The sequence below is a fragment of the Nocardia anaemiae NBRC 100462 genome (assembly GCF_001612725.1).
Classification (GTDB): Bacteria; Actinomycetota; Actinomycetes; order Mycobacteriales; family Mycobacteriaceae; genus Nocardia; species Nocardia anaemiae.
The window spans coordinates 1-49,262 of sequence record NZ_BDAZ01000079.1 but is presented as its reverse complement, the minus strand read 5'-3'; the positions used below and the strand labels follow the sequence as shown (position 1 = coordinate 49,262).

Sequence of the window (49,262 nt, the reverse complement as noted above, 5' to 3'; positions counted from 1 at the left end):
GGTCGGTGCGGATCTCGGTGCTGGCCTCGGCGGCACGATTGGCGCAGGCGCACAAGCGATTTCGGGCTTGGAGGCCGATCTCGGCGGGAGCCTGTCGAGCGGCCTCGGTGGTGTGGTGGATGCCGGTGCACAAGCCGGATCGGGCCTCGAAGCGGGCCTGTCGACCGGTCTCGGTGGCGCACTGGACGCCGGTGCCCAGGCCTCAACCGGATTCTCCAGCGCCATTGGCGCCGCAGCCGACGCGAACGCCGATCTGTCCACAGGTCTGACCGGCGCGGTGAACACGGGTGCGCACGCGGGCTCCGACCTGGGTGGCAGTTTGTCCACCGGCATCGGTGGCGCTGTTGATACCGGTGTGGATGCGGCAGGTGGTCTGGAAACCGGCCTGTCCACCGGTATCGGTGGCGCACTCGGCAGCGGAGCACAGCTGGGCTCTGAATTCGGCGGCAACCTGTCGACCGGTCTGCAGGGCTCAGCAGGTGCTGGAGCCCAAGCGGGCGCCGACCTGTCTACGGGTCTGAGCGGTGCCACTGGCGGCGGTGCCCAGGCGGGTACTGATTTGGGTGCCGGTCTGTCCACCGGAATTGGCGGTGCCCTCGGCGGCGGTGCGCAGCTGGGATCGGATCTGGGTGGCGGTCTGTCGACTGGTCTGGAGGGCGCGGTAGGCGCTGGAGCCCAGGCAGGTACTGATCTGTCCACAGGTGTGAGTGGCGCGGTTGGTGGTGGCGCGGAGCTGGGGAGCAATCTCGGTGCCGGTCTGTCCACGGGGCTCGGTGGTGCCATCGACGCGGGTGCTCAGACGGGTGCCGACCTGGGTGGCAGTTTGTCCACCGGTCTGGAATCCGGCTTGTCCACTGGAATCGGTGGTGCGCTCGATGGTGGTGCGCAGTTGGGTTCTGAGTTCGGTGGCGGTTTGTCGACCGGTCTGGAGGGCGCGGCGGGTGCTGGAGCCCAGGCGGGTGCTGATCTGTCCGCAGGGCTGAGCGGTGCCGTTGGCGGCGGTGCACAGGCTGGGGCTGGTCTGGGTGGTGGTTTGTCCACAGGGCTGGGCGGTGCTGTTGATGCTGGGCAGCAGGCGGCTTCCGGGATCGAGGGGGCTTTTGATACCGGAGCGCATGCGGGTGGTGGGCTCGGGGGTGGGCTGGAGGCTGGTCTGGGCGGTGCGTTGGATGCCGGGGCCGGGCTCGGCGGTGGGGTGTCGAGTGGGGCTTCGTCCGCGATCGGAACCGGTGCTCAGGTGACGACGGGGCTGGAGTCGAGTTTGGCTACCGGGGCGGCGCTCGGTGCGGGCACCGAGCTCGGTGGCGGGCTGTCGAGCAGTCTCGGAGGCGCTTTCAGTGGCGGCGCGCAGGTTGGATCGGATCTGGGTGACGCTGGGACGCACGCTACGTCCGGGTTCTCCAATGCCATCGGTGGCGCGGCTGACCTGGGTGGCGGTCTGTCCACAGGTCTGGGTGGTGCCGTCGGCGCCGGGACGCAGGCCGGTGCGGATCTGTCCACAGGTGTCGGCGCCGGTGCACAGGCCGGTGCCGAACTGGGTGGCAGCTTGGCATCCGGACTGAGCGGTGCGGTGCACAGCGGTGCCCAGACGGGCGCCGATCTCGGTGCGGGTCTGTCCACGGGTCTGAATGGCGCGGTCGGCGCTGGAGCACATGCGGGTTCGGCGCTGGGTGCGGGTCTGTCTTCGGGTGTGAATGGTGCGGTCGGCGCTGGTGCGCATGCGGGTTCGGAGCTGGGCGCGGGCCTGTCCTCGGGCGTGAACGGTGCGGTCGGCGCTGGTGCGCATGCGGGTTCGGAACTCGGCACGGGGTTGTCCACAGGTTTGGGCGGTACTGCCAATGCCGGGGGCCACGCGGCCACCGGTCTGGAGACGGGTCTGTCCACCGCGGGCGGTGCGGCTACCGGTCTCGGCGGCAGCGTGTCCACTGGAGCACAGGGTGCCGTCGACGCCGGTACACATCTGGGGACGGGTCTGGAGACCGGTCTTTCCAGTGGAATCAGCAGCGGCGTCCATGCCGGTAGCGGTCTGGAAACCGGTCTCGGCGGTGCCATCGATGGCGGTGCGCATGCCGGAACCGGTTTGGCGACAGGGCTTTCCACCGGTGCCACCGCGGACTCCACGGTGCACTCCGGCGCCGCGGCGCAGACCAGCGCGAACGGCGCCGCGGATCTGGGTGGCCATGCCGGTGCCACACTGACCGGCGGCGCCTCCTCGACCGTCGGGTCCACCGCGAATACCTGGTCGTCGCTGGACGTTTCGAATGCCTTCGGCTCCGGACTCGACAGTTCGGCCGGTTCGCATCTGGACACGTCGGTCACCGGACACAGCGATTCCAGCCTCTTCACCGATACTCATGCGGGTACCGATCTGGCCGGACATGGCGGCGGCGATCTCGGCGGCGACGCCTTCCTGCACTAAGAGATATTCGTACGAAAGAGGTTCGATGGGGACACCAGCAGTGAATGCTCAACCGCCCGCGGTACCGCTGCTGACGGTATTGGGTGAAACCATCGCCGCGGCGCGCGCCGCGGGTCGCAATGATCTGGTCGGTCGCCTGGAAATGGCGGCCGACCGGGTGCGCGATCCGCGGCGGCGCATCGTGATCGTCGGACAACTCGGTCAGGGCAAGAGCTGTTTCGTCAATGCCCTGTTGAATCTGGAGATCTGCCCGGTCGGCGACGACGCGACCACCGCCGTCCCGACCTTGCTCGCGCACGGTCCCGAACCGTATGCCGAACTGGTGCTGGCCGGTCCGAGCGGAACCGAGGAGGCGCGAGTTCCATTGCCGGTCGACGAGATCGGCATGATCACCGTCCGTACACCGCAGGCGCACGGCCGTCGGGTGTCGCGCATCGAGATCCAGCTGCCGAATCCGCTGCTCGCCGACGGTATCGTCCTGGTGGACACCCCCGGCGTCGGCGGACACGGAAGTGGTTATGCGGCAGGCGTACTCGGCATGATCGCGACCGCCGACGCGGTTCTGGTGCTGTCGGATGCCTCCACCGAACTCACCGAACCGGAACTGGCCTTCCTCCGGCAGGTCCGGGAACTGTGCCCGACCACCGCACTGCTGCTCACCAAGATCGATCTGTATCCGCATTGGCGCCAGGTGCATCAGGCCGACCAGGGGCATCTCGGCCGAGCGCGAGTCGAGGTGCCGATTATCCCGGTTTCCGCGGTACTGCGCAGGCACGCAATGCTTTTGCAGGATCAGCAGCTCGGCGCCGAATCCGGTTTCGGTGTGCTTTATCAGTTCCTGCGCGAGCAGGTGGTGGCGCGCGACCAAGCCGCGACCCTGGTCGCCGTGGCGCACGACATCCAGTCGGCCGCAGAGCATTTGGCGCTCGCGCTGGGCAGTGAACTGGTCGCGTTGCGCGATCCACGCCAGGGCGCGATGGCGGTGCGCGAGCTGCAGTTGGCGAAGACCACCGCCGAGGACCTGCACCGGCGCACCTCGGCCTGGCAGTTGACCCTCTCCGACGGCATCACCGATCTGGCCGGGGATGTGGATCACGATCTGCGTGAACGCCTGCGCGAGATCGCCAGAACCGGTGAGGAATGGATCGATAAACACGATCCGGGCCGCCATTGGGACCGGATTGCCGAATGGCTCACCGGTGATATCGACACCGCACTCGGCGACAATCTGCTCTGGACGCATACCCGCGCCGTGGAACTCGCCGAGCGGGTCGCCGAGCACTTCACCGAGATCGGCATGGTCGAACTGCCCGATGTCAGCTCGGGCCTGCACACCGAGGACAGCCGCGCGGGTGGCGGCACTCTCGCCGATCTGGAGCCCGATATCGGCTTCGGCAGCAAAATCCTGGTCGGCATGCGCGGCTCCTACGGCGGCGTGCTGATGGTCGGGCTCGCGACCACCTTCGCCGGGCTCGCGATGCTCAATCCGATCTCCATCGGCGCCGGTGTCCTGGTGGGCGGCAAGGCATTCCGCGATGACAAGCAGGCCAGGCTGGCCAGGCGCCGCAATGAGGCCAAGGTCGCCATCCGGCGTTTCATCGATGACGTCGCCTTCCAGGCGGGCAAGGAATCCAAGGACCGCCTGCACCGCATCCATCGGGCATTGCGCGATCACTACACCGGCGTCGCCGAACGCAGCCTGCGCTCCATCGACGATTCGCTGCGGGCCGCGCAGGAGGCGGCGAATATGGAAACGGCTCGCCGGACCGAGCGCTGTGCGGTGCTCGACCGGCAGCTGCACATGGTCGCCGAGCTGCGACGCTATGCGGATGCTATGCAACCTGCCATCGCCGCACCGCGGAAAGGGGCCGCCGGTACGGTAACCCCGTGAGAAGAGACGTGACCCGGCATGATGCTCGGCGGGCGCCCGGCATTGTCGCCGAGGCGCATCAGCTGGTCGCCGCGGCCAGACAGGCATTTCCTCGCGAGCCGCGACCGCGTGCGCTGCTGGCCGACTGTGCCCGCCGCCTGGATCAACCTCTGCGGGTGGCGCTGGCGGGTTCGTTGAAGGCAGGCAAGTCGACCCTGCTCAACTCACTGGTCGGCCAGGACATCGCCCCGACCGACGCGACCGAATGCACGCGCGTGGTCACCTGGTACCGCAACGGCTCGACCCCGAGCGTCACGGCTTACGCACCGGACGGCTCGACGGCGAATGTGGTGGTGCGCCGCGGCAGCGGCACGCACGGGCTGACCTTCGATCTGGAACGTCTGAACTGGAATGCGCCGGGCCCGCGTGAGGTGGACCATCTCGAGGTCGAGTGGCCCGCCGCCGCACTGGCGAATACCACCATCATCGACACACCGGGCACATCGTCGCTGTCGCGCGAGGTGTCATTGCGGACCGCGCGACTGCTCACCCCCGGTGACACCGACGGCGACCGCGGCATGGCAGCCGTATCGATTCCGGGTGCGGACGCCGTGGTTTATCTGCTGCGTCGGCTCGATGATGCCGATGTCCGGTTCCTCGAACAGGTCGGTGCCGGAACGGCTGGCGCGCAGGGTGTTTCGGGTCCGCTGGGCGTCATCGGTGTGGTCTCGCGTGCCGATGAGATCGGGGCGGGCCGGATCGACGCACTGCATTCCGCCCGCGATGTCGCGGCACGTTTCGCGGGCGAATTGGAGCGAACGGGGTTGTGCCAGGCGGTAATTCCGGTCGCCGGTCTGCTCGCATTCGCCGCTGCCACCCTGCGTCAGCAGGAGTTCGCCGCCTTCGAGGCGTTGGCCAGGGTGCAGGTCGACGAGTTGAGCGCCGCCTTGCTCTCGGCAGATCGCTTCGCGCGCCCCGATATTCCGCTCCCGGTCCCGCCCGAACTCCGCGCCCAGCTAGCGGCGCGGTTCGGCCTCTTCGGAATTCGCATGGCGGTCACCCTGATTCGCCTCGGCGTGCGCGACTCCGCCACGCTGGCAGCGGAATTGACCAACCGCAGCGGCGTGGAGGAACTCCGCTCGGTTCTCGACGTGCAATTCGGCCAGCGCGCCGACCAACTCAAGGCGCACTCGGCCCTGACCGCGCTGGCCCGGGTCCTCACCGCATACCCGGGCACTCCCGCCGACCAGCTGCTGCCCCGAGTCCGCACCCTGCTCGCCGACGTGCACGGTTTCGCCGAACTTCGTCTCCTCGGTCGCCTGCGCACCGACGAATTGGCCCTGCCCGCAGCCGATCTCGCTGAACTGCACCGCCTGATCGGCGGCTCCGGCGTCGCCCCGCATCTTCGACTCGGCCTGCCCTTCGGCACCGACCCCGCCATCCAGCGCGCCCAGGCCATGGCCGCCGTGCGCAAATGGCGTGCCCGCGCCCGCCATCCCCTGGCCGACCAGTTCACCACCACCGCCTGCCTGACCGCAGCACGCAGTGCCGAAGGAACCCTCAGCCTCCTACCGGAGTGATTCCCGCCAACCGTGACGCCCGCAGGAAGCCGGAGTGCTCCAGCCCGGCCTCGTCGGTGACCACCCCGCCAGAGGTTCGACGGTGACGCACGCCAAGTGGTGGTCAGCCGAGGATCCGACGCATCGCGTCGGCAAGCTCCTGGCCCGACGGCGCGTGCTCCGGATCGATCAGAACTTGTGCCGCTAGCCCGGTCAGCAGCGCCTGATAGAAGGTCCCGATGGCGCGCCCGCCCTCGGTATCGGATTCATCGATGCCCTCGAAAAGCCGGGCCAGCCCACGGCGCGCCTCGTCGAGTCCGGCCGCCAACTGTTCGCGGGTCGCCTCGTCCTGCCCGGACTGGGCGAGGATGTCGAAGGTCGCCGACCAGAGACCGCGATGGTCCGCGACCGAGTCGAGCACCGCGGTCCAGTTCGCTTCGAAACGTTGCAGCGCAGTCGAATTCGGCTCCGCGGCAGCACTCAGGGTGCGTTCGAGTTCGTCGCCCCACTCCCGATTCGCCTCGGCAAGTGCCGCATTGAGCAGCGCCTCCTTGGAGCCGAAGTGGTAGCCGATGGCGGCCATGCTGACCCCGCCAGCGGCATTCGAAATATCGCGCACGGTGGTGCGCGTATAGCCCTTCTCGAACAGGCAGCGGCGCGCCCCCGCCAGCAGATCTTCACGATTTCCCATGGTCAGCATGCTAGCGCAGTTGCCTTAGGCATTTGTCTTGCGCAGACGCCTAAGACATATGTACAGTTCCTCGCATGAGCAGGAACCGCACCGTCCTCATCTCCGGAGCGAGCATCGCCGGACCGGCCCTCGCCTTCTGGCTGCACCGCTACGGATTCACCCCGACGATCGTCGAGCGCGCGCCGCGGCTGCGCGAGGGCGGTCAGGCCATCGACGTGCTCGGCACCGCCACCGAAGTCGTGCGTCGAATGGGTCTGCTCGAGCGGGTACACCAGCTGAGCACCGACAAGCGCGGTACCTCCTACGTCGACGCCGCAGGGAAAGTGCGGGCCAGCATCAGCAGTGAGGTCTTCAACGGCGTAGGCGCGAACGGCGACACCGAGATTCAGCGCGGCGACCTGTCCCGCGTCCTGTACGAGGCGACCGAGGACAACGTCGAATACATCTTCGGCGACTCGATAACCGGACTGGCCCAAGGTGATTCGGGCGTGCACGTCAGTTTCGCCGATGCCGAACCGAGAACCTTCGATCTGGTAATCGGCGCCGACGGCGTGCATTCCAACACCCGCAAACTGGTCTTCGGCCCGGAATCGGACTTCATCCGGCATATGGGCTTCTACATCGCGATCTACACCACCCCCAACCTGCTCGACCTCGATCGCTGGGAGCTGGACTACAACACCCCCGGCACCATCGCGGGCAGCTACAGCGCGCGTCAGAACACCGAAGCCAAAGCGGTGTTCGCCTTCGAATCCGAGCAACTCGACTACGACTACCGCGATATCGAACAGCAGAAAAAGATCCTCGCCGACCGATTCGCCGGTCAGGGCTGGCAGGTGCCGAAACTACTCGCCCACCTCGATGCCGCCGAGGATTTCTATTTCGACGCCATGGCACAGATCCACATGGACAACTGGTCGAAGGGCCGCGTCGCACTGGTCGGCGATGCGGGCTACTGCGCCTCACCGCTATCCGGTCAGGGCGCCGACCTGTCGCTGGTCGGCGCATACATCCTGGCCGGTGAGCTCGCCGCCGCGAATGGTGATCACACCATCGCCTTCGCCCGCTATCGCGCGGAAATGCTGCCGATGGTGCGTGGCTGTCAGACCTTCGCCGAAGGTGTCGGCAAATGGTATGCGCCGCCGAGCAATTCGATGATCCGCATGCGCAATCTCAATGTCCGTCTGCTGCCGTATCTGCCGTGGCGGGGGCTGATCGGCGGTGCGCCGCAGAAGGTCGCCCGTACCGTCGCCGCCAAGGATTACCCGGCGTAGTCGCGCGTGTGGGCCCGTGACCCATGGGTACGCCCCGGATATCCGAACCCAGGAGCATGCGATGACTCAAAAAGATGTGGTGAACGCTTTGCTGGACCGGGCGGGTAGCGGCTATGCGGCCGAGGCGGGCATCAAACTGGCCGATAAACCCGCTCCGCTCTTCCAACTGCTCATGCTCGCCGAATTGCTCAGCACCCGGATCTCCGCCGATATCGCCGTCGCGGCGGGCAAGGAGCTGATGAGCAGCGGATATCGCACCCCGAAGCGGGTCGCGGACGCCGACTGGCAGGAACTGGTCGACGCGCTGGGGCGCGCCCATTACAAGCGCTATGACGAAAGTACGGCGTCGCGCTTGGGTGCCGTCGCATCGCGCGTGCTGGACCGCTACGGCGGTGATCTGCGCAAACTCGCCGATGAAGCCGAGCACGATCCGTCCCGTGCCGCCGAACTGCTGCAACAGTTCAAGGGCATCGGCCCGACCGGCAGCGATATCTTCCTGCGTGAAGTCCAGGACGTATGGACTTGGGCCCGACCGCATTTCGACGAACGCGCGCTGCGCGGCGCCGAACGCGTTCGACTTCCGAAAGATCCGGACCGCCTGGCCGAGCTCGCGCCGGAGAACCACACGGCCGATCTGGCCGCTGCCCTGGTCCGTGTTTCCCTGGATCGCGAGATCGCCGATGAGGTGCTCGCGGCCAGCTGAGGATCAGCTGATCAGCACCTGCACCCGCAGACCGGCCGCGGCGATCATATTGACCAGCGCGTCCAGGCTGAACAGCTGCGTGCGGCCGCCGAGCAGATCGGAGATCCGCGCGGCGGTCACGCCTAGGTGCTCGGCGGCGACCTCCGGACTCCAACCCTCGGCCGCGATCCGGTCGGTCAGTTGGAATATCAACTGCGACCGCAGCCGCATATTCTCGACGTCGCCCCGGATGTCATCGATCGCATCCCACACGATGTCGAAGATCTTCTCGGCCATGCTTAGCCCACCTTCTCGAGCTGTTCGAGGACGTATGCGCGCTGCTGGTGTACAAGTGGAGAGACCGTGCCCATCGTCGCAGCAGGTGCGGCCAAGTGGTGGCAACTCCGCCGAAACCGCGTATTTCCGGACCCGGCGAGGGAAGGTCGTGAGGTGATGTCGGACCGTGACGCGCAACCATTCGCCCAGGTGAGCCTGGTCGCGGGCGCATTATTCGTGCGCGGCGAGGACGTGCTGCTTGTGCACGCAGTCGATCGGGGCGGTTGGGACATTCCGGGCGGCAGTGTCGCGCCCGGCGAATCACCCGCAGCGGGCTGTCGCCGCGCGATCGGCGAAGAACTCGGCCTCGACCGCCCGCCGTGTCGACTGCTCGTGCACGACTGGACGCGCAAACCCGCTGGCGACCAGATCCGCTATATCTTCGACTGCGGCGAACTCGGCGACGAATCGGCGATCCAACTGCGGACAAGCGAACTGGACCACTGGCGGTGGGTGCGCGTCGACACCGTGGACACCTTCGCCCGACCCGAGCCGTCCCGCCGCATCTGGCAGGCGTTCCGCGCCCGGATGGAGGGCCACGCCGCCTACCTCGAACATGGCGAACCCGCGCTCAGCTACCCCGACACCGCGGCGCCCTCGTGGCTCGATCGGCAGCCCGACCGCGACCGCCATCTCGGCTGAGCGTCAGGGCGTCGTCGCGGTACTGGCCGGGTCGATCAGGATCTTCGCGTGCTGTTCCGGATCGGCCAGCGCGGTGAAGGCATTTTCGACACCGTCCAGCCCGACGGTGCCGGTGATCAAGCGAGCCGGGTCGACCTTGCCGTCGGCGATCATATGCAGTGTGTCGCGGAATTCACCTGGGTCGTAGCCGAAGGCGAAGCGCAGTTCGATTTCCTTGTTGATGGCCATCGCCGGTTGGAAGCGGTCGGTCTCCATACAGACGCCGACCACGACAACGCGCGACAGCGGCGGCGCCGCAGTGAGTATCTGATCGATAATGCCCGGCACACCAACGCATTCGAAGACGACCGGACCCGCCGGACCGGCATCGAGCGAGTGCGCCAACCGGAAGACATACCACCAGGGCAGATTCGGGACGCGGCGCAGCCGTTCCATAGTGTCGAAACCGAGGCTGAGAATATCGGTGACACCATTGATCCGCCCACGCTTCGGCGCTGCCTCCCATGGGGATTCGGTCGCGGGGTCGACGACGATATCGGCACCGCAGCCGACGGCGAGCTCGCGGCGGCGCGGCGAGAAATCACTGGCGACGACGGTGCGCACACCCGCTGCCTTCAGCATACTGATAACCGCCAAACCGATTGGACCACACCCGATTACGAATGCAATCTGCCCCTTGCCGACCCGTCCCTTGCGCACGGCGTGCCAGGCGACGGCCATTGGTTCGGTGAGGGCGGCATGTTCGGCCGAGAGTCCGTTGGGGATCGGCATGGTCATGGATTCCTGCACTACCACCTGCTCGGCGTATGCACCGGGCGCGGCCGTCGACAGTCCGGTCAGCTGTGGTGCGCCGTCGTGCCGCACGATCGGCAGCGCCACCACGGGCGTACCCGTCCGCCAGCGTTTGCGGCAGCCCGGCCCGTAATCGACTATCTCGCCGCTGAATTCGTGTCCGAGCACCACACTCTGCTCTGCACGCATGAATTGGTCGTATCCGGTGCGTGCGGCCAACTCGGCCATCTCATCGGCGTGGGTGCGGGCATGCAGATCGGACCCGCAGATGCCACACCGCGATACATTGATCAGCACCTGCCCGCGCCCTGGCGTCGGAGTAGGCAGCTCCTGCACCGAGAACTTGGTATTGGTGACGACGGCGGCCCTCATAGACGAACTCCTCGAATCGGCGGCGCGCGGCTCCCCTTTGTCGCCACCCTACTGCCACGGCCACCGGCCACAGCGGAAATTGCGCGTCTGAGTCAGCCAGGTGTGGCAGGCCCGAGGCCAACGCGGTGACGGCGGTCCCCGTTGTCCGCGGGAACCGCCGTCTCGCCGCTACTGACGCGCCAAACTCGGAATGACCACCTCGTTCAGATACTCCTCGATACCGCGTCCGCCGCGCTTGGCCTCGTGCACGATGACGTGCCGATCGGCCGCCTTCCGCTTCAGGGCCGCACGCGAATCCGCTTCCACGCCACCGCCGATGATCAGATCGGTGATCTCGCCGGTATCGAGTACGCGCAGGGCTTCGGCGTCGGCGATGGTACCCACGGCGGCATAACCATTGGCCCGCAATAATTCGATGGCGGTGTCGACGACGGCTCGGCCGCGTCCGATGGCAAGTACTTTCATCTCACGCTCCTGTCGATGCCAATTCCAGCGGATGGCCGATTTCGTGCTGCTCCAGCCGTGCATCCTTGGGGAGCGCGAGGAAGCCGAGACACATCAGGGCCAGCAGGCCGATCCCGTACCACAGCGTGTAGCGGAAGGTGTTGGCGAAATTCACCGCATTGGCCCGTTCGCCCGCATCGGTGAGCACCTGTGCCACAGCGTAATTGCCCGAATCGGAGCTCTGGCAACTGGCCGGGACGGCCGTCGGATCGACTTGTGCGGACCGGTCGCGGACGCAGGCAAGGAAATTCGCGATGATCTGGTCTTGTGCCGGTTCGGGCAGACCAATGGTCGATAGCTCGGTGCGTACCTGCGGCGTGACCGCCTCGACGCCGCGCGCCGAATCATGGTCCAGCTGACCGAAGAACACCACACCGACCAATGCGACTCCGAGTGCGGTACCGAGCTGCTGCCCGGTATTGAGCAGCCCGGATGCCGCCCCGGCCTCCCGTGCGGGCACCTGACCGAGCAGCAGGTCGATGGTCGGCGCGACCACCATGCCGAATCCGACACCGGTGACGATCAGCGGGATCACCATCTGCCATGACGCGATCGACGCACCGTAATGCGCGGCCAGCCACCCGTACAGCGCGAATCCACCGGCATTCACCACACCACCGGCGATCAGCACGATGCGCCCGAACCGCGGCGCGAGCGCGCTGACCGAGACCCCCGCCCCGATGCCCGCGCCGACCGCGAAGAAGACCGCGGTGAGTCCGGCCCGCATCGCCGACCAGCCCAGGCCCACCTGCATGAACAGCGTCCAGATCAGGAAGAATCCGCCGAGTCCGATCCAGAACAGCAGCCAACTCGCGAGTCCGACGGTGAACGGGCGAGACCGGAAAAGCTCCAGATCGATCAGCGGGGATCCGACGGTCCGCGCCCGTCGCCGCTCGAAGGCGACGAATGCGCCGAAGACCACCGCGGCGCTCGCCATCATGATGAAAGTCCATGCGGGCCAACCCAATCGGCGGCCCTCGGTGAGCGGGTAGGCAAGCAGCAGTACCGCGGAGATCGCCAGCACCATGCCGATCGGATCCAGCCGGGGTGCGGCGGCCGAGCGTGAATCCCGCATCACGATCGTCGCGGCGATCAGCGCCGCGATCCCGACCGGCACGTTGACCAGGAAGATCGGCCGCCAGTCCAGATCGAACAGATTCCATTGCACCAGCAGTCCGCCCAGTGACAGGCCGACCGCGGAGGCCGAGCCGCCGACGCCGCTGTAGATGGCGATGGCCTTGGCGCGCTCCTGCTGCGGGAAGGTGGCCCGGATGATGGCCAGGATCTGCGGCACCATCAGCGCCGCCATCGCGCCTTGGACGAACCGGGAGGTGATCAGCATGGTCGGATCGGAGCTGGCGCCGCAGGCGGCCGAGGCCAGCGTGAAGCCGGTCATGCCGATCAGGAAGATCCGCTTGCGGCCGTAGATATCGCCGAGTCGGCCGCCGGTGATCAGCACTGCGGCGAAGGCGAGCACATAGGCCGCGATGATCCATTCGATCTGCGAATACTGGGCGCCGAGATCGGTCTGGATGCTCGGTACCGCGACATTGACGATGGTGACGTCGAGCAGATCCATGAATCCCGCGGCAAGCACGACCGCGAAGGCGATCCAGCGGCGCGGGTCGAGTTGTGGGGGCGCGTCCGCGCCAGGGGAGATGTCGGTATCCACGAGAAGGCTCTTTTCGATCGGTGGAGTAGGACGACACCTCAACTATGCACATGAAGTGATTATCAATCAAGTGTGCAATCACTAAGAGTGCATTTACCGCGGTATGCTCGGTGCGTGACCGATCCGACCTTCGTGCCACTGTCCGAGCGCGCCGCCTTCCTGTTCGGCCAGCTCGGATTCCATGTCGCCCAGCGCTTCGCCGATCTGCTGGCGCCGCTCGGCATCAGCCCGCGTCACTACGGCACGCTGCGCATATTGCGTGCCAACGACGGCCAATCACAGCAACAGTTGTGCGAGGCGCAGCGGATTCATCGCAATGTGATGGTCGGGCTGGTGGACGAACTGGAGAAGCGCGGACTCGTCGAGCGACGCAAACACCCGACCGACCGGCGCGCGCATGCGGTGTATCTACTCCCCGCGGCACACGAATTGCTCACCCGCGCCGAGTCGATCGTGACCGGCTTGGATGCCGACGTCACGGCCGCGCTCGATCCGGACGAGCGGGCCACCCTGGTCGCGCTCCTGCAGCGCACCGCGGCGGCGAACGGACTGATCCCGGGCATCCATCCGGGCTTGGCTCGCCCGGCGGACAAGCGCTGAACTCAGATCAGCACACCGGGATTGAGGATTCCGGCCGGATCCAGGGCGGATTTGGCGGCCCGCAGCGCATTCGCGAACGGATCGGGACGCTGGCGGTCGTACCAGGGTCGGTGGTCCCGACCCACCGCGTGATGATGCGTGATTGTCCCGCCCGCGGCCGAGAGTGCCTCGGAGACAGCGGCTTTGATGTCATCCCATTGCGCGAGCGTACTGCCCCAGCGACCGGCGGCGTAGATGCCGAAATACGGCGCAGGACCGTCCGGATACACATGGGTGAAGCGGCAAGTCACCACGCCGGTGGCGCCGACGGATCGGATGGCCGCATTCGCGGCCTCGGTCACCGTTGCTTTCAGATTGTCGAATTTGTCCCAGGTACAGGCGGTTTCGAAGGTTTCGGTGATCATCGACCGCGCCGCGAGGGCGTCGCGTTGATAGGGCATCCGCAGGAATGACGAACGCCAGGTGTCGGCCGCGCCCGAACCGCCTCGGTGCTCGGTGGATTCGGTGTAGCGCGCGGGTTCGGGAAGCGTGCCGCCGTGCGCGGCGACCAGTTCCAGCGCGCGTTCCATCCAGGTGCGGGTGGGATGATCGGCGGATTCGAATCCGAGCACCAGCACACCGCCGCTGGTCGCGGCACCGGCATTGAGGAATGCCTCGGCGGGATCGAGCAGTCGGCAATTGGTCGGATAGAGGCCGGACTGGGCAATCGCCCTGGTCGCGGCCACCGCTTGGGCGTAGTCGTCGAAGTACGCGGAAGCCGTTGCGCGCCAACGTGGCCGGTCCTGCAAGCGCATCCACGCCTCGGTGATGATGCCAAGCGTCCCCTCGGATCCGAGGAACATCCGGTCGGGCGACGGCCCCGCCCCCGAACCGGGTAGCCGCCTCGATTCGCCTGTGCCCGTGGGGGTTACCACCCGCATCGACTCGACCAGATCATCGATGTGGGTGTACAGCGTCGCGAAATGTCCACCCGCCCTGGTGGCCAGCCAGCCGCCGAGCGTCGAGAATTCGAACGACTGCGGAAAATGCCGCAGCGTCAGATTCGCGCCGCGCAGCTGATCTTCCAGTGCCGGACCGAGGATTCCGGCCTGAATTCGCGCCGCCCGGCTGGTGCGATCGAGCTCGAGCACCCGATCGAGACGACCGAGGTCCAGGCTGATCGCCCCCGCGTATTCGTCCGCGGGCAACCTCGGCTCGACCCCGCCCACCACGGAAGTTCCACCGCCGAACGGGATTACCGCGGTATTCGCCCCGGCCGCCCAGTCGAGCACATCGACGATTCGGCCCTCCGTGCGCGGCCGAACGACCAGATCCGGCGCATTGCGCACCTCGCCGAGCAGATTGCGCACCACATCGCGAAACGCCTGACCGTGCGCGTGTGCCGCCCGATCGGCCGGATCCGTCGACACCGAGTCGGCGAGCGAATCCGGCGCGCTCACCCGAGGTTCGGGCAGTCCGAGGGATTCGACTGACGGCGGTTCGTGTGGTGTGAGATCCGCACTCGGCAGTATCGCGGCGACCCGCGCGGTCAGCGCCTCCGCTTCCGCGCCGACGACCGCGTCCTCGATATTGCCCCAGCTCCACCAGGACCGCGTCTTCGGCACATCCACTTCCTTTCGGCGGATCGACGACGCTCGATGCCGCCATCCTCGTGGACCATCGGATCGGCGGGCAACCCGCTTCAGGCGCCCGGGACGGAATCGGGCCGGTTCGCAGCCGTCGTCGATGAATAACAACCGGTCGACGATTTCGGCTCGGCGAGGTCGCGGGGCCGCCGATTTCTTCCTGTATCGGGAATAGAACCGCGCGAGCCATCGGTTGAGCTATTCGACAACATTGAGTGTGATCGGCTCAAGTTTCAGTTGACGCCCGGTGTCGAATGGGTGCAGGATTGAGCCGACCACGCTCAGCGTTGCTGGGACCGTGCTCCGTGAGGTGCTTGGGGCGAGGTCTCGCGGCACTCGACTCGGTTGTCCCGAGCGGATGTCGCAGAGCGGGAGATCGCCCGAACAACGCGATTACCCAGCACCGACACAAGAAGTTACGTCAACTAGGAGGAACCACCATGGCTCGTGCGGTCGGAATCGACCTCGGGACCACGAACTCGGTCGTCGCCGTTCTCGAAGGCGGCGAGCCGGTCGTCGTCGCGAACTCTGAAGGATCGCGCACCACCCCATCGATCGTCGCGTTCGCCAAGAACGGAGAGGTTCTGACGGGCCAGCCCGCCAAGAACCAGGCGGTCACCAACGTCGACCGCACTATCCGCTCGGTCAAGCGCCACATCGGCACCGATTGGTCGGTGGCGATCGACGACAAGAAGTACACCGCGCAGGAGATCAGCGCGCGCGTGCTGATGAAGCTCAAGCGCGACGCCGAGGCCTACCTCGGCGAGGAGATCACCGACGCGGTCATCACCGTGCCCGCGTACTTCGAGGACTCGCAGCGCCAGGCCACCAAGGAGGCCGGTCAGATCGCCGGTCTGAACGTGCTGCGCATCGTCAACGAGCCCACCGCGGCCGCACTCGCGTACGGCCTGGACAAGGGCGATAAGGAACAGACCATCCTGGTCTTCGACCTCGGTGGCGGCACCTTCGACGTCTCGCTGCTGGAAATCGGCGAGGGTGTCGTCGAGGTCCGCGCCACCTCCGGTGACAACCACCTCGGTGGTGACGACTGGGACGAGCGCGTCGTGAGCTGGCTGGTCGACAAGTTCAAGGCCAGCGCGGGCATCGACCTGACCAAGGACAAGATGGCCATGCAGCGCCTGCGTGAGGCGGCCGAGAAGGCCAAGATCGAGCTGAGCTCCTCGCAGAGCACCTCGATCAACCTGCCCTACATCACCGTCGACGCCGACAAGAACCCGCTGTTCCTCGACGAGCAGCTGACCCGCGCCGAATTCCAGAAGATCACCTCGGACCTGCTCGACCGCACCCGCGCGCCGTTCCAGTCCGTGATCAAGGACGCGGGCATCAATGTGGCCGATATCGACCACGTCGTGCTCGTCGGTGGCTCGACCCGTATGCCCGCCGTCTCGGACCTGGTCCGTGAGCTGACCGGCGGCAAGGAGCCCAACAAGGGCGTGAACCCGGACGAGGTCGTCGCCGTCGGCGCCGCACTGCAGGCCGGTGTGCTCAAGGGTGAGGTCAAGGACGTCCTGCTGCTCGATGTCACCCCGCTGTCGCTGGGCATCGAGACCAAGGGCGGCGTGATGACCAAGCTCATCGAGCGCAACACCACCATCCCGACCAAGCGCTCGGAGACCTTCACCACCGCCGACGACAACCAGCCGTCGGTGCAGATCCAGGTGTTCCAGGGTGAGCGCGAGATCGCCTCGCACAACAAACTGCTCGGCTCCTTCGAGCTGACCGGCATCCCCCCGGCCCCGCGCGGTGTGCCGCAGATCGAGGTCACCTTCGATATCGATGCCAACGGCATCGTGCACGTGACCGCGAAGGACAAGGGCACCGGCAAGGAGAACACGATCAAGATCCAGGACGGCTCCGGCCTGTCCAAGGAGGAGATCGACCGGATGGTCAAGGACGCCGAGGCGCACGCCGCCGAGGACAAGGCCCGCCGCGAGGAGGCCGAGACCCGCAACCAGGCCGAGTCGCTGGTGCATCAGACCGAGAAGTTCATCAAGGAGAACGAGGACAAGGTCCCCGCGGACGTCAAGACCAAGGTCGAGGCGGCCATCGCCGAGGCCAACGAGGCGCTCAAGGGCACCGATATCGCGGCCGTGAAGTCCGCGGTGGAGAAGCTCGCGACCGAATCGCAGGCGCTGGGTCAGGCGATCTACGAGGCATCGGCCGCCGAGCAGGCCGCGTCCGGCAACGGCGCGTCGAGCTCCGCCAACGATGACCAGGTCGTGGATGCCGAGGTTGTGGACGAGCCGGTCGACACGGAGAAGAAGTGAGCGACGGAAACTCCGAAAAGGAGCCGATCACCTTCGTCGACAATCGCAAGATCGATCCGCAGGAGCGGAGCCCGCGGAGCGACCAGACGGCGCAGGCCGGTGAAGTCCGGGAATCCGCGGCGGCCGAGGCTGCCGCGGGTCCCGGCCCGGACGCCGGGAACGGCACCGAACCCGTCATCGGTACCGATGAGGGCGCCGAGATCCTGGCCGAGTCCATCACCAAGGAGCTGGCCGAGCGCACCGCCGACCTGCAGCGGCTGACCGCCGAATACGCCAACTACCGGCGGCGGGTCGAGCGGGACCGGCAGGCGACCATCGACTCGGCCAAGGCGTCCGTGGTCTCCGAATTGCTCGGCGTACTCGACGATCTCGATCGTGCGCGGGCGCACGGCGATCTCGATGCCGGACCGCTCAAGTCGGTCGCGGATAAGCTCGCCGACGCGCTGCACAAGCAGGGTCTGCAGGAATTCGGTACGGAGGGTGAGCCTTTCGACCCGACCCTGCACGAGGCCGTGCAGCACGAGGGCTCCGGCCACGATCCGGTGATCGGCCTTGTTATGCGCAAGGGCTATCGATTCGGCGATCGAGTGCTTCGGCACGCGCTCGTCGGGGTAACCGATGGCGTGGCCGATCTGGTCGAAGAAGAGGCATCGGATGCTGATGCCAATGCGAACAACCAATAGGAACCCGAGAGGAGGAGATGCCCGGTGAGCCAACGGGAGTGGATCGAAAAGGACTTCTATAAGGAGCTGGGTGTCTCCTCCAGCGCCTCGCAGGACGAGATCAAGAAGGCCTATCGCAAACTCGCCCGTGACCTGCATCCGGATGCCAATCCCGGCGATACCAAGGCCGAGGAGCGGTTCAAATCCGTCAGCGAGGCGCATGCCGTGCTGTCGGATCCGGCCAAGCGCAAGGAATACGACGAGACCCGAAAGCTTTTCGCCGGTGGCGGATACGGGCGCGGCGGCTTCACGCCCGGTGCGGGCGGCGGCTTCTCGCAGGACTTCAATATCGGGGACATCTTCGGCCAGGCGAGTGCTGGTGACGGTGGCCTCGGTGACCTGCTGGGCGGTCTGTTCAACCGGGGCGGCACGCGCACCGCGAGCCGTCCGCGCCGCGGCGCCGATGTGGAGACCGAGACGACCCTCGGCTTCCGCGAGGCCGCACAGGGTGTCACGGTTCCGCTGCGGATGACCAGTCCGTCGCCGTGTACGACCTGTCACGGCAGCGGCGCCAAGCCGGGGACCAGTCCGCGAGTCTGCCCCGTCTGCAATGGCAACGGCGTGATCAGCCGCAATCAGGGCGCGTTCGGCTTCAGCGAGCCGTGCGACGAATGCCGTGGTACCGGTTCGATCATCGACAATCCGTGCGTCGACTGCCACGGCAGCGGCATCCAGAATCGGACCCGCACCATCACGGTGCGGATTCCCCCTGGCGTCAGCGATGGGCAGAAGATCCGGCTGGCCGGACAGGGCGAGGCCGGACTGCGTGGTGCCCCCTCGGGTGACCTCTATGTGACCGTGCACGTCAGCCAGGACAAGGTCTTCGGCCGCAACGGCGACGACCTGACCCTGGTGTTGCCGGTCAGCTACAGTGAATTGGTGCTGGGCACAACGGTTTCCGTGCCCACGCTGGAAGGGCGCGTCGGCGTCAAGGTGCCGCCGGGTACCGCGGACGGTCGCATCCTGCGGGTGCGCGGCCGCGGCGTGCCCAAGCGCGGTCCCGGCGGCGGTGCGGGCGATTTGCTCGTCACCGTCAAGGTGGCCGTGCCGCAGAAGCTGGACGACAATGCCGCCGAGGCGCTCAAGCGCTACGCGGAGGCGGAGAAGACCAGCGGGTTCGATCCACGTGCGGGATGGGCAGGTGCTTGATGTCCGATAATCCGAAGCAGGCAGCAGGCGGGGCGTCGCGGGCGGAGTTCTTCATGATCTCCGTGGCGGCCCAGTTGGCGGGTATGCACGCGCAGACACTGCGCACGTATGACCGCCTCGGACTGGTTACGCCGCAACGCACTTCGGGTGGCGGTCGACGTTATTCGGCACGGGACGTCGAACTGCTCCGCGAGGTGCAGCGGCTGTCCCAGGACGAGGGCGTCAACCTGGCGGGCATCAAGCGCATCATCGAACTCACCAATCAGGTCGAGGAACTGCAACAGCGCGTCGCCGAGATGTCGGCCGAGCTGGATCGGCTGCGCGCGGGGTATCGCCCCGATCTCACGCCGCCGCAACGCAGTACCGCACTGGTGGTATGGAAGCCGCGCAATAGGCGCTGATCATTTCCAACTGTGGGCCCCGGGCTCGGTGCAATCGCACCGGTAACCCGGGGCCCACGTCTTTCCGGATGCACCGGAATACCCAGGCGATCGCCATGGTAAATCGGCGGATACTGCGGTGATAGCGGTTGGCAGCAAGGCAATTCCTCGGTATCGGAGCGGTGTGCCGTAAAGGGAAGTCGTATCGGCACATCGGTTTCTCATGATCGGTGGCGATACCGATATCGGGCGCAATGCGGTCGGCTCACTCATTGAGCTCATCCGGTGACAACGGCGAGCAAACATCGGGGATTGAAGTCTTGATACCGGGCTTATGGTTTCGGAGCGTGCGTGCCTATCGCTGCCGATACTGGATTGCTGGTAATGAGCTGGCGGGCAGGGTTTGCTGAAGCGCGGCGTCCAGCAAACTCTGTGCCGCAATGCGAGCCGGATCGCCTTGGGCGCCCGGTGTGCGGGCGCGCGCCATTCGTCAAGGCGCCTGGTCGGTCTCGGATGTTAGGTTGCCCTGTGATCGCTCTCGATGCTTGATCGGGACGAATCTTGCAAGACGAGCCTTGCGAAAAGCGAGATTACCTGGCCGATTTCATCGTCGTGTTCGTTCTTTCGGTTTGTTTTCAAGGGGTTTCGTGGTGCGGATCCTCGTTTCGAGGGAATTACATACGTGATGTTTATGCGACTGATTCCGCAGCTGGCAAACCTCGCCTACACTCATTCGCATCGGCTGCTGTCGAGTGTCCCGCAGCACCTCACTCGTCGGCCACGGTTTGTGTTCGAGTGCAAAAGGGGTTGTGACACAAATGGATTCGCGGACTGTCGCTTTGATAAGAACGACGTTCAAGGCGGTTGCTGCGGAGGAGGGGGGTCCGGCCAAGCTGGCCAGTTCGTTTTACGCGATCCTGTTCACGGACTATCCCGCCGTCCGGGATTTCTTTCCCGCAGCGATGGATTCCCAGCGTGACCGATTGGTCAAGGCCATCTCCTATGCACTGGATCGGCTGGAGGAGCCGAATAAGTTATTGCCATTCCTCGCCCAACTCGGGCGCGATCACCGCAAGTACGGGGTGCAGGCCGCGCATTACCACGCCGTGGCGACCTCGTTGAAGTCCGCGATGCGGATTTTCGCGGGCACCGAGATGTGGACCGATGAGGTCGACCGGGCCTGGGACGAGGGCCTGAAGATCATCGGTGACACCATGATCGGCGCGGCCGAACAGGAATCGTCACCGCCGGTCTGGACCGGAACCGTCGTCGAGCGTCGCGAGGTGCTGCGCAATCTCGCCGTGGTGCGGCTGCAATTGGATCAGCCGATGCAATACGCCGCGGGCCAGTACATCAGTGTGCAGATCCCGGCCCGGCCGCGCATGTGGCGCTATCTGTCCCCGGCGGTGCCCGCGAATGCGAACGGGGAGATCGAATTCCACATCCGCGGGGTGCTCGGCGGCTGGGTCAGCCCGGCCATTGTCGGCCACACCAATATCGGTGACCAGTGGCTCCTCGGCTCACCGCTCGGCGGACTCGGCGTACCGCGCAATGTGAAACGCAAAATGCTGATGGTCGGCTGTGGTACCGGCATCGCACCCTTGCGCGCCCAGCTCATGGCGATGGCGCAGCGGCGCGTCAACCCGCGGGTGCATCTGTTCGTCGGCGGCCACCATCCGTGTGACCTCTACGATCTGGAGATCCTGAGCCAACTGGCCACCGCCAATAAATGGCTCACCGTCACGCCGGTCACCGAGAGCGATGAAAACCCTTGGTGGTATCTGGATTCCGGCGAACCGGAGCACACCTGGCCGGGCCTGGAGGCCCGGATGACCGGCCAGATAGGCAAGGTCGTCGCGAGCTACGGCTCCTGGTCCGACCGCGATGTGCAGATAGTCGGATCCCCCTCGATGGTGCAGACCACCAAGTTCCGCTTGATGGCCGCCGGAACCCAGACCAAAAACATCCGCCACGACCCGCTCTTCTGAGCTATCGGCCGTGCCTTCGCCCCTGGCGTCTCGCGGCTGATCGCGACCTGCGAGCAGTCGCTAGTGCCGCGTCCGGCTCGTCGAGCGTAGTGATATGGCGGTCGAATTCGACATAGGCGACCACCATCTGACTACGCTCGACGGACCCCGGGCCCGGCATGGTTACAGTCCCTCGAATTGGATTAGCGCAGCTGGGGTTCCGGTTTCGACGAGTCGGTCCAATGTCACGCGGACCATATTGGGGGAGCCGCAGACCAGCACCTGATGCTGGTCGAACGCGCCATGTGATCCGACGACGTCGGCGAGGGTGCCGAAGAGCATATCGTCGAGCGGGAATCCGATATCCACGCGCGACTGCTCGTACCATTCATCGACCCAGCCCGGATCTTCCGGGCTCTCGACCACGGGAATCACTGTGAGCCAAGGCAATTCGTTCGCCAAGAGGTACAGCATGTCATCGGCGTACAGGTCGCGCGGTGAGCGCCCGCCCACGAACAGGTAGGTGGGCGGCGGATCCTCGTGCCGGGCGAGGTCGAGAATCTGGGAGCGCATCGGGGCCAGGCCGGTGCCGCCCGCGATCATCACCACCTCGTCACCGTACGGGTCGACGGCGAGAGTGCCCATGGGAGCACTGATCTGCCATTCGTCGCCCGGTTGGGTGTCGGCGACGATACTGCCGCTGCACCAGCCGCCCGGCACCGCGCGCACATGGAATTCCATCTTGCCGTCCAGCGACGGCGGCAGCGCGGGGGAGAGCCGACGGCGCATCCCCGGATGCTGCGGCACCCGGACCTCGACGGATTGTCCCGCGAGAAATGGGACGTACTCGCCGATCAGGCGGATCACCGCGATGTCGTGGCGCAGCCGGTGGTGACCGACGACGGTCGACTTCCATTCGGGCGCCGCACCATTGCTGTGCGGGCTCGGATCAATTGTCATTGCTTCTCTCACACGGGATCTGAGCTGATCACCGACTCGGGGGTGCCCACCGCCATGAGGGCGCGGCGGGTGTCGGCGATCATGCGGGCCGAACCGGCGATCTGGATCTGCCGGTCGGCCCATGAGCCGAAGCTGGCCACGACCGCGCCCAGATTTCCGATCAGGCGGCGGTGCATGCCGTACGGCTCGTCCTGCGGTGGATGCGGATACCACCACGGGTTGGTCTTCTGTTCACAGACCGGGACCACGGTCAGCCACGGATTGCTCTGCGAAAGCTGCCACATATTCTCCACGTCGTACAGATCGCAGGGATAGCGGCCGCCGATGAAGAAGTGCACGCGCGGATTGATGCCGCGCTGACCCATCTCGATCAACTGGGCGCGCAGCGGCGCGATGCCGGTGCCCGCACCGATCAACAGCACGTCACGGCCGCTGTCGCGATCGATGTGCAGACCACCGAGTGGACCGGCGATCATCCACCGATCGCCGACCCTGGTCTCGTTGACGATGGCCGGGCTCACCCAGCCGCCGCGAATCTTGCGGACGTGGAATTCGATCTCGCCGTAGGGATTAGCGGGAATCGCGGGCGAGAGATAGCGCCACATCTTGGGACGCTGTGGCAGCGAGACCGGCACGTACTGTCCGGCCTGATACGGAATCGGACTGTCGGACTGCAGCCGCACGATGGCCAGATCCTCGAGCACCCGACGATGGCCGACCACGGTGGCATCCCAGTACGGCTGCGATTTATCGGAATTGGCGCCGATGGCCATGGAGGCGGAGATGAGGATGGTGATATCGCGCCAACCCTCCTCGAGCGCGCGATTCCACATCGGACCGTTGAAGACCCGGAAGGCGGCGAGCAGCGCCCGCCCCGCGATGTCATAGTGCGCGGCGATGACACCGTATTTGCGGTGATCGCGCGCCAACTGCTCGAGGAACTTCTGGGCCCGCCCCCAGTCCTCGAGATTGTCGAGCACGTAATGGATGGCGGTCACCACCCGCTTGGCCTGCATCTCCATCGCGGGCGGGAACAATTCCCGCAGCTGCGGCTTCTCCGCAAACAGGTGACCATAAAACGCACTGATCAACCGCTCGGGTCCGTTCGGCGACTCGATCACCGATCGGAAGTTGGCGCGGACCAGCGCTGCCGAACGCGCATCCACGACGTGGAGCTTCCTTTCCCTCAAAATCTGCCCAGGGACATATCCGTAACCGGCGGTCCTCCGCCGTCAAGTATCCCTGAAAATCACATGGTCGGGTGGGTATGGCCGATCACGCCCGCGCCAACGGTAATCCGTGGGCAAATCGGGGCTGGTGTGGGCCTGACATGCAGGATATCGCGAGCCCGGTCGCTCCGGGTTACCGACCGGTCAACTCGCGACGTTCGCGCGCACCGCGGGCGCGACCAATTCGGCGTAGCGATGCACCTGGTCGACGGGGTCGCCCTCGGTCGGCCAGAAGATGAAACCGTCGATGCGCTGGTCGCGATGCAGCGCGGACAGATCGTCCACCCAGCGCTCGGGCGGGCCCTCCAGGAAGCCGTAGTCGGTGCCGTCGGCGGTGATGGTGCCGGAGAGGTTGTAGACCCGGCGGATGGCGCGCGGATCGCGTTGCGCCGCGGCGGCCGCATCGTCGATGCGCTTACCCGCCTCGGTCAGGAATTCGGGCGGGGCCCAGGCCGCCGAGGGCAGCCAGCCGTCGGCGCGCTGTCCGGTCAGTGCGAGCATGCGCGGTCCCTTCGCGCCGAGCCAGATGCCGGGATCGTGCTGTGGCCGCGGGCCGGGGTGGGCCCCGGCGAGCAGATGGTAGGTGCCGGGCACCCGGACCGAACGTTCGTCGCTCCACATGGCCCGGATGACCGTGATGCCCTCGGCCAGCGCCCGGACCGATTCGCCCGCGCTCAGGTGATAACCGCCCATGGCGGCGATGGCGGCCCAGAAGGCACCGGCGCCGAGTCCGAGGTGGATTCGGCCGCCGGTCATGATGTCCAGGGAGGCAACGGATTTCGCGAGTACGGCGGGATTGCGCAGCGGCAGGTTGGCGACATCGGGGAAGAAGGTGATTCGCTCGGTGCGCATGGCCAGGGCGGTGATCAGGGTCCAGGTGTCGAGGAAGCGGCGCTGGTAGGGATGGTCCTGGACGCCGATCAGGTCGAGTCCGGCGCTTTCGGCGTATGTCGTCAGCTCGGTCAGCTGCTGGTAGTTATCGGCCTCCGGAAGCAGGAAGAGGCCGAATTCGGGTGGGCGCGCCGAGCCCCTTTTTCGGGCGGCCACGCGAGCTCAGATGGCTAGCACGGTTTTGCCCCGTGCGCCCAACGCGCCGATGACCGAAGGGCCCTGTTCCAGCGGGACGGTCGCGTCGATCGGCACGACCACATCACCGGCGGCGACCCGAGCCAGCAGGCGGGTCAATTCCGGTGCACGCCCGGAGGATTCGATATTGCCGCCCTTGATGCCCCGATCGCGCAGTGCGTCGGGATCGGCGGACCAGATGGTGGAGTAGACCGTGCCGCCGTCGTGAACCAGCGCGGTCAGTTCGGTCAGCACATCCGGTGGACTCACCAGATCGAACAGCGCGTCGACGCCGTCGGGATGTGCGGCGGCGACCTGTTCGACGACCGGACCCCGGGTGTAATCAATGGTCTCGGCCGCGCCGAGCCTGGTCATCTGATCGGCGACTGCCACGCGCGCCGTCGCGATGACGTGCGCCCCGGCGATATTCGCCAGCTGTACCAGGAAGGAACCGACGCCGCCGGTGGCGCCGACGATCAATACCTTCTGGTCCGGCTCGATCTTGGTGGCGTCCACGATGTCCTGTGCGGTTATGCCCGCGGTCGGCAGCGCCGCCGCCGCCACGGTGGGCACCTGATCCGGGATCGGGACCAAGGTGGCGTCCTCGGGCAGTACCGAATACTCCGCGAAGCTGCCGTGGCCCGCGGGCGGGACCAGGAATTTGCCGACAACGCGGTCGCCGACGCCGAATTTGGTGACGCCGGGGCCCACCGAGGCCACCGTGCCCGCACCGTCGACGCCCAAGATCATCGGAAAATCATGCGGCAGCTTGCCTTCCAGAATGCCGCCTGCCATCTTCTTGTCGAAGGGGTTGACCCCGGCCGCTTCGAGCTGGACTCTGACCGCACCCGCGCCGGGTTCGGGTGTCGGCACCTCGGCCAGTTCGGGTGTTGCTCCGAAGCTTCGTACCACGATCGCGCGCATACATCGCTCCTCGAGTCGGGCTGGATTGTGATGCATCAACCAACGGCCAAGGCCATCGTAGGCATCGCGGTGCCCTGGACCCGGCGATTGATGCCATTCGGCAGTGTCGCGGCGTAGCGTTCAAGCCGAGTGTTCACAGGTATCGGGCGTTTTGCTCGAGCGATTAAGTTGAGTGGAACAGACTCAACCTTTCCGACGTTGGATAGGGCGAATCGACCAGTAGGAAGGTGACTTGTGGACTCGTTCAATCCCACCACCAAGACCCAGGCGGCCCTGACCGCCGCCCTGCAGGCCGCCTCGGCCGCGGGCAACCCGGAGATTCGTCCGGCGCACTTGCTGGTGGCGTTGCTTGATCAAACCGATGGCATCGCCGCCCCCTTGCTCAAGGCCGTCGCGGTGGATCCGGCGACGATTCGACGCGAGGCACAGGAAATCGTGGACAGGCTGCCACGAGCGACCGGTGCGACCACTGCGCCGCAACTCGGCCGCGAGGCCGTTGCCGCGATCACCGCCGCCCAGCACCTTGCCACCGAACTCGGCGACGAATACGTCTCGACCGAACACGTCATGGTCGGCCTGGCCGAGGGCGATTCGGATGTGACCATGCTGCTGAAGAAGTATGGCGCGACCCCCGAGGCGCTGCGCGAGGCGTTCACCGCCGTGCGCGGCAGCGCGCGGGTCACCAATCCGGATCCGGAGGGCAGTTACCAAGCGCTGGAGAAGTATTCGACCGATCTCACCGCGGCCGCCCGCTCCGGCAAGCTCGACCCGGTCATCGGGCGCGATACCGAAATCCGCCGTGTCGTACAGGTTTTGAGCCGTCGCACCAAGAACAACCCGGTGCTGATCGGTGAACCCGGTGTCGGTAAGACCGCGATCGTTGAGGGCCTTGCCCAGCGCATCGTGGCCGGTGACGTGCCGGAATCGTTGCGCGGCAAGTCCGTCGTCGCGCTCGACCTCGGCGCGATGGTGGCCGGTGCGAAGTACCGCGGCGAATTCGAGGAGCGGCTCAAGGCCGTCCTCGAGGAGATCAAAAGCAGTGCGGGACAGATCATCACGTTCATCGATGAGCTGCACACCATTGTCGGCGCGGGCGCGACCGGCGAATCGGCGATGGATGCGGGGAATATGATCAAGCCGATGCTCGCCCGCGGTGAGCTGCGGCTGGTCGGCGCCACCACGCTGGACGAGTATCGCCAGCACATCGAGAAGGATGCCGCGCTGGAGCGGCGCTTCCAGCAGGTGCTGGTCGGCGAGCCGTCGGTGGAGGACACCGTCGGCATCCTGCGCGGTATCAAGGAGCGCTACGAGGTGCACCACGGTGTGCGCATCACCGACTCGGCGCTGGTCGCCGCCGCCACGCTCAGCGACCGCTACATCACCTCGCGGTTCCTACCGGACAAGGCGATCGACCTGGTCGACGAGTCGGCGTCGCGGTTGCGGATGGAAATCGATTCGCGCCCAGTGGAAATCGACGAGGTCGAGCGCGCGGTGCGCAGGCTCGAGATCGAAGAGGTCGCGCTGGAGAAGGAGACAGACGCGGCCTCCAAGCAGCGTCTGGACAAGTTGCGCCAGGAACTCGCCGACGATCGCGAAAAGCTCAACCAGCTGATGACCCGTTGGCAGAACGAGAAGAGCGCCATCGATCAGGTCCGGGCACTCAAGGAGGAGTTGGAATCGCTGCGCGGTGCCTCCGAACGCGCCGAGCGCGACGGTGATCTCGGCAAGGCCGCCGAATTGCGGTACGGGCGCATCCCGGCATTGGAGAAGCAGCTCGCGGAGGCCGAAAAGGCCTCCGCCACCGCCGGTGACGGCGAAGTGATGCTCAAGGAGGAGGTCGGCCCCGACGATATCGCCGAGGTGGTCTCGTCCTGGACCGGTATTCCGGTCGGCCGGATGATGGAGGGCGAAACCCAGAAGCTGCTGCGGATGGAGCAGGAGCTGGGTAAGCGTGTGGTCGGTCAGGCCGAGGCGGTGCAGGCGGTTTCCGATGCGGTGCGCAGGGCGCGCGCCGGAGTCGCGGACCCGAACCGGCCGACGGGTTCGTTCATGTTCGTCGGCCCCACCGGTGTCGGTAAGACCGAGCTGGCAAAGGCGTTGGCGGACTTCCTCTTCGATGATGAACGCGCCATGGTCCGCATCGATATGAGCGAGTACAGCGAGAAGCATTCGGTCGCTCGCCTCGTCGGCGCCCCACCCGGTTATGTCGGTTACGACCAGGGCGGTCAGCTGACCGAGGCGGTGCGGCGGCGGCCGTACACGGTGGTGCTCTTCGACGAGATCGAGAAGGCGCATCCCGATGTCTTCGACATCCTGCTCGCCGTACTCGACGAGGGTCGCCTGACCGACGGCCAGGGCCGCACGGTCGACTTCCGCAACACCATCCTCATCCTGACCTCGAATCTGGGTGCGGGCGGCGAGCGGGAGTTCGTCATGAACGCGGTGCGCTCGGCCTTCAAACCGGAGTTCCTGAACCGCCTCGACGATGTGGTCATGTTCCATGCCCTCGACGAGGAGCAGCTGGAATCCATCGTCGACATCCAGCTCGACCAGCTGCAGAAGCGACTGTCGCAGCGCAGGCTGAAGCTGGACGTCAGCGATTCGGCCCGGTTCTGGCTTGCCGTGCGCGGCTACGACCCGGTCTACGGCGCCCGCCCGCTGCGCAGGCTGATCCAGCAGTCCATCGGCGACACCCTCGCCAAGGAACTGCTCGCCGGTGAGGTCACCGACGGCGACACCGTCGCGGTCAACGTCTCCCCGAACGGCGAGGGCCTGATCGTCGGCCGCGGCTGAAATCGGAACACGCCGCGCCGAAGGCGCGGCAAAACCAACAGAGCCTACCCTGGAGGGCATGAGTAGTCCCAACGATCCCTGGGCTCAGCGACCGGAGGATGCGCCGACGGAACATATCGGTCCGTCGGGTAAGTCGGGATTCCAGCCGTCCTCGCAGACGACCGAATACACCGAGGCATATGGCCACGGCGATGCGACTTCGGTCTATCCGTCCGCCGAACGATACGACCCGTGGGCCCCGCCACCGACCAATGCCACCAAGGAGTTTCCGCCGTACGACAGCCAGGTCCAGTGGGGCGGACCGGAAAGCGGCGCGTGGCAGGAGCCGACGCAGTTCGGTGCGTACGGTCAGCCCGGTGCGCAGTATCCGCCCGGACCGCCGGGCGGACCGCTACCTCCGGATCAGCAGCCACCGCGCAAGCGCAACACCGGCCTGTGGATCGCCCTGGGCCTCGGGGTGATCCTGCTGATCGGCGCGGTCAGTGTGGTCGCGGGGATGCTGCTCGGTGGTAAGGACACCTCTTCGAGTTCCGCCGCGAGCACCTCGGCCTTCCCGACCGCGGGCCGATCCACCGGCACCGCACCGTCGGGCGGCCCGTCCTCTACCAGGGTCGTGCCGAGCATTCCGGGACTCGGCGGCATAGATGAGCTCGGCGCGACCATGGGCACCATCACCGCCAATGCCGGTGGCCAATTGACCCTCGACACCCTCGGCGGATCCGCCGTGACGGTACGTACCACCGATAAGACCCAGGTGATCTCGTTGACCGGGTCCAAGGCGGCCGATCTTCCGGTCGGTGACATGGTCGTGGTGCAGGGCGATAAGGCCGCGGATGGTTCGATCGACGCGAAGATCATCATCAGCACCGCGTTGCCCGGAGGCACGCGGTGAAATATCGGCGGGCAGTGCTGCGCAATAGCCCTGTCGGCTCTATAGGGTAGGCGACGATGACGGCAATGTGGTTCGGGTTGGCGGCGATCGCGCTCGTTGGTGCGATCGTGCTGCTGTATTTCGATCGGGTCCAGCGACAGCGGACCGGTCATGCGCGCCAGGTGTGGGCCAAGGCCCAGGGCTATACGTATGTGTCGGTGGAACCGGCGCTGGCGTCCACTTGGCGCCGCGGTGCGTTGGCCAAGCTCGGCTACCTGTCCGCGGTGGATGTGGTGTCCGGTATCCGCAAGGGCGAGAAATTCGTCCTCTTCGATCTGGAAGACGCCGCGACGCTGGTCGCGGTGCGCAGGCAGATCGGCTCCGATATCGATGTGGATATGCGGCTCAAGACCGCGTCACCTCCCAAGGATGCCGATCTGGAACTGCTCGGCGCGATCGGTGATCGGGTGGTGTTCGCGACCAATCCGGAGATCGCCAGGCACGCCGTCGATCAGCGCATGGTCGCCTTCATCGAATCGCTGCCCGATTCCGTGCAGATGCTGTGGAGCGAGGGCAATTGGACTCTCGGCATGCTGAATGTCGGTACGGTGGCCAAGGATTGGGAAACCGCCATCGACGCGGTGCTGCGCCTGTCCGGTCTGCTGCATGTGCTGCCGCCGGTGAGCGATGTGCGCGGGGTGGATTCCGGTGGTCACGATCCGGGACGGCCGCATCCGCGCAAGCGCCCTGGTGATCGGGAAGCGGCGGATCGTCCGGTGGCCGCGCGGGTCGCGTCGGCGGATCTGCGCAAGCGCACGGACTTCGACGACGAGGACTATGACGAATCACCTTATGACCAAGACGATTTCGACCGTCCGAAGTACCGCGAGTACTCCGATGACGACTATTACGACGAGGAACCGGCCGCCGACCCGGTGACTCCGGAGCCACCGCGCCGCCCAAGTCTGGCCGTCGTCCCCGACTCCCGCTCGCGCGCCCGCGACGAGCGCTGGGCAGCGGAGCCGGACGACGACTGGTCGCCGCAGGACCGACCGCAGCGCGAAACCGCCGAGACCGAGTCGGATGAGGACGAATGGCATTCGGCCGAGCACACGCCGGAACAGCCCGGCGGCCCGTTCCATCCCGGATTCCGCCCGTATCAGGGACCCGTGCCGCAGTGAGCGGGCACAGCGCCCCTTCGACCCGGATCACACCATGAACGACAGTCCTACGCGCCTGCCCGGTGCCATCCGCCCCGTCGCGCTGATCACCGGACCGACCTCCGGCATCGGGCACGGATTCGCCGTGCGCTTGGCCACACTCGGCTATGACCTGGTGCTCGTCGCTCGCGACGAGGACCGGCTGAATGCACTCGCCGCGGAATTGGAGCGGAAATTCGCGACCCGTTCGGAGGTGCTCGTCGCCGATCTGGCCGATACCGAAGATCGGGATCGGGTGCTGGCCCGTGCCGCCGACGGCATCGAATTCCTGGTCAACAACGCCGGATTCGGCCAGTCGGGCGAGTTCTGGACGCAGCCGCCCGCCGCGGTCCAGGCGCAGCTCGACGTCAATGTCACGGCGGTGGTGCAACTCACCAGGGCGGCGCTGCCGTCGATGATCGCGGCGGCGAAGGGTTCGATCGTCAATGTGGCCAGTGTCGCGGGTCTGATTCCAGGACGGGGCTCGACCTATTCGGCCTCCAAGGCCTACGTCGTATCCTTCACCGAGGGGCTGGCGGGTGGACTGGCCGGAACCGGAGTTCGGGTCCAGGCCCTGTGTCCCGGATTCGTGCATACCGAATTCCACGAGCGGGCCGGTATCGAGATGTCCTCGCTGCCGAAGCAGCTGTGGCTGAGCGTCGACCAGGTGGTCGCCGGTTCGCTACGTGATCTGGAGAAGGACCGGGTGCTCAGCGTGCCCGGAGTGCAGTACAAAGTGCTCACCACCGCCGCCGGGATGATCCCGCGAGCCCTGGCGGCCCGACTGAATCGCGGCATATTCAACGCACGCGGAAGGACTTGACAGACATGATCGACCAGGCGAACCAGGCCGCCGTTTCGACCGACGACCGCGATAGATTGGCGGCACTCGTACGCGAGCTCGCCGTCGTACACGGCCGGGTCACGCTGTCCTCGGGCAAGGAGGCCGACTACTACGTCGACCTGCGCCGCGCCACCCTGCACCACGATGCCGGGCCGCTGATCGGGAAGCTGCTGCGCGAAATGGTGGCGGACTGGGACTTCGAGGCCGTCGGCGGACTCACCATGGGGGCGGATCCGGTCGCGCTGGCCGTCATGCACGCACCCGGCCGTCCGATCGACGCGTTCGTGGTGCGTAAAGCCGCCAAGTCGCACGGCATGCAGCGCCAGATCGAGGGCCCGGACATCGTCGGCAAGCGGGTGCTCGTCGTCGAGGACACCACGACCACCGGAAATTCGCCGCTGACCGCGGTGCGCGCACTGCGCGAGGCCGGTGCGACCGTCGTCGGCGTCGCGACCGTGGTGGACCGGGAGACCGGCGCCGATCAGGTGATCGCCGCCGAGGGCCTGGAGTACCGGTCCATCCTCGGATTGAAGGATCTGGCCCTCGGCTAAGCTGCGAATGCGGTCCCCGGGTCGTTATCGCTGGTGGTCGGAGCTTGGAAAAGCGCTGAAACGCCGACGGCGGTGCGACCCGATAAGGGGCGTGTTCGAGACAGCGAAGGGTCGTGTGAGTTACCTGTGGTGAGCATTGCAGTCAATAAGAGCCGTGCGAATGTCGCGATGCTCGGCATCGGTGCTTACCGTCCGAAACGCCTGGTCAGCAATGAAGAGGTGTGCGAGGTTCTCGATTCGACCCCGGAGTGGATCTACGAGCGCACCGGTGTGCGCAACCGTCGGTGGATCAGCGGCGACGAAACGCTGCAGTCGATTTCGGCTGCCGCCGGTGAGCGCGCGATCGTCAACAGCGGCATCGACCGGTCCAAGATCGGCGCGCTGATCCTGGCCACCTCGAGCTGGTTGACGCTGACTCCGCACGGCGCCCCCAAGGTCGCCAATGACCTGGGGATGAACGGGATCGCGGCCTTCGATCTGACCTCCGGCTGCGGCGGATTCGGCTATGGCCTCGGCGTCGCCGCCGACCTGATCCGGTCAGGATCGGCCGAATACGTGCTGCTCATCGGCGCCGAGACGATGACGGTCGGACTCGATCCGACCGATCGTGGCACCGCGATGATCTTCGGTGACGGTGCGGGCGCGGTGGTGGTCGGCCCGAGCGAGGAGAACGGCATCTCCCCGACGGTGTGGGGCAGCGACGGCGAGAATGCCTCGGCGATCGAGCAGGACGTCAACTTCCTCGAATACATGGAGAAGGCGCAGCGGCTGCAGGGCACCGATCCGGCCGTCGAGCCCATCGGCCGGATGTCGCTGCGGATGGAGGGGCCGCGGGTATTCCGTTGGGCGGCGGTCACTTTGCCGCGCGCGTTGGCCTCGGCGCTCGAGGTCTCCGGTGTCTCCAAGGACGATATCGAGGTCTTCATTCCGCATCAGGCCAATGCCCGCATCAACGAGTTGATGAAGAAGAACCTGGGGCTGGCCGATGACATCCCGGTGGCCAATGACATCGAGAACACCGGCAATACCTCCGCCGCCTCCATCCCGTTGGCGATGGAGGAGATGTTGGTGACCGGTAAGGCCAAGGGTGGCCAGGTGGCGCTGCTGCTCGGCTTCGGTGCGGGTCTGAGCTATGCGGGCCAGGTGGTCACGCTGCCGCCCGCCCCGAAAGAGCCGAGCTTCGGTGTCTGATTTGCGGCATTCGCGGGTCGTGCGTCCGTTCCGAGCTGGGTTCATAGCTGCTGCCGCGGTGACCGTGTACGGCGCGGTCACCGGCCGTGACAAGGTGCAATGGGTGGCGAAGCCACTGCTGATGCCGCTGTTGGCGGCCGATGTGGCGACCGATCGGACGGTGTCGGATCCGGTCGGTCGGACGGTTCTGCTCGGTTCCCTGGGGGCCGCGACCATCGGTGACGTGCTGTTGATCGAGCCGGACAATGATCGTCGGCTGATCGCGGGGGCGTCCTCGTTCGCGGTGATGCAGACCGGGTATTCGGTGCTGTGGTGGCGGCAGGGTGGGCGTCCACGTCCGGAGATCGCGGTTCCCCGGCTGCTGGCTTGGCTCGGCGCCGCGGCGCTGATGCGGGTCAAGGCACCGACCGTCGCGGCTGCGCTGACCGCCTACGGTGCGACGCTGGGCAGTGCGGCGGTGCTCGCCTCCGATCCCGGATTGGCTCCGGGTGCGAAAAATATTGCCGGACTGAATATTCCGAATGCCGATCCGCGTAGTCGGCTCGGCCTCGGTGCATTGCTGTTCACGGTTTCCGATGGGTTGATCGTGCTGCGGCGGCTGTTCGCGCGCAGTGAGCGTTCCCGGCGGGTCACCGAGGGGGTGGTCCTGGCTACCTATGCGGCGGCGCAATATCTGCTCGCGGACCCGCGAGCGCACGCGCGGGACTGACCTCGTTCCCGTCGATTCGGCCGAATCCCGGTGATCGAAAACTATTGTCCCAGAACGAGAATGATCCGATCCCGATTTTCCGGATCGACTCGGATGGAGATGGTCTCACCGACCGCCATCCGCGGCTTATCGGCCGGGGTGACATCGAAAACGATGGTGCCACGGTAACTTTCGGATCCGGGCACAACGAGCTCCAGATCGAATTCGGTCAACTCGGTGTGATGATCGGTGCGGTGCAGGGTATGCGCACCCTCGATGGTCGCCCACCCCTCCAGCCCGTGCCGCCACAGCTGCCGATCCGCGCGCGATGGCCGAGCGGCCAAGAGCATTCCGACGCCGACGCATGATCCGAACAGACCGACCAGCGCGACGATCTGAAACGGCTCGGTGCCCGGCGGCATATGCGGTAGTAGCCAGCCCAGCCAGAATCCGAGCACGATCAAATACCCGGCGGTCACCCCGAGCACTGTGCGGAGAACGCGTGCGTGATCCATGCCAGCCTCCACCCGACTGCCCTGCATCTCCAGAATAGGACCGGCCACCCCGGCGTGAACGCGCCTTGGCCACAACCGTGACCTGCCCGTTTCCACCGCACCCAGCCGCCCGTCACCTTCGATGGGCAACCGAGTGGTCCGCGAGACCGTAATGCTTCCCGATCGGCTCGGTCACGACTCGCGGTGGTGCCGTCGACCAATGCGGTTATGCCGAACACCGCGTCACTGCCGCTGATCAATTGTCCGGCAATGCTTTTGATCAACGGATTACCCGCAGGGCACGCCGATGCCTACAGCCCGGCGGCGCTGACCTGGTAGGCCGCCTCCATCAGCAGCCAGCCCGACAGTTGCACCGACATATCGCGTTCGGGCACCCGCGACGAGGTCACCGAACCGCCCTCGGTGAAATGCCCGGCGCCGGACCGTCCACCGGGTAACTGGGCGGGTTTGCTCCAATCGTGTCCGAACAGCGGCTCGCCCTCGACCTGCAGTCGGTTCGCCCAGGCCGCCGTCGCACTGGCGCGGACAATGGCGGCCGCGGTCCGCCGATCGGCGGCCTGTTCGTGCTCATCGCCGGGCAGCATCAGCGCGACCACCGCGAGATACCGGGCCAGAATGCCGTTGAACAGGCCACCATCGCCACCACCGCCGCCATTGATCACCCCATTGGTGGTCATCTGCTCCTCGACCGCGGCGAGCAGTCGGTGTACCCGTTCGCTGTGGCGCGGCTCGCCGGTGTGCACCGCGAGTTCGGTCTCCAAGCCGAGCACCACGCCCTGGCAGTAGCTGAAGGTCGGGCGCTCGATCTCGCCGGAGGGCAGGTGGACGCCGTCCAGGATCAGGCCGGATTCCTTGTCGCACAACGTCGCATCGATCCAGTCGGCCATTTCCTGCGCGCGGACGTGGCGGCCGAGCCGCAGCAGCGCGATGGCGGCCGGTCCGTTGGCTGGGGCATTGAAATAGTCCGAGTCGACCCGCCACGGCACACCACCGCCGCGTGCCGGATCCCAAGCGCCGTACAGCTCCTTCTCGAGTGCGATCAGACCGCCGCGCGCCTCGGTGATGCCCTGGGTTCGCTCGGCACGCTCCAAAGCGATTGCCAGCCAGGCCATATCGTCGTAGTAGTTATTGGTCCATCCGGTGATATTGCGCAGTCGATGCGCCCGCGCGATGGCGGCGATGCGCTTGCGTCGGGTCGGCGTCGGCACCCGGTTGGCGGCATCGACCGCGCAGTCGATCAGATGCGCCTGCCACCAGTAGTGCCAGGTCGCGAAGCCGCGTTCACGACGGGTCGCGGGCCAACCGACGACACCCAATTCGGTACCCGGCACGCCCCATAGCGCGCGTAGGTGCCGAGAGACGATCGCGGCTTCGGCCATATCCGCACGCTCGGACCACAGCGCGGGCGTGGGGGCAGCATCGCGCCCGGTATCCGGACTCCGCGAGGTCATGGGTCAATGGTGCCAGCTTCGAGCCGATTAATACCGATCTTTTCGTTACCAAGCTGACGTCAAATCGGCATGTTGCCGGATCCATGCGTGCATGGCGATACCGGCCGCGACTCCGGCATTGATACTGCGGGTCGAACCGAACTGCGCGATCGAAACCGTCAGCGCGGCCGCACCCTTGGCATGTTCGGTGACACCCGGCCCTTCCTGCCCGAACAGCAGCAGGCAGCGGCGCGGCAACTCGACGGTTTCCAACGGAACCGAGCCCGGCACATTGTCCACGGCGACCACGGTCAGATTTTCCCGCTCGGCGAAGGCGATCAGCTCGCCGATATCGGTGTGATGTTCGATGTGCTGATAACGGTCGGTGACCATGGCGCCGCGGCGATTCCAGCGCCGCCGACCGACGATGTGCACGGCGGCCGCGGCGAAGGCGTTGGCGGTGCGTACCACGGTGCCGATATTCGCGTCGTGGCCGAAGTTCTCGATGGCGACATGGAACGGATGCCTGCGGCGGTCGATATCGGCGATGATCGCCTCGCGCGTCCAGTAGCGGTAGGCATCGACGACATTGCGGCGGTCACCGCCCGCGAGCAGCTCCGGATCGTAGCGGGGGTCATCCGGCGGGGCCTGCCCGTGCTCCTGCGCCCATGGCCCGACACCGTGCGGATGCTCGCCCCATTCGGTGGGGCCTGGCTGCTCGGCCGTATCCGGCGCGGGGTGGTTCACCCCGACGATGCTAATTCCGGCCGCGCCCCCACCTTCGGGTGGCCGGATTCAGTAGCTCGAGGACGAGGCGCCGATAACAGCGAATACCGCAATGATGATGACGAACGCGAGGGTCAGGATCAGCAGTATCGAGGCGATGATGCCGCAGATATATCCGGCCTGGACGCTGCCGCGACCACCGATGGCGCCGCCGGACGCGTCGATCTCGTTGAGCGCCTTCTTCCCCATCACCCACGCGATCGGGCCCAAGACCTGGCACATCAGCAGGCCGAGAATCCCGAGGATCATGATCGTGACGGCCTGCGGATGATCCTGCGGCGGACCATAGGCCGGGTAGCCGTACGGTGAACCGTACTGCGGTGGTGGCGGATAGTTCATGCGCAGGATGGTAATTGGTGGTGTAGCTGGCCACACCTCGGATTCGCCGGTCAGCGCGATCGAATGCCGCCGTCACCGCGACAACCATGGAGTCCATGACCGAGACACAAACCCTCGTGCTCGACGCGCCCACCGGTAAGACCGGGCCGGACGCGCGAGCGGTGCTGCGCGCGATACTGCGGGCGCCGATCCAGGTCCGGACCTGGAAGCAACTCGTCTATGTATTCACGGTTTTCGCGATCGGCATGCTCGCCGTCTGCTATCTGTTCTTCGGTTTCGGCGGCGGTTTGTACGCCTCGATCTTCCTCATCGGCATTCCGATCCTGGCGCTGGTGATTCTGGGCGCGCGGCTCTGGGCGAAGGTGTACCGCGCGCTGGCCAGGGATCTGCTGGATACGCCGGTGCAAGCGCCGCCGCCGTATGTCTCGCGGCCGGGCTTCTTCGGCTTCCTGAAGAGCGCGTTCACCGATCGCGCGAGTTGGCGAGCCATGCTGTTCCTGGCAGCGCAGGCGGTACTCGGTGTGGTCGGCGGTTATCTGGTGCTGGTCGTGGTGGCCGTGACGGTGTTTACCGCGCTCTCGCCCATCCCGTGGGTGCTGTTCAACCCCACGAATATCGACGACAACGGTGTCGCGCACCATTCGCTCGCCCAGTTCGGGTCCGTCTATATCGACACGTGGCCAAGGGTTTTGCTGATGTCCGCGGTCGGCATCATCTGCTGCTTCGCACTGCCGTGGCTGCTGCGCGCGGTGTGCTGGGTGCACGGACTGCTCACCATCGCATTGCTGTCGGCGACGGCGCGGGACCGGCAGCTGGTCGAACTGCGTGCGAGTCGGCGTGCCGCGGTCGAGGATTCGGCGGCGACGCTGCGTCGGGTGGAGCGGGATCTGCACGACGGCACGCAGGCGCGGCTGGTCACCATCGCCATGGCGCTGGGTCGGGCCGAAGAGCGGATATCCCTCGGCGGCGACGCACGCGACCTGATCGCCGACGCACACGCCAATGCCAAGGAGGCGCTGACCGAATTGCGCGAACTGGTACGCGGAATCCATCCGCCCGCACTCGAATTGGGGCTCGAGCCAGCATTGGAGACACTCGCCTCGCGGTGTGCCGTTCCGGTGGAACTGCGAGTCCAGCTGCCGCAGCGGCCGAATCCGGCCATCGAGGCGATCGCCTACTTCTCGGTCGCCGAATTGCTCACCAATGTGGTCAAGCATGCGAATGCCACCAGTGCATGGGTGTCGGTGGTACCGACCGATGCGCACACCATCGCGGTCTCGGTGCGCGACAACGGAATCGGCGGCGTGCTGGCGCCGACCGATGGGGAACATGTCGCTGGCAGCGGACTTTCCGGACTTGCGGCGCGGGCTCGTGCGGTGGACGGCACGCTGACGGTGCAGAGTCCGACCGGCGGGCCGACCGTGGTGACCATTCTGCTGCCGACGGCCGGGCCGCGATGAGTACACCGTTGCGGGTGGTCATCGCCGAGGACAATGCGATCCTGCGCGACGGGCTGGCCGGACTGCTGACCGAGCGCGGCCATGAGGTGGTCGCCATTGTCGGCGACGCCACCACCTTGAGCGATGTCGTCGGCACCTACAACCCCGACGTGGCCGTGGTCGACGTGCGGATGCCACCAACCTTCACCGACGAGGGCCTGCTCGCGGCCATCGAGTTGCGCCGCAAGTACCCGCTCACCGGCGTGCTGGTGTTCTCGCAGTGGATCGAAACCCGCTATGCCACCGAACTTCTCGCTGGCGGTGCGAGCGGCGTCGGCTACCTGCTCAAGGATCGGGTGGCCGACGTGCGCGATTTCGTCGACGCCCTGGACCGGGTCGCCACCGGCGGCACCGCACTCGACCCGGAGGTGGTGAGTCAGTTGATGGGTGCTTCACGGCAACAGGATTCGCTCGCCCGACTCACACCCCGCGAGCGTGAGGTGCTCGAACTGATGGCCCAGGGGCTATCGAACAATGCGATCGCGACCGCGCTCACGGTCACCGAGCGCGCGGTCGAAAAGCATATCGGCAACATCTTCACCAAACTCGACCTGCCACCGTCGGACACCCACCACCGCCGAGTCCTCGCGGTCCTGCGCCTGAAAGGCTGAATCGGCTTCGCCATGCTGAGCGCAGCTCGTCGGGCGGCGATGCCCCCCTGGTCGAATATAGTACTTGGCCTATATAGGATGGATGCTATGAGCCTCTATGTGGTCGAGGTAGAACAGGAGGTAGCCGATTGGTTACGTTCGCTGTCGGACGGGGACTTCGGTCGCGTGGATACATACGTGGGCATGCTCGCCGAGCAAACCGTGGTCTCGGAATCTCGGCGACGGCGTACGGGAGCTGCGATTCCACCTGCACCCACGAGAGATGCGCATCACCTACTGGCTTGCGTCGGGGCGGCGAGTGGTGCTGCTGACGGTGTTCCGGAAAACTCGAATGCGGGAAACCAGGCATGTCGAACGCGCGAAGGCATTGCGGAAGGTGTGCGAGTCCGAACACGAGCATGCCCGAATCAACTTCGGCAGGGAGATAGGCGACGATGACTGACCACACGACCATGAATGACCTGCGACGCGAACGAGCCGACCGGCCCGGCTTCGACGCGGCGGAGTACGATGCCGGTCGCGCGGAAGTGCTGCTGGCCATCGAACTCGCGAACGCCATCCGGGAACGGCGGCTCGAACTCGGCCTCACCCAGTCGCAGTTGGCCCAGCGTGCTGGACTACACCAACCCGACGTTTCCCGGCTCGAGTCCGGCGGTGGCACACCAACCATCGGCATGCTGGACCGGTTGGCGCACGCACTCGAACTGCGGTTCGTCGCTCGGTTCGAGAAGACCGACGCCGCCTGACCAGTACAGGGACGACCGCGCCGTTCAGCGCGTCAGATCGAGGCGGTTTTCGTATCGTCGCCAGCGGTTTCGAAATCGAAGTCCTCGGCGGGCTTGGCGATCTCCTGCCGGTAGTGCCGGATGCCGACGGCGGTTCCGATGATCAGGCCGACCACCAGGGTGCCGATGACTCCCGGCATCAGCCACGGCACCCGGTCCAGGAAACTGCCCGCGTAGTAGCCGATGAGCAGCAGCACCGGCGCCCAGATAATGGCGCCGACCGTGCTGGCCACGGTGTATTTGCGGTGATCCATCCTGGCCGCGCCCGCGACCATCGGGCACAGCGTGCGCACCCATGGGATCCAACGCGAAATGAGCACCGCGAGGAAACCGTGCCGCTGCAGCAATTCGGTGACCCGCTGCAGGTTGCGGGTATTGATGTAGCGGCCGTTTTTCCTGGCCACCAGGTGATGGCCGGTGCGATGCCCGATGACGTAGCCGACCTGGTTGCCCGCGATGGCCGCGACCATCGCGCCGATGGACAGCGCCCAGACATGGGCCTCGCCCGCGGCGTTGGAGGCCATCACGATGCCCGCCGTGATCAGCATCGAGTCACCGGGCAGGAACAACCCGATGATCAACGCGCATTCGAGGAAGACGAAGGTCAGCACCACCGTCCAGACGAGCGCGGGCCCCGCCGAGGTCAGCGGATCGAAACTGCCCACTGCTAGGGGCAACTGCGCCGTGGACACCGGCTCAGTGGGTCGGCTCGTTCGTCGAGGCGGTCAGCGCGGCATCGTGCTGACCGGCCTCGTCCGCACCCCGGTTGAGCACCTTCTTGGCCACCGTGATGATGCCGGGCAGGATCGAGATGAAGACGATGAGCAGGAAGATCGGCTCGATATGGTCGCGGATGAACGCGACGTTGCCCAGGAAGTACCCGAGCACCGTGACACCGCCGCCCCACAGGATGGCACCGACGATGTCGAAGGTGACGAACTTGCGGTAGTCCATCTTGGACACACCGGCCAGTACCGGCATGAACGTGCGCACGATCGGCACGAAGCGGGCCAGGATGATCGTCTTCGGACCGTGCTTTTCGAAGAAGGCGTGCGTCTCGGTGACGTAATGCTTCTTGAAGAACCGGGTGTCTTCCTTCTGGAACAGCGCGGGCCCGATCGCCCGACCGATCCAATAGGCGCATTGGTCACCGGCGAAGGCGGTCACCATGACGGCGGGCAACAGCAGCCAGATCGATACCGGCGGGTTGTCCGTCGCGGACAGCAGGCCGCCGGTGAACAGCAGCGAATCGCCCGGAAGGATCGGGAAGAGCAGACCGGTCTCGATGAAGACGATCACCAGGATCGCCGGGAGCACCGCATTCTTGAGCCACGTCTCCGTAAGCAGGTGCATCGGGTCCAGCAACTGGGTCAATGCGACGTTGCTCGTCACCGATTCTGTCGCTGCCAGCAGAATCACGCGGCCTCCTGTCCCTGGTACGGCTGGCCTACATTGCTTGCCACCGCATCGGAAGCTGCCAGCGCAATTACGCGGCCAACAGTACCGGGTCCAACTGAGAAACCTCTTGCTGTGCGAAAAGTTCGCCTTGTCCGACCGGCCGGTCCGTACTCTGCGGCGGCCACGCAGAGCGGTCCCCGCACATCGCGCGAAAGCCCGCTGGCCTAGTCTGTGAGCTGACAGAATTGTCTTTTGCCGCACAACACGGAGGTCTTCACAGTGCCCATCGCGACTCCGGAGGTCTACGCCGAGATGCTCGGTCGGGCCAAAGCGAACTCCTTTGCCTTCCCGGCCATCAACTGCACCTCCTCGGAAACCGTCAACGCGGCCATCAAGGGCTTCGCCGACGCGGGCAGCGATGGCATCATCCAGTTCTCCACCGGCGGCGCGGAGTTCGGCTCGGGTCAGGGTGTGAAGGATATGGTCGTCGGCGCGGTCGCACTGGCCGAATTCGCGCATGTGGTCGCCGCGCGCTACGACGTGACCATCGCGCTGCACACCGACCACTGCCCCAAGGACAAGCTGGACACCTTCGTGCGGCCGCTGATCGCCATCTCCCAGGAGCGGGTGAACGCGGGCAAGAACCCGCTGTTCCAGTCGCACATGTGGGATGGCTCGGCGATCCCGATCGACGAGAACCTGGAGATCGCCAAGGAGCTGCTCAAGGCGACCCATGCCGCGAACATCATCCTCGAGGTCGAGATCGGCGTCGTCGGCGGTGAAGAGGACGGTGTCGAGGCCGAGATCAACGAGAAGCTCTACACCTCGCCCGAGGACTTCCAGAAGACCATCGACGCGCTCGGCTCCGGCGAGAACGGCAAGTACCTGCTCGCCGCGACCTTCGGCAATGTGCACGGCGTGTACAAGCCGGGCAATGTGGTGCTCAAGCCGGAGGTGCTGGCCGAGGGGCAGCGCGTGGCGGCGGCCAAGCTCGGCCTGGCGGCGGACGCGCAGCCGTTCGATTTCGTCTTCCACGGCGGTTCGGGCTCGCTGAAGTCGGAGATCGAGGATTCGCTGCGCTTCGGTGTGGTGAAGATGAACGTCGACACCGACACCCAGTACGCGTTTACCCGACCGGTCGTCGGGCACATGTTCACCAACTACGACGGTGTGCTCAAGATCGACGGCGAGGTCGGCAACAAGAAGGCCTACGATCCGCGCAGCTACCTGAAGAAGGCCGAGTCGGCCATGGCGGCGCGGGTCGTCGAGGCGTGCAATGACCTGAAGTCCGCGGGTCGCTCGATCAGCGCCTGAGCCTTTACGTTTAGTACATGAGTCTGGATGTGCGCGTGCTCGGGCCCGTGCGACTGCTGGTCGGTGGTGAACCGGTGGCTGTCGGCGGGCCCAAGCCGCGAGCCTTACTCGCCGCGCTGACCGTCAATCGACGGCGCGCGGTGGCTTCGGCCGCGCTGGCCGATATGGTCTGGAACGAGGATCCGCCCGATTCCTACGCCGCCAGCCTGCAGGTATTCGTCTCGAATATCCGTAAGGCACTGCGCAATTCGGGTGTTGACCCGGCCATGGTGCTGCGCACCGAATCGTCCGGCTATCGACTCGAGATCCCGGAGGATGCCTGCGATCTCGGCCGCTTCGAGGCGGCCAGGGATGCGGGCGCGCGTGCCGCCGAGGTCGGCGACCATGTCGGCGCGTCGCAGCTGTTCGGAAACGCGTTGCGCGAGTGGAGCGGTCGGGCACTGGCCGATCTGGCCGGATTGCAGTTCGCCGACGGTTTCGCCACCGCGATGGACGAGGAACGGCTGCAGGCCGCATCCGCTCGGATCGATGCCGAAATCGCTTGTGGGCGTGCGTCATCGGTGATCGGCGAGTTGGTCTCGATGACCAATGAACATCCGCTGCGCGAACCGCTGTGGGGTCAGCTGATCACCGCGCTGTACCTATCCGGCCGACAGGCCGATGCGCTGGACGCGTGCCGTCGGGTGCGCACGGTGCTCGCGGACGAACTCGGCATTGATCCGGGTCCGGTGCTGGTCGATCTCGAACAGCGGGTGCTGCGGCAGGAACCGCTGAGCACAATGGAACTCAAGCGGACCGAGCGGCTGGCCGCGGCGATGACCGAGACGGTCACCGAGATGCCGCGCGCGGTCCGCAGCGGTCAGCTGCGCATGCCGGACGGCCGGGTCACCGCGATCGCGCAGGGCGGCATGCGAATCGGCCGGATGACCGACAATGATCTGGTCCTCGACGATCCGAAGGCCAGCCGCTACCACGCGCATATCATGCCGAGCCGGGCCGGACTGCTGATCAAGGATCTGCATTCGGCCAATGGCGTGTACGTCAACGATGAGGCGATCGATAGCGGTGCCCTGCTCGCCGACGGCGACAATATCCGTATCGGCGCAACGGTTCTGGTATTCCAGGCCGTCCAGTAACCGCTCAGTCGCAGGCGACGCCGTCCCCGTCCGGATCCAGATACGGGTTGTACCCAGCCTGACCACGATAGAGCGGTAGCTTCCCCTCCGCCCGAACCTGATCGCAATCGGTGTAATACCTCGGCGACTCCTCCTTCGACTCTTCCGGCGGAGGCACATTCGACCCCTTCGGCCCCGGCCGATAGCTCGGCACCGGAAGCGAACTATCGGGTCCGGCAACGAATTGGACGGTGGACGAATCGGCGGCGGCGATCGGCGATGCGATCCCGAGGCCGCTGATCACCAGACATGCGGCACCGAGCGCGGGTACAGCGCGGCGATAGATCAGTGAAGCGTTCACATTCTCCATCCTGCTCCGCTTTCGGCGCCGATGTCACTGCGCTCGAATGAGAACCACCGGGGGCCCTTTGCTCCCCCGGTGGACGGCCACTCACCCCGACTCGAGTTGTCGTGTCGTGGACGGTAGCAGGGTGGTCGGGGTGCGGTCCCGAAAATGGAGTAGGAGTTTCCTGTTAATTCTGGATGTCCGTGCGGCGCATGGGTGGTTCGGTAAGTCGGGCGGGTCGAACTGGGCAAAACGGGTAGGGTCGGGCGCTGGTGCGCGGCGTCGCGAAGGGCTGCGATGCGGCCGGGAGACGGGTGTCCATTTTGCGCGAGATATCAAGGGGTTGGCGATGACTCGGCGGTGGGTAGCGGTGTTCGGTGCGGTGGTGTGTGCGGCCGGGGCGTTGACATGTGCCGCGCGACCGGCCGGTGCCGCGCCTTCCGGACCGGTGGCCGGTCCGTGCCGCACGGATCCGCCCGCGACGCATGCGGGCCTGGTGCCGAAGACGCTCGAGGTGCCGATTCCGTATCCCGTGCTGACCGTGCTGCCGCCGGCTGCCGCCGAACCCGCGCCGGTTCGCACGGAAATGGAGTTGCCGTCGGATCCCTGCGTGAATCCGTGCCCGGATCTGACCGATGCACCGGCACCGCCGCCGAGTCCGGCGAGTCAACTCGGCATTCCGGAAATTCTATTGAGCCCCAAGCCTTTCCATTTCGCGATTCCGGGACCGGGACCGGATCCCGGTCAGGCGCCGCCGCCTCCGCCGCGGGTTGATCCGCCGATCGAATCCGCCCCTGTGGCCGCGGTCCGGCCGACGCCGCGGATCAGCACGGTCACCGAGGTGGCCAAGCAGACCGGCGCGAATTCGGTCAATCGCACCGATAAGCGCTGGCAGGTGGATGGCACCGATCTCGGCATCATGTGGGAGAGCGCGCCGGGGGAGATCGCGACCGCTTTCGGCGACACCGTCGGACGCGGCTTCCATCCGCCGGGCGGAATGGGATTGGATTGGCGCAGTAATGTGCTCGCATTCAGCACCGATCACGATCTCGAAGACGGGATGACCTACGACCGAATGGTGACCGACGACCGCTGCCACGCGGCCGAGGTGCTCTCCAGCCGCAAACTCGACAATGTCGAGGTCACCACGATTCCGACCTCCGGATTTGCCCTCGGTGCGCGGCAGTACCTGAGCTATATGTCGATTCGCACCTGGAACAGCATTCCGGGCACGTTCTTCACCAATTACGGCGGCATCGCCTATTCCGATGATCACGGTCAGACCTGGACCAAGGATCCGTACGCGCGCTGGGACAATATCTTCGGACTCGCGAATTTCCAAGTGAGCGCGATGGTTCCGCACGGCGACTATGTGTACATGTTCGGCACACCCAATACCCGGCTCGGCTCGGTGGGACTGGCGCGAGTGCCGAAGGATCAGCTCCTCAACACCACCGCCTATCAGTACTGGCAGGACGGAAACTGGACTCCGGTAGGCGGATTCGGGTCCGCCACCCCGATTGTCGACGCGCCCGTCGGCGAGTTGTCGGTGCGCTTCGACGCCAGCCGAAACGTATGGCAGATGAGCTATTTGGATACCGGAAGAGCGGCACTGGTGGTCCGCGAAGCGGATTCACCGCAAGGTGTGTGGACCGATGGCACGCCGACGGTGACGGCGCGCGAATATCCCGAGCTATACGGCGGATTCATCCACCCTTGGTCCTCGGGTTCGGACCTGTACTTCAGCATTTCGACGTGGAACGACTACAACGTCTATCTCGTGCACGCGACCATCGAATGAGGTTGCCTCGCTAGGCGAAGCGAACCTCGGCGATGGCCCGGCCGAAAAGTTTGCGGCCCTCCGAATTACCCGCGAGCACAATGGTCGCGGTCCGTCGGCGCGGATCGAGCGATTTGATCCGCCCACTGAATTCGACGGAACTCGGCGCGTCGGCGGTCACCGGAACGAATCCGGCGAACCGCACGCTGAACTTCTCGATGGCCGTCGGATCACCGAGCCATGCGGTCAGATAGTCGCCCGCCAGACTCATGGTCAGCATGCCGTGTGCCACCACGGTCGGCAGTCCGGCCAATTGGGCCGCGCGCTCGCTGAAGTGAATCGGGTTGGGATCGCCGGAAACTCCCGCATAGTTGGTCAGATCGCCGCGCGTCACCTGGACGGTCTCGGCGGGGAGCTGATCGCCGACGGTTAGTCGGTCGAAGTCCGGGAGGGAGTGCACCGAAGCGCTGCGCACCGCGGGCTGACCGGGCGCGGGGGCGTCCGCGGGCAACTCGACCAGCGGGTCCGGCCTGGTGATGTCACCGATGGTGACCGGACGTGCGTGCATCATGATGTTCTCGACGGCGGCCGCGATATTGGGATCCACCTCGACACCGCGACGCGCCACAATGGTGGTCGAACCCGATTGCACGATCTCGCCGTGCTGGTTGGTCAGCGAGAACGTCACCAGCACGAAGTCGTTATCGCCGAACTGACGGATCGAGTCGATCACGATCTCGGTGCTGAGCCGGTCGCCCGCCAGAATCGGCCGGGTGAGCTCGAATACCTGGTCGGTCTGCAGGATCTGGGACAGATCGTATTCGGTGAGCACGGTATCCAGTAGGACCCTGGTCGCATTGATGCCGATGACCGAGGCGAAGGTCGGCGGCGCGATGATGCCGTCGTAACCGAGCTCGAGCGCATCCGGTTCGGAGTAATGCGCACCGTGGCGACTCTGTGTCGCGCGGGCGAACTCACGGACTTTCTCCCGGCCGACCGAATAGTGTTCACGCACCCGGAACCGGCGCCCCGCCACCTGCTCGACCGCTTCGACTTCCGGCTTTTCGATTGTCTGCTCCCTGACCATGATCCGGGCCATGCTACTGGCGAACCGGTCCGGTGACCAGGTGAGTGTGATGTTCGCTACCGGTTAGAGGGCTCACCTTTTGGATAAGTCCTGCTGATTCGGTGCCGCCTTCCGGCTAGGGCGTCCCGGCGCTCGGCGGATCGCAGACCTTCCAACCGTCGGCGGTCTGCTCGAGGTCGAACGTCCGCGCCGAGCGCTTCGTCGGATCCGCATCGGTGTACACGGTGGCCTGTGCGATCGCCGTCTTATCGGTGATCTTGATGGTATCGACGCTGGCCACCACGGGAATGTTCTTGCGATCCATCGACAGCTGGTGCACGCCGGCGAACTGGTCCGCCGCAATATTCTGATAGAAGTCGTGCAGCTGCCCGCAGGTGCTGTTGCGCAGCGCCGCGAGATCGCCGGATTTCAGTGCCCCGGTGTAATCGGTGATGGTGGCGCGGACCTGCGCCTCGGGGGAGTTGCCGCCCCGATTGCCGATGAGCACGGCCGCGAGCCCGATCACCGCGATGAGCGCCACCGCGGCCGCCCCGATGACCAGCCAGCGCTTCGAGCGCTCGGCCGGTGCCTCGGCGTCCGTCGATTGCTGACCGGGCGTGATTCGCTGCGGCTGGGCCATCGGTCGTGGTCCGTTGACCGGCTGGGCGGGGCGAGTCTGCTGGGTATCGGCCGGTGACGGGGCCGATGCGACCTGACGTGGCCGCCCCGGTCCGCGCGGCGCCGACGGTGCGGTCTCCTCGACCCCGGGTCCACCCTGCGAAGGGCCTTGCGCCCCAGCCTGTTTCGGACCGGCTGCTGGACGCGGCGTGCTCGGCGGCTTGCTGATCGGCCCGGGCCGCGCAGCGGGTGGGACGACCCGATCGGTACCGGGCTTGGTCCCGGCACCGGTCCGCATCCGCTCCGTGGCGTCCTTATCGACCGGCTTCTGAATCGGCAACGCGACGGTCTGCTCGGCATCCAGCTTCGAAACCACCGGCATGGCGACGGTCTTGTCGTCCGCGCCCGCCAAATCCGGCTCATCCGGCTGCGTCGGCGCGGCAGCCGCACCCTTACCCTTCGGATCGACCCGCCGCATCACCATGGTCGCCGCATCCGCACCCGCGGCATCGTCGACCTTGTCCGCTGGTGCCGCGGCCTTGGTCGCAGCCGAATCACGCTGAATCACAGCGGTTTCCGCAGCGGATGCGGGAGTGCCACTTGGTGGCGCAGCGTTTTCGGTCGGTGGCGTGGCTGCCGTCGACCGAGTAGTCGTTTCGGCGGCTGCTCCGGCGGACTTGTCGCGTACTGCTTCGTCGCCCGCGTCGGATCCTCCGGCGGCCGCAGCGGCAGTTCCCCCCGCCGCACCGGCAGCCGCGGCCGACTTCGCCGAACCGCCACCAGCCTGCGCTGCGGAACCGCCCCGTTTGATCACAACGGTCGGTGAATTCGGCCCGGCAGCCTTGTCTGCTGCGCCGGAACCCGCGTCTCGCGTCGCCTTGTCAGGAACTCCCGCCCCCGGCGCCTCGGCCGACTTGTCTTTGCCCGCGACACCACGCGAGATCTCCGCAGTCTTGCCTTCGGAATTCCCGGTAGCACTCCCGGCCTGTCCGGAACCGGCAGCTGCGCCCGGCTGCACAGAACCGGGCACAGACGAAGCTGCGCCGCTACCGCGTTGACTTGCACCGCCTGGCCTGTTTGTGCCACCCGGAGCAGGAGCAGATTCGGTGCCGCTACCGCGTTGGCCCGTGCTGCCTGGATTGGTTGCGCTGCCCGGCGCGGAAGCCGGTGAGGTGCCGCCGAGGTTGGCTGTGCCCGGCGTGGCAATAGATGAGGCCGGGCCGCTATCGCGTTGGCCTGCCCCCGCCTTGGTTGCACCACCCGGCGTTGGGGCCGACGAAGCCGCGCCGCCATCACGTGGGCCCGCGCCCCTCGGCCCGACTGTGCCGCTCGGCGTCGGAGTCGACGGGGCAGCGCCACCCTCGCGTTGGCTCGCGCCGCCGGGGCCGGTAGCGCCGCTACCTCGCTGCGCAACGCCGCCGGAGCGGGTCGTTCCGTCCGTTGGAGTAGATGAGGCTGCACCGGTATCCCGCTGGCCTGCGCCACCGGGCCTGGATGCGCCACTCGGTGTTCGAGCCGATGGCGCTGCGCCGCCCCCTTGTCGGCTCATGCCGCCCAGCTTGGCGATGTTGCCCGACGCAGGAGCCGGTGATGCGGTGCCGCTCGGCTTGCCTGCGCTGCCCGGCGTGGAAGCAGACGGTGCGACCGCGCCACCTCGCTGGCCCGTGCCGCCGGAGTTGGCGGTGCTGCTCGGTGCGGGAGCGGGCGAGGCGCTGCCGCTTTCTCGTTGACCTGTGCCGCCTGGCCCGGTTGCGCTGCCCGGCCTGGTTGCGTTCCCTGGCGAGGAAACAGACGGTGCGGC

Annotated in this window: 46 protein-coding genes; 27 read left to right on the top strand and 19 right to left on the bottom strand. The window is 66.2% G+C overall.

Features of this window, described 5'->3' with window-relative positions; all coding sequences use genetic code 11:
* The 3 genes from NA5_RS41550 to NA5_RS35270 all read left to right on the top strand — a co-directional run.
* The coding region (locus NA5_RS41550; protein WP_062993372.1) for a beta strand repeat-containing protein at positions 1-2,419 on the top strand (2,419 nt) is incomplete at its 5' end.
* A gap of 25 nt (positions 2,420-2,444) precedes the next feature.
* A complete protein-coding gene (locus NA5_RS35275; protein ID WP_062993371.1) occupies positions 2,445-4,310 on the top strand; it encodes a dynamin family protein in 1,866 nt (621 codons plus the stop codon).
* A complete protein-coding gene (locus NA5_RS35270; protein ID WP_245672580.1) occupies positions 4,307-5,869 on the top strand; it encodes a dynamin family protein in 1,563 nt (520 codons plus the stop codon). The genes NA5_RS35275 and NA5_RS35270 overlap by 4 nt, the downstream gene beginning before the upstream one ends.
* A gap of 103 nt (positions 5,870-5,972) precedes the next feature.
* Here the strand turns inward: NA5_RS35270 and NA5_RS35265 are convergent, their stop codons facing one another.
* Positions 5,973-6,539 carry a TetR/AcrR family transcriptional regulator gene (locus NA5_RS35265; protein WP_062993377.1) on the bottom strand — a complete coding sequence of 189 codons (567 nt, stop codon included), beginning with the start codon at positions 6,537-6,539 and terminating at the stop codon, positions 5,973-5,975.
* A 74-nt stretch (positions 6,540-6,613) separates the two neighbouring features.
* On the opposite strand from NA5_RS35265, the gene NA5_RS35260 reads away from it, so the two are divergent.
* Entirely contained in the window at positions 6,614-7,813 is a 1,200-nt protein-coding gene (locus tag NA5_RS35260) for an FAD-dependent monooxygenase (protein ID WP_062993369.1), read from the top strand.
* 61 nt (positions 7,814-7,874) lie between these two features.
* Entirely contained in the window at positions 7,875-8,516 is a 642-nt protein-coding gene (locus NA5_RS35255) for an HhH-GDP family DNA glycosylase (protein ID WP_062993368.1), read from the top strand.
* 3 nt (positions 8,517-8,519) lie between these two features.
* On the opposite strand, the gene NA5_RS35250 is transcribed toward NA5_RS35255, so the two are convergent.
* A complete protein-coding gene (locus NA5_RS35250) occupies positions 8,520-8,792 on the bottom strand; it encodes a helix-turn-helix domain-containing protein (protein WP_062993367.1) in 273 nt (90 codons plus the stop codon).
* A 156-nt stretch (positions 8,793-8,948) separates the two neighbouring features.
* Here NA5_RS35250 and NA5_RS35245 point away from each other — a divergent pair, with 156 nt between their 5' ends.
* A complete protein-coding gene (locus NA5_RS35245) occupies positions 8,949-9,473 on the top strand; it encodes an NUDIX domain-containing protein (RefSeq protein ID WP_063813786.1) in 525 nt (174 codons plus the stop codon).
* A 3-nt stretch (positions 9,474-9,476) separates the two neighbouring features.
* Here the strand turns inward: NA5_RS35245 and NA5_RS35240 are convergent, their stop codons facing one another.
* The 3 genes from NA5_RS35240 to NA5_RS35230 all read right to left on the bottom strand — a co-directional run bounded on the left by NA5_RS35240 (position 9,477) and on the right by NA5_RS35230 (position 12,813).
* Positions 9,477-10,637, bottom strand: a complete 1,161-nt coding sequence (locus NA5_RS35240; protein ID WP_062993366.1) for a zinc-binding dehydrogenase — start codon at positions 10,635-10,637, stop codon at positions 9,477-9,479.
* 168 nt (positions 10,638-10,805) lie between these two features.
* Entirely contained in the window at positions 10,806-11,102 is a 297-nt protein-coding gene (locus NA5_RS35235) for a hypothetical protein (protein ID WP_062993365.1), read from the bottom strand.
* Position 11,103: 1 nt separating this feature from the next.
* Positions 11,104-12,813: an MFS transporter gene (locus NA5_RS35230; RefSeq protein WP_245672578.1), complete on the bottom strand. Its 1,710-nt coding sequence runs from the start codon at positions 12,811-12,813 to the stop codon at positions 11,104-11,106.
* Positions 12,814-12,927: 114 nt separating this feature from the next.
* Between NA5_RS35230 and NA5_RS35225 the strand changes: the two genes are divergently transcribed.
* Complete coding sequence (locus NA5_RS35225; protein ID WP_062993364.1) at positions 12,928-13,413, top strand: MarR family winged helix-turn-helix transcriptional regulator; 486 nt, start codon at positions 12,928-12,930, stop codon at positions 13,411-13,413.
* A 2-nt stretch (positions 13,414-13,415) separates the two neighbouring features.
* Here the strand turns inward: NA5_RS35225 and NA5_RS35220 are convergent, their stop codons facing one another.
* Positions 13,416-15,017 carry an FAD-binding oxidoreductase gene (locus NA5_RS35220; RefSeq protein WP_062993375.1) on the bottom strand — a complete coding sequence of 534 codons (1,602 nt, stop codon included), beginning with the start codon at positions 15,015-15,017 and terminating at the stop codon, positions 13,416-13,418.
* 461 nt (positions 15,018-15,478) lie between these two features.
* Between NA5_RS35220 and dnaK the strand changes: the two genes are divergently transcribed.
* From dnaK to NA5_RS35195, 5 genes are all read left to right on the top strand, one after another.
* Entirely contained in the window at positions 15,479-17,326 is a 1,848-nt protein-coding gene (gene dnaK, locus NA5_RS35215; protein ID WP_062993363.1) for a molecular chaperone DnaK, read from the top strand.
* Positions 17,323-18,009, top strand: coding sequence for a nucleotide exchange factor GrpE (gene grpE / locus NA5_RS35210; protein WP_062993362.1), 687 nt, complete (start codon positions 17,323-17,325; stop codon positions 18,007-18,009). Before dnaK ends, grpE begins: the two co-directional genes overlap by 4 nt.
* Before the next feature lie 24 nt (positions 18,010-18,033).
* Positions 18,034-19,197, top strand: a complete 1,164-nt coding sequence (gene dnaJ, locus NA5_RS35205; RefSeq protein ID WP_062993361.1) for a molecular chaperone DnaJ — start codon at positions 18,034-18,036, stop codon at positions 19,195-19,197.
* On the top strand, positions 19,197-19,598 hold the full coding sequence (locus tag NA5_RS35200) for a heat shock protein transcriptional repressor HspR (RefSeq protein WP_062993360.1): 402 nt from the start codon (positions 19,197-19,199) through the stop codon (positions 19,596-19,598). The genes dnaJ and NA5_RS35200 overlap by 1 nt, the downstream gene beginning before the upstream one ends.
* A gap of 797 nt (positions 19,599-20,395) precedes the next feature.
* Positions 20,396-21,565: an FAD-binding oxidoreductase gene (locus NA5_RS35195; protein ID WP_062993359.1), complete on the top strand. Its 1,170-nt coding sequence runs from the start codon at positions 20,396-20,398 to the stop codon at positions 21,563-21,565.
* 162 nt (positions 21,566-21,727) lie between these two features.
* Here NA5_RS35195 and NA5_RS35190 read toward each other — a convergent pair whose 3' ends face one another.
* From NA5_RS35190 to NA5_RS35175, 4 genes are all read right to left on the bottom strand, one after another.
* Positions 21,728-22,504 carry an FAD-binding oxidoreductase gene (locus NA5_RS35190; RefSeq protein WP_062993358.1) on the bottom strand — a complete coding sequence of 259 codons (777 nt, stop codon included), beginning with the start codon at positions 22,502-22,504 and terminating at the stop codon, positions 21,728-21,730.
* Between the two features lie 8 nt (positions 22,505-22,512).
* Positions 22,513-23,670, bottom strand: coding sequence for an FAD-binding oxidoreductase (locus NA5_RS35185; protein ID WP_062993357.1), 1,158 nt, complete (start codon positions 23,668-23,670; stop codon positions 22,513-22,515).
* Positions 23,671-23,877: 207 nt separating this feature from the next.
* Positions 23,878-24,780, bottom strand: a complete 903-nt coding sequence (locus tag NA5_RS35180; protein ID WP_062993356.1) for an LLM class flavin-dependent oxidoreductase — start codon at positions 24,778-24,780, stop codon at positions 23,878-23,880.
* Between the two features lie 6 nt (positions 24,781-24,786).
* Positions 24,787-25,722: an NADP-dependent oxidoreductase gene (locus NA5_RS35175; RefSeq protein WP_062993355.1), complete on the bottom strand. Its 936-nt coding sequence runs from the start codon at positions 25,720-25,722 to the stop codon at positions 24,787-24,789.
* A 234-nt stretch (positions 25,723-25,956) separates the two neighbouring features.
* Between NA5_RS35175 and clpB the strand changes: the two genes are divergently transcribed.
* The 7 genes from clpB to NA5_RS35140 all read left to right on the top strand — a co-directional run bounded on the left by clpB (position 25,957) and on the right by NA5_RS35140 (position 33,880).
* The gene (gene clpB, locus NA5_RS35170) at positions 25,957-28,515 is read left to right on the top strand and encodes an ATP-dependent chaperone ClpB (RefSeq protein ID WP_062993354.1); all 2,559 of its coding nucleotides are present in this window, start codon (positions 25,957-25,959) and stop codon (positions 28,513-28,515) included.
* 58 nt (positions 28,516-28,573) lie between these two features.
* The gene (locus NA5_RS35165; RefSeq protein ID WP_062993353.1) at positions 28,574-29,407 is read left to right on the top strand and encodes a DUF5666 domain-containing protein; all 834 of its coding nucleotides are present in this window, start codon (positions 28,574-28,576) and stop codon (positions 29,405-29,407) included.
* 56 nt (positions 29,408-29,463) lie between these two features.
* Positions 29,464-30,567 (top strand): TtfA family protein, encoded by a 1,104-nt coding sequence (locus NA5_RS35160; protein ID WP_245672576.1) that lies wholly within the window; start codon positions 29,464-29,466, stop codon positions 30,565-30,567.
* A gap of 34 nt (positions 30,568-30,601) precedes the next feature.
* Entirely contained in the window at positions 30,602-31,408 is an 807-nt protein-coding gene (locus NA5_RS35155; RefSeq protein ID WP_062993351.1) for an SDR family NAD(P)-dependent oxidoreductase, read from the top strand.
* Between the two features lie 5 nt (positions 31,409-31,413).
* Positions 31,414-31,980: an orotate phosphoribosyltransferase gene (pyrE, locus tag NA5_RS35150; RefSeq protein WP_062993350.1), complete on the top strand. Its 567-nt coding sequence runs from the start codon at positions 31,414-31,416 to the stop codon at positions 31,978-31,980.
* 126 nt (positions 31,981-32,106) lie between these two features.
* Positions 32,107-33,171: a beta-ketoacyl-ACP synthase 3 gene (locus tag NA5_RS35145; protein ID WP_062993349.1), complete on the top strand. Its 1,065-nt coding sequence runs from the start codon at positions 32,107-32,109 to the stop codon at positions 33,169-33,171.
* A 19-nt stretch (positions 33,172-33,190) separates the two neighbouring features.
* Complete coding sequence (locus NA5_RS35140; protein WP_245672582.1) at positions 33,191-33,880, top strand: lysoplasmalogenase family protein; 690 nt, start codon at positions 33,191-33,193, stop codon at positions 33,878-33,880.
* A 41-nt stretch (positions 33,881-33,921) separates the two neighbouring features.
* Here the strand turns inward: NA5_RS35140 and NA5_RS35135 are convergent, their stop codons facing one another.
* From NA5_RS35135 to NA5_RS35120, 4 genes are all read right to left on the bottom strand, one after another.
* On the bottom strand, positions 33,922-34,374 hold the full coding sequence (locus NA5_RS35135; protein ID WP_062993347.1) for a DUF3592 domain-containing protein: 453 nt from the start codon (positions 34,372-34,374) through the stop codon (positions 33,922-33,924).
* Between the two features lie 290 nt (positions 34,375-34,664).
* Positions 34,665-35,753: a glycoside hydrolase family 76 protein gene (locus NA5_RS35130; RefSeq protein ID WP_084484662.1), complete on the bottom strand. Its 1,089-nt coding sequence runs from the start codon at positions 35,751-35,753 to the stop codon at positions 34,665-34,667.
* Positions 35,754-35,870: 117 nt separating this feature from the next.
* Positions 35,871-36,551: a TrmH family RNA methyltransferase gene (locus NA5_RS35125; RefSeq protein WP_062993345.1), complete on the bottom strand. Its 681-nt coding sequence runs from the start codon at positions 36,549-36,551 to the stop codon at positions 35,871-35,873.
* Positions 36,552-36,599: 48 nt separating this feature from the next.
* Positions 36,600-36,929: a DUF4190 domain-containing protein gene (locus NA5_RS35120; protein WP_062993344.1), complete on the bottom strand. Its 330-nt coding sequence runs from the start codon at positions 36,927-36,929 to the stop codon at positions 36,600-36,602.
* Positions 36,930-37,024: 95 nt separating this feature from the next.
* Here NA5_RS35120 and NA5_RS35115 point away from each other — a divergent pair, with 95 nt between their 5' ends.
* The 4 genes from NA5_RS35115 to NA5_RS35100 all read left to right on the top strand — a co-directional run bounded on the left by NA5_RS35115 (position 37,025) and on the right by NA5_RS35100 (position 39,785).
* On the top strand, positions 37,025-38,389 hold the full coding sequence (locus NA5_RS35115) for a sensor histidine kinase (RefSeq protein WP_084484661.1): 1,365 nt from the start codon (positions 37,025-37,027) through the stop codon (positions 38,387-38,389).
* Complete coding sequence (locus tag NA5_RS35110) at positions 38,386-39,039, top strand: LuxR C-terminal-related transcriptional regulator (protein ID WP_062993342.1); 654 nt, start codon at positions 38,386-38,388, stop codon at positions 39,037-39,039. Before NA5_RS35115 ends, NA5_RS35110 begins: the two co-directional genes overlap by 4 nt.
* Positions 39,040-39,166: 127 nt before the next feature.
* A complete protein-coding gene (locus NA5_RS42650; protein WP_218020232.1) occupies positions 39,167-39,481 on the top strand; it encodes a type II toxin-antitoxin system RelE/ParE family toxin in 315 nt (104 codons plus the stop codon).
* Positions 39,474-39,785 carry a helix-turn-helix domain-containing protein gene (locus NA5_RS35100; protein WP_062993341.1) on the top strand — a complete coding sequence of 104 codons (312 nt, stop codon included), beginning with the start codon at positions 39,474-39,476 and terminating at the stop codon, positions 39,783-39,785. The genes NA5_RS42650 and NA5_RS35100 overlap by 8 nt, the downstream gene beginning before the upstream one ends.
* A gap of 32 nt (positions 39,786-39,817) precedes the next feature.
* On the opposite strand, the gene NA5_RS35095 is transcribed toward NA5_RS35100, so the two are convergent.
* Both NA5_RS35095 and NA5_RS35090 read right to left on the bottom strand, forming a co-directional pair.
* On the bottom strand, positions 39,818-40,501 hold the full coding sequence (locus tag NA5_RS35095; protein WP_174555312.1) for a DedA family protein: 684 nt from the start codon (positions 40,499-40,501) through the stop codon (positions 39,818-39,820).
* Positions 40,502-40,520: 19 nt separating this feature from the next.
* On the bottom strand, positions 40,521-41,177 hold the full coding sequence (locus NA5_RS35090) for a DedA family protein (RefSeq protein ID WP_084484660.1): 657 nt from the start codon (positions 41,175-41,177) through the stop codon (positions 40,521-40,523).
* 324 nt (positions 41,178-41,501) lie between these two features.
* Between NA5_RS35090 and fbaA the strand changes: the two genes are divergently transcribed.
* Together fbaA and NA5_RS35080 are read left to right on the top strand one after the other, a co-directional pair.
* Positions 41,502-42,536: a class II fructose-bisphosphate aldolase gene (gene fbaA / locus NA5_RS35085; protein WP_062993338.1), complete on the top strand. Its 1,035-nt coding sequence runs from the start codon at positions 41,502-41,504 to the stop codon at positions 42,534-42,536.
* A 17-nt stretch (positions 42,537-42,553) separates the two neighbouring features.
* Complete coding sequence (locus tag NA5_RS35080; protein ID WP_062993337.1) at positions 42,554-43,672, top strand: BTAD domain-containing putative transcriptional regulator; 1,119 nt, start codon at positions 42,554-42,556, stop codon at positions 43,670-43,672.
* Between the two features lie 4 nt (positions 43,673-43,676).
* Here NA5_RS35080 and NA5_RS35075 read toward each other — a convergent pair whose 3' ends face one another.
* Positions 43,677-44,012: an excalibur calcium-binding domain-containing protein gene (locus tag NA5_RS35075; RefSeq protein WP_169811409.1), complete on the bottom strand. Its 336-nt coding sequence runs from the start codon at positions 44,010-44,012 to the stop codon at positions 43,677-43,679.
* Positions 44,013-44,346: 334 nt separating this feature from the next.
* On the opposite strand from NA5_RS35075, the gene NA5_RS35070 reads away from it, so the two are divergent.
* Positions 44,347-45,798, top strand: a complete 1,452-nt coding sequence (locus NA5_RS35070; RefSeq protein ID WP_062993335.1) for a glycoside hydrolase family 183 protein — start codon at positions 44,347-44,349, stop codon at positions 45,796-45,798.
* A gap of 10 nt (positions 45,799-45,808) precedes the next feature.
* On the opposite strand, the gene NA5_RS35065 is transcribed toward NA5_RS35070, so the two are convergent.
* On the bottom strand, positions 45,809-46,864 hold the full coding sequence (locus NA5_RS35065) for a fused (3R)-hydroxyacyl-ACP dehydratase subunits HadA/HadB (protein ID WP_062993374.1): 1,056 nt from the start codon (positions 46,862-46,864) through the stop codon (positions 45,809-45,811).
* Between the two features lie 115 nt (positions 46,865-46,979).
* On the bottom strand, positions 46,980-48,491 hold the full coding sequence (locus NA5_RS42645) for an Rv0361 family membrane protein (RefSeq protein WP_245672574.1): 1,512 nt from the start codon (positions 48,489-48,491) through the stop codon (positions 46,980-46,982).
* Between the two features lie 538 nt (positions 48,492-49,029).
* On the opposite strand from NA5_RS42645, the gene NA5_RS40955 reads away from it, so the two are divergent.
* Positions 49,030-49,191, top strand: coding sequence for a hypothetical protein (locus tag NA5_RS40955; RefSeq protein WP_218020231.1), 162 nt, complete (start codon positions 49,030-49,032; stop codon positions 49,189-49,191).
* Positions 49,192-49,262 lie beyond the last annotated feature (71 nt).

Bases quoted from the DNA above. Each gene is read 5' to 3' on its own strand.
- NA5_RS35275 (WP_062993371.1), top strand. From the start codon at position 2,445: ATGGGGACACCAGCAGTGAATGCTCAACCGCCCGCGGTACCGCTGCTG.
- NA5_RS35265 (WP_062993377.1), bottom strand. From the start codon at position 6,539: ATGGGAAATCGTGAAGATCTGCTGGCGGGGGCGCGCCGCTGCCTGTTC.
- NA5_RS35260 (WP_062993369.1), top strand. From the start codon at position 6,614: ATGAGCAGGAACCGCACCGTCCTCATCTCCGGAGCGAGCATCGCCGGA.
- NA5_RS35255 (WP_062993368.1), top strand. From the start codon at position 7,875: ATGACTCAAAAAGATGTGGTGAACGCTTTGCTGGACCGGGCGGGTAGC.
- NA5_RS35250 (WP_062993367.1), bottom strand. From the start codon at position 8,792: ATGGCCGAGAAGATCTTCGACATCGTGTGGGATGCGATCGATGACATC.
- NA5_RS35245 (WP_063813786.1), top strand. From the start codon at position 8,949: ATGTCGGACCGTGACGCGCAACCATTCGCCCAGGTGAGCCTGGTCGCG.
- NA5_RS35240 (WP_062993366.1), bottom strand. From the start codon at position 10,637: ATGAGGGCCGCCGTCGTCACCAATACCAAGTTCTCGGTGCAGGAGCTG.
- NA5_RS35235 (WP_062993365.1), bottom strand. From the start codon at position 11,102: ATGAAAGTACTTGCCATCGGACGCGGCCGAGCCGTCGTCGACACCGCC.
- dnaK (WP_062993363.1), top strand. From the start codon at position 15,479: ATGGCTCGTGCGGTCGGAATCGACCTCGGGACCACGAACTCGGTCGTC.
- NA5_RS35200 (WP_062993360.1), top strand. From the start codon at position 19,197: ATGTCCGATAATCCGAAGCAGGCAGCAGGCGGGGCGTCGCGGGCGGAG.
- NA5_RS35195 (WP_062993359.1), top strand. From the start codon at position 20,396: ATGGATTCGCGGACTGTCGCTTTGATAAGAACGACGTTCAAGGCGGTT.
- NA5_RS35190 (WP_062993358.1), bottom strand. From the start codon at position 22,504: ATGACAATTGATCCGAGCCCGCACAGCAATGGTGCGGCGCCCGAATGG.
- NA5_RS35175 (WP_062993355.1), bottom strand. From the start codon at position 25,722: ATGCGCGCGATCGTGGTACGAAGCTTCGGAGCAACACCCGAACTGGCC.
- NA5_RS35165 (WP_062993353.1), top strand. From the start codon at position 28,574: ATGAGTAGTCCCAACGATCCCTGGGCTCAGCGACCGGAGGATGCGCCG.
- NA5_RS35160 (WP_245672576.1), top strand. From the start codon at position 29,464: ATGACGGCAATGTGGTTCGGGTTGGCGGCGATCGCGCTCGTTGGTGCG.
- NA5_RS35155 (WP_062993351.1), top strand. From the start codon at position 30,602: ATGAACGACAGTCCTACGCGCCTGCCCGGTGCCATCCGCCCCGTCGCG.
- pyrE (WP_062993350.1), top strand. From the start codon at position 31,414: ATGATCGACCAGGCGAACCAGGCCGCCGTTTCGACCGACGACCGCGAT.
- NA5_RS35135 (WP_062993347.1), bottom strand. From the start codon at position 34,374: ATGGATCACGCACGCGTTCTCCGCACAGTGCTCGGGGTGACCGCCGGG.
- NA5_RS35130 (WP_084484662.1), bottom strand. From the start codon at position 35,753: ATGGCCGAAGCCGCGATCGTCTCTCGGCACCTACGCGCGCTATGGGGC.
- NA5_RS35120 (WP_062993344.1), bottom strand. From the start codon at position 36,929: ATGAACTATCCGCCACCACCGCAGTACGGTTCACCGTACGGCTACCCG.
- NA5_RS35115 (WP_084484661.1), top strand. From the start codon at position 37,025: ATGACCGAGACACAAACCCTCGTGCTCGACGCGCCCACCGGTAAGACC.
- NA5_RS35110 (WP_062993342.1), top strand. From the start codon at position 38,386: ATGAGTACACCGTTGCGGGTGGTCATCGCCGAGGACAATGCGATCCTG.
- NA5_RS35100 (WP_062993341.1), top strand. From the start codon at position 39,474: ATGACTGACCACACGACCATGAATGACCTGCGACGCGAACGAGCCGAC.
- NA5_RS35090 (WP_084484660.1), bottom strand. From the start codon at position 41,177: ATGCACCTGCTTACGGAGACGTGGCTCAAGAATGCGGTGCTCCCGGCG.
- NA5_RS35080 (WP_062993337.1), top strand. From the start codon at position 42,554: ATGAGTCTGGATGTGCGCGTGCTCGGGCCCGTGCGACTGCTGGTCGGT.
- NA5_RS35070 (WP_062993335.1), top strand. From the start codon at position 44,347: ATGACTCGGCGGTGGGTAGCGGTGTTCGGTGCGGTGGTGTGTGCGGCC.
- NA5_RS35065 (WP_062993374.1), bottom strand. From the start codon at position 46,864: ATGGTCAGGGAGCAGACAATCGAAAAGCCGGAAGTCGAAGCGGTCGAG.